51 protein-coding genes and 2 riboswitches (2 of these 53 running past the window's edge) are annotated in these 57671 nt (G+C 57.5%); of the genes, 33 read left to right on the forward strand and 18 right to left on the reverse strand.

All coding sequences use genetic code 11. The features are described 5' to 3' along the window. Positions 1–328, forward strand: the end of a protein-coding gene (gene parE / locus ACQCLF_RS08500; RefSeq protein WP_426986225.1) for a DNA topoisomerase IV subunit B. The gene continues 1562 nt to the left of window position 1, outside the view; 328 of the gene's 1890 nt are visible here — the last part of the coding sequence; its start codon lies off the left edge, out of view; the stop codon is at positions 326–328. Between the two features lie 232 nt (positions 329–560). Here parE and lpxL read toward each other — a convergent pair whose 3' ends face one another. Together lpxL and ACQCLF_RS08510 are read right to left on the reverse strand one after the other, a co-directional pair. Beyond that, positions 561–1475 carry an LpxL/LpxP family Kdo(2)-lipid IV(A) lauroyl/palmitoleoyl acyltransferase gene (gene lpxL, locus ACQCLF_RS08505; RefSeq protein ID WP_426986227.1) on the reverse strand — a complete coding sequence of 305 codons (915 nt, stop codon included), beginning with the start codon at positions 1473–1475 and terminating at the stop codon, positions 561–563. 29 nt (positions 1476–1504) lie between these two features. After that, a complete protein-coding gene (locus ACQCLF_RS08510) occupies positions 1505–2227 on the reverse strand; it encodes a 3-deoxy-D-manno-octulosonic acid kinase (protein ID WP_426986229.1) in 723 nt (240 codons plus the stop codon). A 528-nt stretch (positions 2228–2755) separates the two neighbouring features. On the opposite strand from ACQCLF_RS08510, the gene sufT reads away from it, so the two are divergent. Continuing rightward, positions 2756–3274 (forward strand): putative Fe-S cluster assembly protein SufT, encoded by a 519-nt coding sequence (gene sufT / locus ACQCLF_RS08515; RefSeq protein ID WP_426986487.1) that lies wholly within the window; start codon positions 2756–2758, stop codon positions 3272–3274. Positions 3275–3416: 142 nt separating this feature from the next. Then, on the forward strand, positions 3417–4742 hold the full coding sequence (locus ACQCLF_RS08520; protein WP_426986231.1) for an OmpP1/FadL family transporter: 1326 nt from the start codon (positions 3417–3419) through the stop codon (positions 4740–4742). A gap of 19 nt (positions 4743–4761) precedes the next feature. Here the strand turns inward: ACQCLF_RS08520 and ACQCLF_RS08525 are convergent, their stop codons facing one another. Together ACQCLF_RS08525 and ACQCLF_RS08530 are read right to left on the reverse strand one after the other, a co-directional pair. Beyond that, a complete protein-coding gene (locus ACQCLF_RS08525) occupies positions 4762–5928 on the reverse strand; it encodes an HD-GYP domain-containing protein (RefSeq protein WP_426986233.1) in 1167 nt (388 codons plus the stop codon). Between the two features lie 179 nt (positions 5929–6107). Continuing rightward, the gene (locus ACQCLF_RS08530; protein WP_426986235.1) at positions 6108–6767 is read right to left on the reverse strand and encodes a peroxiredoxin; all 660 of its coding nucleotides are present in this window, start codon (positions 6765–6767) and stop codon (positions 6108–6110) included. 252 nt (positions 6768–7019) lie between these two features. On the opposite strand from ACQCLF_RS08530, the gene ACQCLF_RS08535 reads away from it, so the two are divergent. After that, the gene (locus ACQCLF_RS08535) at positions 7020–8672 is read left to right on the forward strand and encodes an FG-GAP repeat domain-containing protein (RefSeq protein ID WP_426986237.1); all 1653 of its coding nucleotides are present in this window, start codon (positions 7020–7022) and stop codon (positions 8670–8672) included. Positions 8673–8703: 31 nt separating this feature from the next. Here the strand turns inward: ACQCLF_RS08535 and moaB are convergent, their stop codons facing one another. The 4 genes from moaB to moeA all read right to left on the reverse strand — a co-directional run bounded on the left by moaB (position 8704) and on the right by moeA (position 12677). Then, positions 8704–9219, reverse strand: coding sequence for a molybdenum cofactor biosynthesis protein B (gene moaB / locus ACQCLF_RS08540; RefSeq protein ID WP_426986239.1), 516 nt, complete (start codon positions 9217–9219; stop codon positions 8704–8706). Between the two features lie 39 nt (positions 9220–9258). Continuing rightward, a complete protein-coding gene (moaA, locus tag ACQCLF_RS08545; protein ID WP_426986241.1) occupies positions 9259–10236 on the reverse strand; it encodes a GTP 3',8-cyclase MoaA in 978 nt (325 codons plus the stop codon). After that, positions 10228–10386, reverse strand: a riboswitch (molybdenum cofactor riboswitch). It overlaps the preceding gene by 9 nt. Before the next feature lie 16 nt (positions 10387–10402). Then, positions 10403–11302 carry an aspartyl/asparaginyl beta-hydroxylase domain-containing protein gene (locus ACQCLF_RS08550; protein ID WP_426986243.1) on the reverse strand — a complete coding sequence of 300 codons (900 nt, stop codon included), beginning with the start codon at positions 11300–11302 and terminating at the stop codon, positions 10403–10405. Positions 11303–11453: 151 nt separating this feature from the next. Then, on the reverse strand, positions 11454–12677 hold the full coding sequence (gene moeA / locus ACQCLF_RS08555; RefSeq protein ID WP_426986245.1) for a molybdopterin molybdotransferase MoeA: 1224 nt from the start codon (positions 12675–12677) through the stop codon (positions 11454–11456). 310 nt (positions 12678–12987) lie between these two features. Between moeA and ACQCLF_RS08560 the strand changes: the two genes are divergently transcribed. Continuing rightward, on the forward strand, positions 12988–14067 hold the full coding sequence (locus ACQCLF_RS08560) for a sialidase family protein (protein ID WP_426986247.1): 1080 nt from the start codon (positions 12988–12990) through the stop codon (positions 14065–14067). 34 nt (positions 14068–14101) lie between these two features. On the opposite strand, the gene ACQCLF_RS08565 is transcribed toward ACQCLF_RS08560, so the two are convergent. Beyond that, on the reverse strand, positions 14102–15064 hold the full coding sequence (locus ACQCLF_RS08565; RefSeq protein WP_426986249.1) for a pectinesterase family protein: 963 nt from the start codon (positions 15062–15064) through the stop codon (positions 14102–14104). Between the two features lie 280 nt (positions 15065–15344). Between ACQCLF_RS08565 and purE the strand changes: the two genes are divergently transcribed. The 5 genes from purE to ACQCLF_RS08590 all read left to right on the forward strand — a co-directional run bounded on the left by purE (position 15345) and on the right by ACQCLF_RS08590 (position 20337). Then, entirely contained in the window at positions 15345–15836 is a 492-nt protein-coding gene (purE, locus tag ACQCLF_RS08570; protein WP_426986251.1) for a 5-(carboxyamino)imidazole ribonucleotide mutase, read from the forward strand. Positions 15837–15838: 2 nt separating this feature from the next. Beyond that, on the forward strand, positions 15839–16900 hold the full coding sequence (purK, locus tag ACQCLF_RS08575) for a 5-(carboxyamino)imidazole ribonucleotide synthase (RefSeq protein ID WP_426986253.1): 1062 nt from the start codon (positions 15839–15841) through the stop codon (positions 16898–16900). A gap of 55 nt (positions 16901–16955) precedes the next feature. After that, the gene (locus tag ACQCLF_RS08580; RefSeq protein ID WP_426986255.1) at positions 16956–17825 is read left to right on the forward strand and encodes a zinc-dependent peptidase; all 870 of its coding nucleotides are present in this window, start codon (positions 16956–16958) and stop codon (positions 17823–17825) included. A 432-nt stretch (positions 17826–18257) separates the two neighbouring features. Continuing rightward, positions 18258–18500, forward strand: a complete 243-nt coding sequence (locus tag ACQCLF_RS08585) for a helix-turn-helix domain-containing protein (RefSeq protein WP_426986257.1) — start codon at positions 18258–18260, stop codon at positions 18498–18500. A 175-nt stretch (positions 18501–18675) separates the two neighbouring features. Beyond that, positions 18676–20337 (forward strand): putative bifunctional diguanylate cyclase/phosphodiesterase, encoded by a 1662-nt coding sequence (locus tag ACQCLF_RS08590; protein ID WP_426986259.1) that lies wholly within the window; start codon positions 18676–18678, stop codon positions 20335–20337. Between the two features lie 34 nt (positions 20338–20371). Here ACQCLF_RS08590 and ACQCLF_RS08595 read toward each other — a convergent pair whose 3' ends face one another. Then, the gene (locus tag ACQCLF_RS08595) at positions 20372–22732 is read right to left on the reverse strand and encodes a fatty acid cis/trans isomerase (protein WP_426986261.1); all 2361 of its coding nucleotides are present in this window, start codon (positions 22730–22732) and stop codon (positions 20372–20374) included. A 181-nt stretch (positions 22733–22913) separates the two neighbouring features. Between ACQCLF_RS08595 and ACQCLF_RS08600 the strand changes: the two genes are divergently transcribed. Together ACQCLF_RS08600 and ACQCLF_RS08605 are read left to right on the forward strand one after the other, a co-directional pair. Then, positions 22914–24254 carry an MFS transporter gene (locus ACQCLF_RS08600; protein ID WP_426986263.1) on the forward strand — a complete coding sequence of 447 codons (1341 nt, stop codon included), beginning with the start codon at positions 22914–22916 and terminating at the stop codon, positions 24252–24254. Between the two features lie 34 nt (positions 24255–24288). Continuing rightward, positions 24289–25872, forward strand: a complete 1584-nt coding sequence (locus ACQCLF_RS08605; RefSeq protein WP_426986265.1) for a nitrilase-related carbon-nitrogen hydrolase — start codon at positions 24289–24291, stop codon at positions 25870–25872. A gap of 156 nt (positions 25873–26028) precedes the next feature. Here ACQCLF_RS08605 and ACQCLF_RS08610 read toward each other — a convergent pair whose 3' ends face one another. Beyond that, on the reverse strand, positions 26029–26193 hold the full coding sequence (locus ACQCLF_RS08610) for a DUF1328 domain-containing protein (RefSeq protein ID WP_426986267.1): 165 nt from the start codon (positions 26191–26193) through the stop codon (positions 26029–26031). 306 nt (positions 26194–26499) lie between these two features. Between ACQCLF_RS08610 and ACQCLF_RS08615 the strand changes: the two genes are divergently transcribed. Further along, positions 26500–26697 carry a hypothetical protein gene (locus tag ACQCLF_RS08615; protein ID WP_426986269.1) on the forward strand — a complete coding sequence of 66 codons (198 nt, stop codon included), beginning with the start codon at positions 26500–26502 and terminating at the stop codon, positions 26695–26697. Between the two features lie 112 nt (positions 26698–26809). Here ACQCLF_RS08615 and ACQCLF_RS08620 read toward each other — a convergent pair whose 3' ends face one another. Next, positions 26810–27076, reverse strand: coding sequence for a hypothetical protein (locus tag ACQCLF_RS08620; protein WP_426986271.1), 267 nt, complete (start codon positions 27074–27076; stop codon positions 26810–26812). Positions 27077–27165: 89 nt separating this feature from the next. After that, positions 27166–28230 (reverse strand): glycoside hydrolase family 11 protein, encoded by a 1065-nt coding sequence (locus tag ACQCLF_RS08625; RefSeq protein ID WP_426986272.1) that lies wholly within the window; start codon positions 28228–28230, stop codon positions 27166–27168. A 567-nt stretch (positions 28231–28797) separates the two neighbouring features. Continuing rightward, a riboswitch (guanidine-I (ykkC/yxkD leader) is annotated at positions 28798–28936 on the forward strand. 180 nt (positions 28937–29116) lie between these two features. Between ACQCLF_RS08625 and ACQCLF_RS08630 the strand changes: the two genes are divergently transcribed. From ACQCLF_RS08630 to ACQCLF_RS08660, 7 genes are all read left to right on the forward strand, one after another. Beyond that, on the forward strand, positions 29117–30115 hold the full coding sequence (locus ACQCLF_RS08630; RefSeq protein ID WP_426986274.1) for a putative urea ABC transporter substrate-binding protein: 999 nt from the start codon (positions 29117–29119) through the stop codon (positions 30113–30115). Positions 30116–30161: 46 nt separating this feature from the next. Next, positions 30162–30983 (forward strand): ABC transporter permease, encoded by an 822-nt coding sequence (locus tag ACQCLF_RS08635; RefSeq protein WP_426986276.1) that lies wholly within the window; start codon positions 30162–30164, stop codon positions 30981–30983. Positions 30984–30989: 6 nt separating this feature from the next. Beyond that, positions 30990–31790 (forward strand): ABC transporter ATP-binding protein, encoded by an 801-nt coding sequence (locus ACQCLF_RS08640; protein WP_426986278.1) that lies wholly within the window; start codon positions 30990–30992, stop codon positions 31788–31790. After that, positions 31780–32499 (forward strand): urea amidolyase associated protein UAAP1, encoded by a 720-nt coding sequence (locus ACQCLF_RS08645; RefSeq protein WP_426986280.1) that lies wholly within the window; start codon positions 31780–31782, stop codon positions 32497–32499. The genes ACQCLF_RS08640 and ACQCLF_RS08645 overlap by 11 nt, the downstream gene beginning before the upstream one ends. Before the next feature lie 13 nt (positions 32500–32512). After that, positions 32513–33205: an urea amidolyase associated protein UAAP2 gene (locus ACQCLF_RS08650; RefSeq protein WP_426986282.1), complete on the forward strand. Its 693-nt coding sequence runs from the start codon at positions 32513–32515 to the stop codon at positions 33203–33205. A gap of 84 nt (positions 33206–33289) precedes the next feature. Continuing rightward, positions 33290–36904 (forward strand): urea carboxylase, encoded by a 3615-nt coding sequence (uca, locus tag ACQCLF_RS08655; protein WP_426986284.1) that lies wholly within the window; start codon positions 33290–33292, stop codon positions 36902–36904. A gap of 123 nt (positions 36905–37027) precedes the next feature. Continuing rightward, positions 37028–37426, forward strand: a complete 399-nt coding sequence (locus ACQCLF_RS08660) for a DUF3859 domain-containing protein (RefSeq protein WP_426986286.1) — start codon at positions 37028–37030, stop codon at positions 37424–37426. A gap of 6 nt (positions 37427–37432) precedes the next feature. Here ACQCLF_RS08660 and ACQCLF_RS08665 read toward each other — a convergent pair whose 3' ends face one another. From ACQCLF_RS08665 to rsgA, 3 genes are all read right to left on the reverse strand, one after another. After that, on the reverse strand, positions 37433–38917 hold the full coding sequence (locus tag ACQCLF_RS08665; RefSeq protein WP_426986288.1) for a RimK family protein: 1485 nt from the start codon (positions 38915–38917) through the stop codon (positions 37433–37435). Between the two features lie 147 nt (positions 38918–39064). Next, positions 39065–39877 carry a sulfurtransferase gene (locus tag ACQCLF_RS08670; protein WP_426986290.1) on the reverse strand — a complete coding sequence of 271 codons (813 nt, stop codon included), beginning with the start codon at positions 39875–39877 and terminating at the stop codon, positions 39065–39067. 161 nt (positions 39878–40038) lie between these two features. After that, entirely contained in the window at positions 40039–41049 is a 1011-nt protein-coding gene (gene rsgA, locus ACQCLF_RS08675) for a small ribosomal subunit biogenesis GTPase RsgA (RefSeq protein WP_426986292.1), read from the reverse strand. Positions 41050–41208: 159 nt separating this feature from the next. On the opposite strand from rsgA, the gene orn reads away from it, so the two are divergent. Beyond that, positions 41209–41754, forward strand: a complete 546-nt coding sequence (gene orn / locus ACQCLF_RS08680) for an oligoribonuclease (protein ID WP_426986294.1) — start codon at positions 41209–41211, stop codon at positions 41752–41754. A gap of 211 nt (positions 41755–41965) precedes the next feature. Here the strand turns inward: orn and gnd are convergent, their stop codons facing one another. Both gnd and queG read right to left on the reverse strand, forming a co-directional pair. Then, positions 41966–43417, reverse strand: coding sequence for a decarboxylating NADP(+)-dependent phosphogluconate dehydrogenase (gene gnd, locus ACQCLF_RS08685; RefSeq protein ID WP_426986296.1), 1452 nt, complete (start codon positions 43415–43417; stop codon positions 41966–41968). 192 nt (positions 43418–43609) lie between these two features. Then, positions 43610–44743 (reverse strand): tRNA epoxyqueuosine(34) reductase QueG, encoded by a 1134-nt coding sequence (gene queG / locus ACQCLF_RS08690; protein WP_426986298.1) that lies wholly within the window; start codon positions 44741–44743, stop codon positions 43610–43612. A 118-nt stretch (positions 44744–44861) separates the two neighbouring features. Here queG and ACQCLF_RS08695 point away from each other — a divergent pair, with 118 nt between their 5' ends. The 12 genes from ACQCLF_RS08695 to ACQCLF_RS08750 form a co-directional block, all read left to right on the forward strand. Continuing rightward, entirely contained in the window at positions 44862–46394 is a 1533-nt protein-coding gene (locus ACQCLF_RS08695) for an NAD(P)H-hydrate dehydratase (RefSeq protein WP_426986300.1), read from the forward strand. Then, on the forward strand, positions 46378–46860 hold the full coding sequence (tsaE, locus tag ACQCLF_RS08700; protein WP_426986302.1) for a tRNA (adenosine(37)-N6)-threonylcarbamoyltransferase complex ATPase subunit type 1 TsaE: 483 nt from the start codon (positions 46378–46380) through the stop codon (positions 46858–46860). Before ACQCLF_RS08695 ends, tsaE begins: the two co-directional genes overlap by 17 nt. 182 nt (positions 46861–47042) lie before the next feature. Then, entirely contained in the window at positions 47043–48395 is a 1353-nt protein-coding gene (locus tag ACQCLF_RS08705; RefSeq protein ID WP_426986304.1) for an N-acetylmuramoyl-L-alanine amidase, read from the forward strand. 45 nt (positions 48396–48440) lie between these two features. Continuing rightward, positions 48441–50306, forward strand: a complete 1866-nt coding sequence (mutL, locus tag ACQCLF_RS08710) for a DNA mismatch repair endonuclease MutL (protein WP_426986306.1) — start codon at positions 48441–48443, stop codon at positions 50304–50306. A gap of 371 nt (positions 50307–50677) precedes the next feature. Then, positions 50678–51670 carry a tRNA (adenosine(37)-N6)-dimethylallyltransferase MiaA gene (gene miaA, locus ACQCLF_RS08715; protein WP_426986308.1) on the forward strand — a complete coding sequence of 331 codons (993 nt, stop codon included), beginning with the start codon at positions 50678–50680 and terminating at the stop codon, positions 51668–51670. Between the two features lie 123 nt (positions 51671–51793). After that, positions 51794–52054, forward strand: coding sequence for an RNA chaperone Hfq (gene hfq, locus ACQCLF_RS08720; protein WP_426986310.1), 261 nt, complete (start codon positions 51794–51796; stop codon positions 52052–52054). A 20-nt stretch (positions 52055–52074) separates the two neighbouring features. Next, complete coding sequence (gene hflX / locus ACQCLF_RS08725) at positions 52075–53391, forward strand: ribosome rescue GTPase HflX (RefSeq protein WP_426986312.1); 1317 nt, start codon at positions 52075–52077, stop codon at positions 53389–53391. A 137-nt stretch (positions 53392–53528) separates the two neighbouring features. Further along, the gene (gene hflK / locus ACQCLF_RS08730; RefSeq protein ID WP_426986314.1) at positions 53529–54722 is read left to right on the forward strand and encodes an FtsH protease activity modulator HflK; all 1194 of its coding nucleotides are present in this window, start codon (positions 53529–53531) and stop codon (positions 54720–54722) included. Then, complete coding sequence (gene hflC / locus ACQCLF_RS08735) at positions 54722–55597, forward strand: protease modulator HflC (protein ID WP_426986316.1); 876 nt, start codon at positions 54722–54724, stop codon at positions 55595–55597. Before hflK ends, hflC begins: the two co-directional genes overlap by 1 nt. Positions 55598–55714: 117 nt before the next feature. Then, positions 55715–55900: a DUF2065 domain-containing protein gene (locus ACQCLF_RS08740; protein WP_426986318.1), complete on the forward strand. Its 186-nt coding sequence runs from the start codon at positions 55715–55717 to the stop codon at positions 55898–55900. 43 nt (positions 55901–55943) lie between these two features. Further along, positions 55944–57122 carry an ATP phosphoribosyltransferase regulatory subunit gene (locus tag ACQCLF_RS08745; protein ID WP_426986320.1) on the forward strand — a complete coding sequence of 393 codons (1179 nt, stop codon included), beginning with the start codon at positions 55944–55946 and terminating at the stop codon, positions 57120–57122. A 79-nt stretch (positions 57123–57201) separates the two neighbouring features. Beyond that, positions 57202–57671 carry the 5' portion of an adenylosuccinate synthase gene (locus ACQCLF_RS08750; RefSeq protein WP_426986322.1) on the forward strand. 826 nt of this gene lie beyond the right edge of the window, so the window shows 470 of its 1296 coding nt (coding positions 1–470); the start codon lies at positions 57202–57204; the stop codon falls past the right edge of the window.

Below are 57671 nucleotides of genomic sequence, written 5' to 3' on the forward strand. Positions count from 1 at the left end.
CATGCCACCTTTATACCGCATTGATGTGGGCAAGGATGTGTACTACGCGCTGGATGAGAGTGAGAAAAACGGTGTGCTGGAGCGCATTGAGGCGGAGAAGAAAAAGGGCAAAGTGAATGTTCAGCGCTTCAAAGGGCTGGGTGAGATGAATCCGTTGCAGCTGCGGGAAACTACGATGGCTCGCGATACCCGCCGCCTGGTTCAGCTGGGCATCGACGATGTGGACGAGACTTTGCAGATGATGGATATGTTGCTCGGCAAGAAGCGGGCACCGGATCGTCGGACCTGGCTGGAGAGTAAGGGTAATCTGGCGGATATTGCGGTTTAAATATTGCGGCTTAAAAGGGTGGCTTAACAGAAGCCTCTTTGGAAGAGGTTGCGGCGGCACTTCGCATCGCGTGCGGAGGGCGTAAAGGGCACTTTGAGACACGCCGTAAACCCATCCATGGGGGCTCGGGTTACCCGCCGTCCAGGCGGGTAACGGTCTCAAAGTGCCCTTTACGCCCTCCTCTGGTGCTATTCTGAAGCTGCAGTGTCCCGGTGCGAGGTTTTGAACGGACTCAGTACAGGGACGCTTCACCCTCGGGGCGCGTTTTAAAGCGGCGGTGTACCCACATGTACTGCTCCGGACACTCCCGCACTCTTGCTTCGATAAATTGATTCACCCGCCGCGCGTCTTCCTTTTCATCGCCCGTTGGTAAGTCCGTCAGCGGGGGATAAACCTTGATGTCATAGCCTGTACCATCCGCGCGGCGGTAATGCGTGAAGGGAATGATTCGGGCGCGTCCCATGCGCATGAGCTGGGTGGTGGCGGTCACCGTGGCGGCCGGTATTCCACAGAAGGGCACAAAAACGTGGGGGCGCCTGGGGCCGTAATCCTGATCTGGCGCGTACCATACGGGGCGGCCCTGGCGCAGTCGGCGCACCATCAGCCGCATGTCTTCGCGGGCAATGGCAACACCACCACTGAAGCGTTCGCGCCCCCGGCGTTGAATCCAGTCGTACACCGGGTTTTTATGTGGCCGGTACAGGCCGTCCAGGGAGTGGCTCAAACACAGCAGCTTGGCGCCCAGGTCGAGGTGGGTAAAGTGCATGGCTAACAGCACGACGCCCTGGCCCTCATCGCGGGCTTGCTGCAAATGCTCCAGCCCCTCAATGGTATATAGCTTCTCCAGTCGGCGACGGGGCCAGAACCATGCCATGCCGGTTTCGAACAGTGCCTGGGCGGTGGATTCGATATTGGCGCGCGCCAGGGTTTCACGCTGGGGCGATGTCAGGTCAGGGAAGCAAAGCGCCAGGTTGCGCAAGGCCGTGCGACGGCGGCTTTTGGCCAGTCTCCAGACCATTCGGCCCATGCCGCGCCCGAGGGTCATTTGTGCGCGGTAAGGAAGGCGGGACACCAGCCACCACAACCCGAACCCCAGCCAGGTAAACCAATAACGTGGATGCAGCAGGCGGCGGTGAAACTGTGGCATCAGTGGACCTCTTCGGTGTGATCAGGCCACTATTCTAACCGATAGTCTCGAAGGAGGGCCTGTAACAGCTGTTCGGCCTGGGGTTTGGCGGTCTCCGGCCAGTATTTGTGTACGCCGCGAGACAGGCGGCGCAGGTTGGCCTGCTTCCAGCCGGTGTCGGGCCGATGATGGTGGTGCTGGCAGCCGCGGTCAAAATCGATCAGAAACACCTTCCCGGTCGAGGTTTGAATCAGAATGTTGGCGGGATTGAGATCGGCGTGAAAAACACCGGCATCGTGAAAACGCCGGATACAACGTCCCGCCGCCGACCAATGCACAGCATCGTCGGGAGACTGAAAGCTCAGCAGCGGGCGGGTGTCAGGCAGTCGCTCCACGATAATGGCCGCCCGATAGCTGAACAACCCACGCTCGTAGCCCGCGATGACCGGTCGTGGCACCGGCAAGCCCTGATGATGCAGGGATTCCAGCAGCCGAAACTCCCGCACGGCCCGTACCCGGTGCCGCCCGAGAAAAAGGTAGCGCTGTTTCAGGAGGCGCGCGGGAAGCCCGCCGCGCCGGTAGTGGCGCAACACCCACTCGCCTCTGGGGCCTGATAAAAACCAGGCGGCACCGCGACCCCCTTCGGCGACCGGTTGAGCGGACAAGCCCCAAGCCTCGGGATCCAGCCAGTGAAAGTGCGCCTCTTCTACCCGGGGCGTATGCACCAGGTATTGGCCCTTTGCCTCTTGCGTCCAGATTTCAGAAGTGGTCATTACCATTCAGCGCTTGAAAACGGTGTTGTCAGTCATGAACACGAGTTTAACACTTTCCCGTTAGGGCAATGAAGAAATGGCCGCCAGCACGGGGCGGGTGTTCGCTAATAGTTGACTGTAACACTCAGGTATTTCCCCGGTGGTTGGGGAGTGGTAGCATACGCACTCATACCGACAGCCGAGATAGAGTGGTTACCGAGGTTTATGCAGCCCAGCTTTCATTTGTCCGAATCCGCCCGTGATTACCTGATTGACCTATTGGCCCAGCAGGGAGTGGCGGCAGCCCGTATTTTCGTATTGGACCCCGGTACACCGAGGGCTGAAACCTGCCTTGCCTATTGCCGGGAAGGTGAGCAGTCCGAGAGTGATCTCGAGGTGTTGGAGGGCGATCTTACCCTCTTTCTGGACAAGCCCAGTTTGCCGTTTCTCAAAGGGCTGGAGATTGACCTGCAGCGCAATGATGGACAGGCCCAGATTACTATTCGTGCCCCGAATGCCAAGAAGGCGCAAAGTGCGCAGGGGCGCGAGGTGGTGTTTGAAAGAGAATGCCCCGCCAAACTGGTGCCTTCGGGTGACGATTTGCAGATTCCCAAGGGGGCAGAGGCCGCTATTACTCAGGCCCTCGGTGGCAGCTATACACTCTTGTACCACGGGAATCTCATTCGCATTGATGGCAAGGACGCCGATGCGATTGGCCTGAATGCCAACCGCATGAATTTCGAGGCGCGGGCCGATGGCACCATTGACGAAGACCAGATCTGGCAAGCGCTCTCAATGGTTTACGATCCGGAAATTCCCGTCAATATCGTTAGTCTTGGGCTGGTGTATAAAATGCAAGTGGATCAGGCGCACGGTTCAGTGGCGGTTGAAATGACATTGACCGCGCCCGGTTGCGGAATGGGTGATGTGTTAGTGGATGATGTAAAGCGTCGCCTGTCGGAAGTGCCGAACGTGGTTTCCAGCGACGTGCAGCTGGTGTTCGATCCACCCTGGTCGCGCACGATGATGAGCGAGGAGGCCCAGCTCGAAACGGGTATGTTTTTCTAAAGCTCGCTCTCCTGAACCTCACTCTCCTGAACAATGAGGGGTAACGCACAGCGCGGTGTGTGTGCGTCTACTACACTAAACGTAGTGGTGTTCTACCTTTGCTGTTCCCTCAATACCTCTTCCCAGAGATAAGGAGAGTACGATGTATAAGAGAGTTGTTCACACCGCGTTAACCGTTACCGCCTTCGCTGTACCCTCTGTGGCGCTGGCTTCTTCCTTTCAACTGCTCGAGCAGAGCCCGGCCCAGATGGGCAAGGCATTTGCCGGCACGGCGTCGGACATCACCGACGCTTCCACTGTGTATTTTAACCCCGCTGGGATGGCGCGCCTGGACCGCGCCAGCATGACCGTTGGTGCCAATGTGGTCGCCACCGAGGCGCGTTTTATCGATGATGGATCGACCTTCCCCGGGGAGGGCGGAGTGACGGACGAGGATGGTTTCATTCCCAACGTCTATCTGGTGCTCCCCATGGAAAACGGGGTGACCGTCGGATTCGGTGCGGGTGGACCTTTTGGCCTGTCCAGTGATTTTGGCACGCAATGGCCGGGCCGCTACTCCGCCACCTTCAGTGAATTGGAGGTGATGAACCTGAACGTTAATGCGGCCTGGGCGCCCAACGACTGGATTGCATTTGGCCTGGGGGTTAATTACCAGAGTATGGATGTGACGCTGGAAAGCCAGGTCGATTCCACGCTGGGTGTGAACCCCTCTCCAGCCACGGACAGCAGCGCGGTTATCGAGGGTGATGACAGTGACTTCGTGTTTGACTTCAGTGTGTTGCTGACCCCGACCGAGGCTACCCGTATCGGGTTGTCTTGGCGCCAGGGAGGAGAGTTTAGCCTCGACGGCGATGCCGTCTTCAACCGCAACGCCGCCTGTGCCCCGGGTCAGGGGTTTCCAACGGGGGCGCCGCCCGCGCCAACAACTGGAACACTTTGCGCTGGGACATTGGCCGCCTTGGAAGGCCCTGTCGCGGCCAATGTCGAATTGCCGGACACCCTGACGTTGAGCCTCTCTCATCAGGTCAATGATCGGTGGGCACTGCATGCGGATGTGGCGCAGACCCGGTGGAGCAGCATTCAGGATATCGCAGTGATCAATGTGAATAGCGGAGCGGCGGTGGATCAACTGGACCTTCGTTACGACGATACCCTTCGCGTCGCGTTGGGCACCACGCTGAACGTTTCCGAGCATTTTACCTGGCGTATCGGCGTGGCTCAGGATGAATCCCCTCAGACCGACCCGGAATTTGTCAGTGCGCGTATTCCCGACCAGGATCGTACCTGGGTAGCCACGGGTGTGAACTGGGCCTTCTCGGATCACGTTTCGATTGATGTCAGCTACGCGCATTTGTCGGTGGATGATGCCAACCTGCTGGATGTGGACGAAACCAGTGGCAGGACGCTGCGAGGCGCTTTCGACAATAAAGTAGAAATCTACGCGGCCCAGTTGAATTGGGCGTTCTAGGGGCTGCCTGGTATAAACGTTAGCCATACCCCCACAGGGAGGGGATGTTGAGTGATGGCACTTTTCCTGGAGAGGCTGCCGAAAGGATTCGGTAGTCACCTTCCGACGTATCCCGGCGCATACCGCCCATGTAGGGTTCGCCCGACGGGCTCAGAACAGCCTGAGCGGTATGGGATTGAGGGCGGGTCACCAGAGCGACCTCGCCGTTGATCAACCGCACTAACGTGCCCGGTGGCCAGGGGCCGAGGCAAGCCGAAAGCGCCTCGTAAGCCTGTTGTTCCGGGTCCTCCGCCATTGAGATCAGGATCAATTGAAGCGCATCATCGGCCGTATGGTGTGGTCGGTAGGCACGGGGACTGATCAACGCCGTATAGTGCTCCACGAGTCCGAGTATCCTGGCTTCCAGCCGTATCTCCTTATCGCTCAGCCCGGAGGGATAGCCCTTTCCGTCGAATCGTTCGTGATGCTGGATAACGACCTGAAGCAAACCACGTTGCTCAAACCCCGCTTTTTGCAGCGCTTCGGTCGCCAGTTGTGGGTGCCGGTTGATAACGTCACGCTGCTTTTCCGTGAGACGGTGTGAGGAAGTGTTGAGCTGCGCCTGAAAGGGAACCAAAGCGAGATTGGCCACAAGGGCGGCGGCAATTTGCAGAGAATGACGCGGCTTATCGAACTGTAGTTGCCGGGCTATAAAATGGCACAGGATGGCGTGTTGCAGGATCAGATCATAAGGTGAAGATTCTTGCTGCTGTGGATCGGTTAAAGGGTTCAGGTGCACCAGCGCCAGGCTGGCTTCCGGGTCGTTGTCACACAGCGTGATGATACGCTGTATCAACCCAGTCAGTCGCTTCATAAGGTCTTTGGGGGATGTATTCAGCGCGAGTAACGCCTGTAGCTGTGCCGCGAGTATGGGGCGTTCGGCAAACGGGCTGGATGGCCGGGTGTTGCGGTCATGCGGGGCGTGGTCGGAAACACCGTGTCCTACGGGAGCGTGCAGTCCTCGGGCAAATAACCGCTCGAGCTGCGCCTCCGACTGTATGACATACCCCTTTTTCAGCAGCAATGCTCCCTGGCTGTCGTAAACCGGCCAGGGGAGGGGGGTTCCCACTTTAATCTCGCTTCTATTGATCGCCTGCATCTTATCAATCGCCTGCGTAATGACTACCCGATGCACGGGGCTGGGCACTGGTTCGAGCTTTTGACGTTCTTATGGAGTAAGTATAGGTCTAATTGTGGCTTTTGGCGACAGGATGTCCGATGAGTGGTTGACGCGTTGAGATGAAAGTCGGGTAGAGGGGGGGCTGGAAAGTGACAGCCTTCAGCGATTAACCCGTCTGAAGGCTGTTTTTACCGGGCGATTTGCCATTATTTCGGTTGCTTGGCCACTCGGAGGTAAGGTTTGAGCGCTTTCCAGCCCTCTGGAAATTTCTCTTTGGCCGCTTCATCGCTGACTGACGGAGGAATAATGATGTCTTCGCCATTCTTCCAGTTTACGGGGGTGGCCACGGTGTGCTTGCTGGTCAGTTGAATAGAGTCCAGCAGGCGCAGAATCTCGTCGAAATTCCGGCCACTGGTCATTGGGTAGATCAGCTGAGCCTTGATCTTTTTATCCGGTCCGATGATAAAGACCGCTCTCACGGTAGCGTTGTTGGCGGCAGTGCGGCCTTCGGCTGAGCCGGACTCATCCTCGGGCAGCATGTCGTACAGCTTGGCCACGTTGAGGTCGGTGTCGCCGATCATTGGATAGTTCGGTGCTGTCCCCTGGGTTTCCTCAATATCCTTGGCCCACTTGGCGTGGTTGTCCACGGCATCGACGGACAGACCGATAATTTTAGTGTTGCGCTTGTCGAACTCCGGCTTCAGTTTCGCCATATAGCCCAACTCTGTAGTGCACACCGGCGTAAAATCCTTCGGGTGGGAAAACAGGATCGCCCACGAGTCGCCAATCCAGTCGTGGAAGTGGATTTCGCCTTCGGTGGTGTTGGCGGTAAAGTCCGGTGCGGTGCTGCCTATTCGTAGGGCCATGAAAAAACCTCCTTTGGATGAAATGACCAGTGTGGGTAGGATGATAACGGATCGGGCCGAGGCCGTTAAATCATTAATTGTCATAAGCTATAACCACAAACGCTAACGGGCCGACGCCTCTGATGGGACATCGGTGCGCTTGCGGTACAATGCAGCGCTGACGGTGCTGTTTGGGGCTGACCGGTAAGCTCGGTCGCGGCGTGTCTCGTGCAGTCCCTGATGACTATAAGGGTGAAATAATAAGGAATCGCTATGGGTAACGGTGTACGGCAAGTCATCGGCAATGCCGCCAAAATCTTCGGTTTGTGCGTGATAATGGCCACTGTACTGCCCGCGAAGGCGCAGTCCAATACCGGTGAGACGCGTGCTGCCGACGGCCCCGGGGGGGATGAAGTGGTCCCTGCGCCTCTGGCCACAAAAGACATTATTCCGCTGGTACAACAGTACTGCGGCGCCTGCCACGATGTGCCGGCACCGAGCCTGCTGCCCAAGGGGAGTTGGCCTTATGTGATTGACTCGATGGTGGAGCTGGCCCGCAACCGTACCGGGCAGGCGTTTATCCCCGCCGAGGTGGTGCCTCATATCAAAGCGCTCTATTACGGAAGCAGCCCCGAGGCGTTGCCACGTTTGCCTTATATTGATCAGCCGCACCCGGTGGTCAGTTTTGAAGAGTTTGCTATGGATGCGGGCTCATCTGTCCCTCAAATTCTCAACATTCAATCGGTGGATCTTGGGCGCGGCGCCGAGCGCAGCTTTCTGGTGAGCGATGGCGAACGGAGCGAATTGATCTTAATGGAGGCGCACCGCAAGGCAGGGACACTTCAGTGGCGGGAAACCGTGGTCGCGGAGATCGCTATCCCGATTGTTGCCAGAGTGGTGGATTTCAATGGCAATGGGCGGCTGGACATTTTGGTGGCGGATCTTGGGGAATTTCCGCCCTCGGGTGTACTGGAGGGAAAAGTATTCGTTCTTGAGCAGGATGAAAAAGGGCAGTTTGAAAAACGTTTGTTGATGCACCAGTTGGGACGGGTATCCGATATCCAGGCGCTGGATGTGGACGGCGACGGCGACTTGGATATGGCGGTGGCCGTGTTCGGCGGTGTCGGGGTTGGAGAAGTATTCTGGGTGGAAAATCTCGGTGGAGGTGATTACGAGAAGCACGATCTGCTCGGTCTGAGCGGAGCCCTCAATGTGACGCCCGTGGACCTCGATGGCAACGGGCGAATGGATTTTGTGAGTCTGGTGGCGCAGGAGCATGAGACATTAATTGCCTTTATCAACGAAGGCGAGGGTCGCTTCAGGCGCAAGGATCTGGTCCGTGCCGGACACCCCTTGTTCGGAGCCACCAGCTTGGTGGTGGCGGATCTGAATCAGAATGGTCGGCCGGATCTTGTGTTTACCAATGGCGACGCGTTCGACACTCAATCTGAACCCAAGCCCTATCATGGTGTGCAGTGGCTGGAGAATAAAGGGGATTTACAGTTCGAGGCTCATGATATTGGCCGTTTCTATGGGGCGGCGCAAGTGGCCGTGGGCGATATGGACCTGGACGGGGATCTGGATCTGGTGGTCACCAGCTGGCTCAATCACTGGGATGACGAGAAGCGCCAGTCGATGGTCTGGTTCGAAAATGATGGCAAGCAGAATTTCCAGCCTCATCCCGTCAGCCATGGTCATCGCGCTCTGGTGCCGATCGAGTTGGTGGACCTCACCGGGGATGGTCGCCTGGACATTGTAACCGGCGCGTTTCGGATGGATATTCTCAAGGAGTTTATGTCAATGGATGGCAATAACCCGGTGCTGGATATGGAGGCGATGCGCACGGATGACCGGGCACCCAGCCCCAGGTTGTTAATGTTTGAAAATCGCGTATCGGAGACAGGTGCGGCCGGCACTGAAAACTGAGTGGATACGACCGCCTGGGCGCACAACGGTGTTACAGGGTGAGGTGCCCGACAAAGTTACATGGCTTGTGGCGGGCATCTAACTGGGGTTCCAGCAACCGCTCCCAACCGGTGCGACAGGCGCCGGTGGAGCCCGGCAGGCACGCGACCAGTGTGCGATTGGCTAGCCCGGCCAGCGCCCGGGACTGGACCGTGGACGTGCCGATTTCTTCCCACGACAGATGACGGAACAGCTCACCAAACCCTTCCACCTCCTTGTCAAATAAAGGCTTCATGGCCTCCGGGGTCGAGTCCCGGCCAGTGAAGCCGGTGCCCCCGGTAATCAACACCACCTGCACCGAGGCGTCGGCGATCCACTGGGACACTTGAGCGCGCATCGCGTAAATATCGTCTTTTAAGAGGGCGCGATCCGCCAGCTTATGACCCGCTTCCTGCAAGGCATCGGCCAGAAACTGGCCGGAGGTGTCATTGTCCCGCGTGCGGGTATCCGATACCGTTAGTACGGCGATATTTAACGCGACGAAGTCGGCGGGCTGGGCATGGGGCATTCGCAATCTCCTTGTAGCAGGGCGAATCGTGCAGTGGCATTAACCGCCAATCATCGCCAGATGGCGGGTGGCCCCAGGGTTTTGCTGATGCAAATGGTGGCTGTAGGCCTTGCCCTGAATGGCGGTTTGCAAAAAAACTCTCAATGGTTCGGGGTCGTCGGTTTGCAGGCAGTGGCGCAAGCTCTGATGCTGGTCGGCAAACAAGCACAGGAACAGCTCGCCGTGGCTGGAAACGCGCAGCCGGTTGCAACTGGCACAAAAGTCCTTGCTGTAAGGCATGATTACGCCGATGCCGCCGACGTAATCCGGGTGCCAGAACTCCCGGGCCGGGCCAGCACTGCGTTCGCGTAACCGCTCTTGCCAGCCCTCCTGGTTCAGCCGCTGGATAACGGCGTCTCCGCTCAGGTGATGGCGCTGAAAAAAGGCGTCGTTATCGCCGGTTTGCATCAGCTCAATCAGGCGCAAGGTGAAGGGGCGGTGGCGGACCAATTCTAAAAAGTCATCCAGTGAGTCCTCGTTGTAGTGCTTCATGAGAACACTGTTGACCTTAATGCGTGCCATGCCCAGTTCGGCGGCGCGATCCAGTCCGCGCAGGATGGTTTGCAGGCTGTCGTGGCCGGTAATCATTTGAAAGCGGGCATGATCGAGGCTGTCGATACTGACGTTCAGAGCGTCCAGTCCGGCGCGGTGCCAGGCGTCAATATCCTTGGGCAGCCGGTAGCCATTGGTGGTAACCGCCACTGTGTCGATACCGGGCGTGGATTTGCACAGGGCGATGATATCGGTCAGATCCCGGCGCAACGAGGGCTCGCCGCCAGTCAGCCGGATTTTGCGCATCCCTAGGCTGGCAAAGCCGGCCACCAAACGGCGAATTTCCGGCAGAGTCAGGTCGTCGGCCCGGCTCTCGGGCCCGCAATCAGTGCCTTCGGGCAGGCAGTAGTCGCAACGAAAGTTGCACACTTCGGTGACTGATAGGCGCAGGTAACTGAAGCGTCGATCAAACGCGTCGCTTAACATAGAAGACACCTTTCCAAGTCGGGAGGCCGCCGGGTTTCCCCGTCGACCCTGGCTGTCTCGGCAACCTGCCAAAACAGCGGCGATAGAACCATGGATCACAGCCCGGCAGGCGGAGTCGTTAGGCGCTATCGCTCGGTGTGGGTTTCTCTGAGAGTGTAAACAGGCCCTAGAAAAAGATCCAGTAAATCAGCAGCGCGTACAGGCTGTATTGCAGGGCGTAGTACAGCGGTTTGTTGAACTGTTTGACCTTCTTGCCCAGCAGGCGCACTTTGTACAGAGTGCCGAACATGCGGTTCAAAAAGCCAACCTTGTCGCCGTCGACGTTTTTGGTGGCCGAGCCGGCAATCACCAGCCTCGAAAACAGCTGGTTGAACCAGTCGATCGGAGCAAAGGTGACCGGGCGCTTGATGTCCAGAAACAGAATGATGCGGTTGCTGTCGCTGTCGTTCTGGGCATAGTGGATGTAGGTTTCATCAAACATGACGGCCTCGCCATCCCGCCAGGAATATTTCTGACCATCCACGTCGATGTAACACTGATCCGAGTTGGGCGTGACCAGCCCCAGGTGATAGCGCAGCGAGCCGGCATAAGGGTCACGGTGGCGCATCAAGCCACTGCCGGGGGGCAGCATGGTGAACATCGCGCCTTTGACCGATGGCAACTGGCTAAGCAGCGCGACGGTTTTGGGGCAAAGCGTCTCGGCGGAAGTCAGGTTATTGCCGTACCACTTGAGGTAAAACCGTTTCCAGCCGCGCCGGAAAAAGGAGTTGAAGCCCAGGTCGTCGTAATCCTGGCTGGCTTTGATCTGGGCTTCATTGTTGAGGGTTAGCGCCTCGTCCCGAATGGTTTCCCAGTTCTCTTGCAATACCCGCAACTCGGGGAACTGCTTAACGTCTACATAGGGTTTGTTGCCCACCTTGGAAAAAGCGTAGAACAAGCAGTTAACCGGGGCTAGAAAGTTGGCGTGATCGGTGATTTTGCGCTGCCATCTCTCATGGCGGATTACGCCCCGGGTTTGGACATAAATGGCGCACAATACAAAAATGGCGAGAATCGCGGGTCCCATAACAGCCAGTCCCTTTAGGAATCATTGATGCAGGAGGGCGCTCTCTCGTGAAGAGCTGGTGGGCAAGTTTACGCTCTGCTCGGGCGCTGTCAATTGCCGCCGATCATGAAAGTGTAAATGAACGTAAGTGGGTTCGCCAGTGTTGTTCAGGCTAGGTAATAAACCGGTCAAAAGGCAGCACCGTGACGGTGTCGCCCGGGCTGACGGCACCCCGGTCGGCCTCGAGCACGGCGTAGGCGTTGGCGCCGAGAAACGAGGTGAGGATGCCCGAGCCCTGGGCGTTGAAACCGCTAACACGGTTCTCTTCTCCCTCACGGCGCAGAACGGCCCGTTGAAAGTCCAGTCGGCCGGGGCGTTTGTGGAAGGTGTCAGTCGCGCTGGCGGCCACTTCTACTGGAGGAGGTGGCGCCTCTCCGGCGATGGTGCGCAGTACGGGGACGGCCAGTTGATGAAGTGTGACCAGCGATGACACCGGGTTGCCCGGCAGTCCGAAAAACACCGCCTGGCCAAGCTGGCCAAACGCAAAGGGCTTGCCCGGCTTGATGGCGACTTTCCAGAAGCCGATTTCGCCCAACTCTTCCAGTACTGGGCGCACATGGTCGGCATCGCCGACAGAAACCCCGCCACTGGAGAGCACCGCGTCGGCGTCGTGGGCGGCGCGGCGGAACGCCTCGCGAATGGCCTCGGGCTGATCGGGAATCAGGCCGAGGTCGAGCACTTCCACATTGAGCCTTCGCAACACGGCGATCATGCTGTAGCGGTTGCTGTCGTAAAGTTGGCCCTCCGCCAGCGGGGCACCGGGAGGCGTCAGTTCGTCTCCGGTAGACAGTACGGCCACCACGGGTTTTCGGCGGACTCGGGCCTGCGCGAGTCCCAGAGATGCCAACAGGCCAATGTCAATGGGCCCGAGACGATACCCCGCCGGCAATACTTCGGTACCCTCGGCAATACTTTCGCCAGCGCGACGGATATGGTCGCCCCGGTTGGGGGTGATGGTGAGGCGCAGACGCTCGCCGACACGTTCAGTGTCTTCTTGCATAACCACCGTGTCGGCTCCCGGAGGAATCGGCGCACCAGTGGTAATACGCACGCACTCCCCTGGTTTGAGGGGCTCGGAGTGGGTGTGACCCGCGAGCGCCTGCCCGGCGATAGTGAGAGACAGGCCTGCGTCCACAGCGCGCAAGGCATAGCCATCCATCGCTGAGTTGTCGTAGCCGGGGACATTGATCGTGGCATGCACAGGCTCGGCCAGTACCCGATCAAGCAGCTCGCTCAACGGGACGGTTTCGATGGCCTCGACGGTTTGTACCGTCATTTGCATTCTAGCCAGCGCGTCGGCCAGAGGTATCAATCCGGGGGCGTCACAGTGCGTCATGGCAACTCAGGCTCCGCTTGGTGTTTCGGGGGAATGATCAGCGTTCATGGTCGAGATGAGTCGCTATTCAGCATAATACCATCTAGCCGGGCTGGGGCCGTAGGCCAGCGCTTGTCGGGGGCAGCCGTTGATCATCTGACAAGAACGCGGCTCCCGGCAAACCTGTAAGATGTGGCGTGGTAAAAATCGATAAAGGGAGAGAGTAGTGATGTGTGAGAGCATTATTAGAAAAAGCGGCTCTGTGAGAGAAACCGTTGGTGAACGTCTTTCATCGGCTGATGTGCGGGCTCAACGGAGGCCGGGTAGCACTGTGCTGGCAGGTCGCGTAATTTGCCATGCCACCGCTTTATTGTTATTGATCAGCCTGATGACGGGCTGTGCCACATCGGCTTCCCCGAAGGCGCGATCATCCGTTATTTTGCAAAGCGTCCTGATCAACGACAACGCCAGTTATCCGCAAAGCCATGCTTCCACGATGGCCGAAGCCGCCGATGGGCACTTGGTAGCGGCCTGGTTTGGTGGACTCCATGAGCGTCACCCTCACGTTGTGATTTATGTAGCCCACCGGGAGGGAACACGTTGGCTGGAAGCTCAACCTGTGGCCACGGGCGAACAGCCGGATGGCCGCTGGTTGCCCACTTGGAATCCGGTGCTGTTTCAACCTGAGGGCGGAGACCTTCAGCTATTTTACAAAGTGGGGCCCAACCCCCGGGAGTGGTGGGGCATGGTCAAGTCCTCTTCTGACGGAGGGCATACATGGAGCGAGGCACGCCGGTTACCGGAGGGGATACTGGGGCCGGTCAAAAACAAACCTGTGACGACCGGCATGGGTGCCTGGTTGTCGCCATCCAGCACTGAAGGCCCGCAGGGGTGGCGCTTGCACTTTGAAATCAGCAAAGATCAGGGCCAGACATGGCTGGCCACAGAACCCGTCGCGCCTGGTTCTGGGCTGGAAGCGATTCAGCCCAGTGTGTTGTTTTATCCTGACGGGCGTTTGCAGGCTGTTGCGCGCAGCAAGCAAGGGGTTATTGCGGCCACCTGGTCCAATGATCGAGGACGAAGCTGGTCACCATTGACGGCGATTGATTTGCCGAACCCCAGCTCTGGCACCGATGCGGTCACCTTGCGTGATGGACGCCAGCTTCTGGTATACAACCACTCTGCACACCGACCCGATACGCCGGGCAAAGGTGTGCGCTACCCGTTGAAGCTGGCTCTGTCGGTGGATGGCGTGCATTGGGAGCCGGTATTGACGTTAGAGAGCGAGCCCTTGAAAGAGGGCTATTCGTACCCAGCCATCATTCAGTCTTCGGATGGGAAGGTTCACGTGACTTATACGGTGGGGCGTGAGCGGATCAAGCATGTGGTCATTGATCCGTCTCATCTGTAGTCCTATTGAGTGCCCAGGGAAGGGAGTAACACGATTAACGACGATACCATTCTGGATGCGTCTTTGAGCCCAAAATGGTCTCTACTGTGTACTCCGTTGCCTGTTCCTTTGTGAGAGTGTGAGTCCACGGAGCCCTTTGCGCACTGTCTGCGGCCCCTGGGCCACGGCTGTTGTACTCGGCGTAGAAGCTGGTGTGCTCGGCCGCGGGTTTTGACCAGTTATGCCACCCTTCGGGCCGGATATGCGCGCCCAGCCAACTGTCGATAAACACGGTTTTGGCGTGCGCCCGCCAGGGCCGGCCGAGATAGACTTTGGAAACGCCTTCTTCCGCCGTTAGTGTTGCCCTCAGAAAAACCAATCCGTATTGACGGGTGTCCGGCGTGGACGCCGCCGTTATATAGGAGTCGGCTTTCGCGTGTATTTCACACTGGTCGAACACCGCTGTGCCCTGTCCGAAAATAAAGTCCGTGGTGCCTTCCACGTAGCAGTTTTTAAAGTATTGGCGTTTGCCTTCGCCCGTGACGTAAATCGTGTCCTGGTGGCCGAGAAACCGGCTGTTGTTAAAGCTGACCCGGTCGGCATTAACCGATAACGCCAACGCCTGGCCTACCGGGCCTGCGGTATTCTCAATGGTGAGGTTTTCGCCGTGAAAGTCATTCCCTTCGACACTGAGCGTGGCGGTGTGGAAGGTACTGTTGCGCCCTCGGTTGACTTGATGGAAGTGGCTGCCCCAGCGGATGATGGTTTTTTCGGCGCTCTCGCCGATCAGCGACAGCCTGGGATTCCATTCATACACGCGCACGGGCTCATGGTAGATACCATTTTTAATGTGGAGGGTAATGCGCCGGTCTGGAAACGCCTTGGTGGCATCGATAGCCGCCTGGATGCTCTTGAAATCGCCGCTGCCATCGGGGGCGACGGTGATTTCATAGTCCGTTTCGGCTTGTACCGACAGGATAAAGGCGCACAAACAAAACAGTAGACCCAATGGTTTCATGGAGGAACTCCCGGTAACAGGTTGATTATTGATTATGGTGACGGTTTTATGACCGCCATCAGTATAATGGCTCGGATGTCACGTGGCACCGAATCCTCCGGGCCGCCCCGGCTTTTTGAGCCGCGCTTGTGGTCGCGCGCGGACTGGGCAGAATTTTCCGCTGGCAATTGCTATAATCCCGCCCTTTTTCCATTTCCCGGTCTGGCCCGGGGTTCTCGAACGGCGATGGCGAGGTCATCCCAGGCGAGCCCTTCCCCGGCAGTGTCTATTGGAGACCTGTATGACGAACAAAGTGGCAATTGTGATGGGGTCGCGCTCCGACTGGCCGACCATGGTCGAAGCGGCGCAGATTCTGGATACCCTGGGTGTGGCGTACCACGCCGAAGTGGTGTCGGCGCACCGTACCCCGGACAAGATGTTCCGCTTTGCCGAGCAGGCGGCGGATGATGGCTACAAAGTCATCATCGCCGGGGCCGGTGGGGCTGCGCACTTGCCTGGCATGATTGCCGCCAAGACCACCTTACCGGTACTGGGTGTTCCGGTGCAAAGCAAGGCGCTCAATGGGCAAGACAGCTTGCTGTCCATCGTGCAAATGCCCCGGGGTGTGGCGGTCGGCACGCTGGCGATTGGCGGAGCCGGCGCTTTTAATGCCGGCCTGATGGCGGCTCAGATTCTGGCCACGCAGGACGAAGAGTTGGCCAGCCGAATTGCGGCCTGGCGTCAGCAACAGACCCAGGCAGTGTTGGATAACCCGGACCCGGGGGGCGAATAAGCATGTTGCCGCGTATTGTAGTGGCCGGTAATGGTCAGCTTGGACAAATGCTGCAGCAGGCCGGTGCGCCGATGCAACTTGAGGTGCTGCCGGTGGCACCGACGGCCGAGGGGGAAGCACCCCTGACCGGCTCGGATATTATCACCGTAGAGGTTGAGCACTGGCCGGACACTCCGCGTGGCTTGCAGTTGAAACAGCACCCGAATTTCCTCAATGCCACGGCCCTGCATTCGGTCATTGACCGGGAGCGCCAAAAAAGCCTGCTCGACCGCCTGAACGTTCCCACTTCACCGTGGGTATCTCTCGGCTCGGAAGCCGAAATGGCGGAGCAGCTGGCGTCTCTCGGGCGCCCCGCGATTGTCAAACGACGGCGGGGAGGATATGACGGCCGAGGCCAGTGGCGCTGGCAGCCGGGAGAGCCCGCACTGTCCGACTGGGCCGGCGAGTGCATTGCCGAAGCACTGATTCCGTTCAGCCACGAAGTGTCGCTTATAGGCGCGCGCAACCGGGCCGGTGAGAAGGTGTTTTACCCGCTGACTCGCAACTGGCATGAGAGCGGTATTTTGCGGGCCAGTATCGCCAACCTGCCGGTGCCCGCCGAGCAGCAGCGTGAGGCTGAATCCTGGCTGGGCCGAATTATGGATGACCAGAATTACGTTGGTGTTATGGCCATGGAGTGCTTTGTTGATGAGGGCCGTCTCCTGGTGAACGAGTTGGCGCCCAGAGTGCATAACTCTGGACACTGGACCCAGGCGGGGGCGGATGTCAGCCAGTTTGAGCTGCACTTGCGCGCGGTGGCGGACCTGCCCCTGATCACGCCCGAGGTGTATGGAGTGACTGTGATGTACAACCTGTTGGGCCGCGACTGGCGTCCCCAATGGTTGGGAGTGACGGGGACTCATGTGCACTGGTACGCGAAAGACATCCGACCCGGTCGCAAAGTCGGGCATGTGAATATTCATCGCCCGGATACTCCTCGCTTGACGGAAAGCCTGACTGCTTTGCGTGAGCAAGTGGAGCCCGACGATCATGCGGTGTTTGACTGGGTGCTGGCGCAACTCTGAGGTCTTACCCCTGGCCAGTGTTCACCGGCGATAGCAACGACAGAGACCCTGAATAATGGCGGAAGGTAATATGGCATTGCTCGGGGTATTTTTGGTAGCGGCGTTGGTCGTGGGCGTGCTGCTGTATACACCGATACATCGTTATCGCCGCAATCGAACCCTGGCGGAGCGTCCCTTCCCCGCGCCTTGGCGGCGATGGCTGATAAATGCCTGGTGGCTCTATCCTCACTTACCGATGGCGGTGCGTGAGCGACTCGAAGCTCAGTTGCAGGTCATGATGGCGAATACCACGTTTTATGGGTGCAACGGGTTGGAAGTGACCGATTCAATGCGCGTATTGACGCTGGCCCAGGCGGCTTTGATGCACAGTGGCGGCGGCAACATGCGGTGGGCCGAGTTCCCTGTGGTGTTGCTGTACCCCGATGCCTTTGTCCGGGAAGTCGACGTTACTGATGACGCCGGTGTGGTGGTGCATGAACGGCAGGCACTGCTTGGCGAGTCCTGGGAGCAGGGCCGGGTGGTCCTCTCTTGGGCCGATATCGAAAAGGACCTGCGAGGCGAGAGCGCACATTCGCTCGTGGTCCATGAGTATGCCCACCAGTGGGACGGCCGTGACGGTGTCATGGATGGCACGCCACCCGTCCTGGACTCCAATGCGCTGGCTCGGTGGGAGCGGGTAATGCAAGGCGCTTATCGGGATTTGTGTGATCGCGTTGAACGATCGCCCGCTGTGCCGGAGATTCCGCTTGATCCCTATGCGGCAACTAACCCCGAAGAATTTTTTGCGGTCATCAGTGAGTATTTTTTTACCGACCCCTGGGCACTGTTGAGTGTCTATCCCGATGTGTATGACTGTCTTAAACGCCTTTACCAGCTCGACACTTCAAGCTGGCCGGTAATGAAAGGTTCCTCTGGTTTGCACTGATCCAGACACACAGTGTCCAGCGGTTCTTTATGAGTTTGCGTTTCGTGTTGATCTTAGCGACCCCTTTTTTAATTTTATAACGTCGCGCACTTTCCCCTTTACTTTCCCCTTTGAAAACAATAACGGTCAGGTGGCTTCGCTTGAGGGGTGTGCTGTCAGAAAATTTGACGAAAATGCCGTTGTATAGAGGCTCTCGCCGTTTTGTACGCTTTTTGAAAATAATGCAAAGCCTTGCTCTTCTGGCTGCTTTTCTTGTTGCCCCTCTTGCGTGCGTTTCGCCGAGGCCGCCGCTGTGGTCACTTTAACCTGACAACCACGTAAAAAGGATTATATCTATAAATCAGATATAAAGAAGGGGGCGATACATTGAAAACTTGCTTAAAGGTTTGGTAGTGAACCATGTCGAAATCGCTTTATAGAACGGAAACAAAGGTGCTGCTTGATATATTAAAGGAGTTACGCCGCGAGTCGGGTTTAACCCAGGCCGAATGCTCGAAAGCACTGGGACGCCCCCAATCGTTCATCAGCGATGTCGAGCGAGGCGTGCGCCGCCTCGACTTGATTCAGCTGCGTGACCTCTGTCATGTATTTGGTGTTAGCCTCAGGACACTGGTGCAGCGTTTCGAAAAGCATGTGGCCGCCTGTGAGGCTGATGAGGTCGGTGGCGAAAAATAACAATATCTCAGGGTGGGGGTGTAAAGTCGTATTTGAATATCTGAAAATCAGATACTACACTGCTGTAGCGGTTGGCATCTGAATCGTTGTTCGTGCCGTCGTATTTTGTTCTATCCTTGATCTTGGGGATACGAGACATTCGGGAGAGAGGCCTAAGGGAACAATGGAGATTTCAATGGGCTTGCTAAGAACTGGCGAACCTGGGCTCGCCAATGCGTTAATGTGGCCCCACACAGAGCGCCGGGTATACTGCCTGACTCTGCTGGGTGTACTGTTGATAGCTGGGACGGCGCTGGTGTACTACACCGGCGGCACGGCGTATTCCTATCCTTATCTCATGCTGATACCGGTGCTGGTGGCTTCTGCCTGGTATGGGTTGGCGGGCGGGCTTCTCTCGGCGCTGTTGGCGAGTGTGCTTATGGCCTGGATGCCTCTGGATGTGGATCAGTCGCTGGTTCAAACCCCCGTCAACCGGGTGGTTAGGGCAGGGCTGTACATGCTGCTGGGTGCCGTGGCCGGGAGCTTGTTTCAGTGTTTGCGCCGAGCGTATCGGGAGCGGGAAGACCTGGTGAGGACGGACCCGCGTTCCGGGCTGCTCAATCAGGTGGCGCTGGAGCAGGATTTGGGGCGCAATTTCGAGGCGGAGAGGCGAGCCCTAATGGGGCTTATTATTGTGCGTCTGTCGGATATCGGGGAAGTCCTGGAGGTCATGGGCGCTTACGCCTCGGATGAATTGAGTGGTCTGCTGGGAGCAAGGTTACAAAAGCTCGTGGGGGATAACGGCAAAGTTTACCGGTTTAGCGTGTCGGAACTGGCGGTGGTGACGTTTGACACTGAGCAGGCGCGCCTCGAGTCCATGGTGGGGCGCATCATTGATGCCGGAGAAGATAACCTGCTGGTGCAAACGGTGCCGGTTCGAGTGCAACTGGCGCTTGGCTATACCGTGAAGGAAGCCCGTAATACCTCAGTCAATGAGTTGATTAATGAAGCCCGGATTGCCCTGTTCAATGCGTTGCGGCAGGGGCGGAACCATTGTGCCTTCAGCCCGGAACTCTCGCGTAAAAATCTCTCCAATATTACGCTTATCTCCAATGTGCGAAAGGGGTTGGATCGCCGTGAATTTGAATTGCATTACCAGCCCAAAGTGCGGTTGAGCGATGGTGCGCTGGTGGGCTCCGAGGCGTTAATTCGATGGTATGACAGCAAGCGTCAGCCCATCCCTCCCTCAAAGTTTATGCCCCGGCTGGAAGAAACCACGTTGATTACGCCCGTGACTGAGTTTGTCAGTCGGGAGGCCTGTGAATTTCAGGCCCGGAATGGCGCCCCGGTCAGTATCAATTTTTCGGCGCGAAATCTCGTGAACGAGGACGTATTGACGTTTCTCGGGCAAGAGGTGAAACGGCTGGGGCTTGCGCCGGGCAGTATTGAAGTGGAGGTGACCGAGAGCGCGCTCATCCAGAACCTTGACGCGGCAAGAGAGGCAATCAAGCGTTTGCGAGAGATGGATTTTGAGGTCAGCATCGACGATTTCGGAACGGGCTTTGCCTCCTTCGAATATCTGCAGCACCTGCCTATCACCGGCATCAAGATTGATCGAGCCTTTGTCCAATATATCGAGAGTCACGAGCGGTCCCGGCGGCTCACGGCCAGCATGGTGAACATGGGGCATGCGCTGGAATTGAAAGTAACGGCAGAAGGGGTGGAAACGTTGGCCCAATATCAGCTCTTGCGCGAAATGGGTTGTGACCAGGCTCAGGGCTTTCTGTTCACCCCGGCGCTGCCCCCCTCCCGTTATGCCGTGTGGTGTGATAGCTACCGGCCGATTGTGAGCAACTGACCAAGCCGGTGGGGTCGGTTGCCGGATTCATCGACTATCGGTTTTCCAGCCGGTTGTAGTCCAGAAGGCCAGCGTCATGGCCGTCTCGTGTTCGGTAGAGTGCGTGGATATCGTCGCTGATTTGCCAGAAGTTTGGATCACTGCGACGAATACCAAAACGGTCTTTGAGGGCCTGGTAATCAGACTCGGATTTCATGGATTGCAGAGAGCGAACGAATTCGGGTACTTGTGCTTCATCCACCATCAGAAAACTGTTCGGGTAACTGCCAACTACGCCGCGCGCAATGGTGAGCGTGTCCTCGTCGGGTCGTCGCCGGTCCTCTTCATCAAAAAGAGAAGACAGATTGCTGTAAGCGTTGTTGTGCACCAGCGTAAACAGTGCCTGCTCCGGCATATAGACCAGTGTTACGGGTGGCAGATGACGCAGGGCCTCGGGGTGGGTATTGTTCAAGCTGGCCAGTGCTTCGCGGGCTGAGTCCACCAGTGGCAGAGTGCCCGGATCATTGTGGTGGCTCAATACGGGGTCGAGATGTTCTTTTAACAGCGAGTACAGGGCCGCTTGAGGCTCGACGCCTTCCGGATAGTCAATCGCGTTTTCCGTGTGCAGATTGTCGCGGTACACGTCGAGGTATTCCTGAAGGTCACTCTCGGCATTCCGATACCAGGACATCAGTGTGTCCTCCTGAACATCGTCGGGCAGAAGAGTCACGAAATTCATTTCGCCTTCCATGCGCAGGAAGTCCATATAAAGGCGGCTTAGCAATTGGTGGGAGGTATTCCCATACACATCAAAACCGGCCACCAGCAGGTAGTGGATTCGCTCCAGCAAAGGATAGTCGATAACCCACGCCGTTTTGGGGGGCTGTCCGATAAACCCCTTGTGGACGCTGGCACTGTCGGTGTGGCGAAACACGGTCAGCGCAGCATTACGATTCTTGCCTTCGGGGCCGATGCCATCCCAGATTATGTCCAGGTTCAGCGGTGCCCGGTCATTGAGCTTTTCGCCGATAAAGGTCGCTTTTGCCGACAGATAATCCTTTTGAAGCTCGGAGTAGCGATGCCAATTGCTCAGGGGCATGAGTGTGTTCCCCACGCCCGCTGGCAGTTTTAGGTGATCACTGTTGTTCGCGAGGAACTCGCTGTCCAGGTCATCTGAATAGGCGGGGTCGACAAAGGCAACCCAGAAGTGGTCCTGAATAACATTCAAAGCCACCTGGCCACGGCAGACCGGGCCTTTAATAAAGTTCATGATGGTGAACTCTGCCTCATCCAGCAGGAATCGATAGCGGGCGTCGGCGGGCAGGTCCACAAAGGTGGCGAAGGGGTTGGCCGCCTGTTCCGGCTCGTACCCCGGCAGGGCGTCCACAGTGTAATCGGCGTCCAGAAACCAGCGTTGCCAGCGCTGGCGGCGCTCCGTGGTCAGTGCATAGGGTAAATGGTTTTTCACCACGATACTGCTTGGGTCACGCCATAAGCGGTAATAAATCCGGTCAACTCCCGGGTCGTCGAATGGGCGGCGGGTGCTGATGCGCTGCAGTGGCTCGCCGGGTGGCGTACTGGAGCGCACCAGTTTGAAGTACACGCTGCTCTCGTTTTTTGCCTGAAAATGCAAGTGTGCCAGAAACAGGTGCTCATACAGATAACGGCTCATTAGCCGTTCTTTAAGGCTGTCGCCATTGAGAAAGCGTTCCCACTGAGTGACCTGCTGGCTCAGGTCTTTACCCATCGGAGCCGGGCCGCCGCCCGGAGCGCCATCGCGCAACCAGTGAATCAGGGTATCGTGCTCTTTGTCTGACAGGCCGGGCAAGCCGTAGGGCATGCCTGCGAGCGGGTTGCTTTCGGCGTACCCTTCGAATTCCTCCGCGCTCGGACATTGCCAGCGTTGACTCAATGAAAAATCGAAATCGTCCGACAGGATGCGTTGTGCGGGTAGCGGGTGACGCTGCTTGAGCAACAGCATCTGTGCCATTACGCTGCCGGTAAGGTTGTTCTCCGGGCTGGGTTCTCGTTCGTTGATGACGGGGAAGAACCCTTTTTTCCGCCACTCGGCCGTGGTATGTGCGTCCTCATAAAGGCGGGTCATTTCCGCTCCCAGTAAGCGGGTGCCATCGTAAACGCGGTCGTTGCTGGCGCCTCTTAGCAGCCCCTCCCAGGATTCCATTTTGAGCTGACAGGCCGCATCGTAACAGCCGTGGCACACCGTGCAGCGCTGTTCAAGCAGGGGTTTGATGTCACTCTGGAAGCGGTCTCGCGCCATGGGTGCGGTGTTTGTTTCCCGGGGTTCTGGTTCACCGTATTTTTTGTTCCAAATCGTATGGCTAATGGCACTGCAGCCAATAATAACCATCAGAGCGGGAACGAGTGTGCTGTGTGTGAACCAGCGTCGGGCGGGCATGGAAATTCCTGTCATCGGTCGTTTAATCCGGCGGCTAGTATAGCAAGGCCAATTTTTCCTGTCTGAGGGTGATCCGGTTTACATCAATTGCCGAAGCACCGATACTGACTGATACGCATGCCGATGGCATTTGAATCAGTGTGAACAGGCCCTAATAATCCCAACCGGAGCTTTAGACCCCGTGAGCCGCAATGACACCGAAACGGACGTTCTCTATCCAGATTACCCCCAGCTGAGCCGGGTCTATGAACAGCTCAATGATGACGAAGACGCCCGAGTCTGCAAAGACATTCCAGAGACCGCCTGCCGCCATCAGCCCCGCAACTTCTTTGCCTACCTGGCCGCCAATGCACTGAGCAAAATTGCCGATGAACTCTCCAGCGCCAGATTGGTCTTGCCCTGGCTGATCGGCGCGGCGGGCGCCTCTTCGGGGTTTGCCGGTTTTCTGGTGCCGATTCGGGAGGCCGGAGTGCTTGTTCCGCAATTGCTGGTGGCGGCTTACATACGGCGCGTCGCCCGACGGAAATATGTCTGGATGCTGGGCGCGGTGCTTTCCATGCTGGCGTTGGCGGGCATGGCCTGGGCATCCGGGACGCTGACGGGGTCAGCCCTGGGCTGGGCGGTGGTGATACTGCTGGCGGTGTACAGCATTGCCCGCGGCTTTTGTTCGGTAGCCGCTAAAGATGTACTCGGGAAAACGGTTTCCAAGACCCGGAGAGGCACCTTGATGGGCTATAGTGCCAGCGTTGCCGGAGCGGCCACACTGGCAGTGGGGCTCTATGCGGAGTTCGGTAGCGGCGAAGAGGGGGTGAATCTCTCTTTGTTTCTCGGCGTGGCGGCGCTGCTGTGGCTGCTGTCCCTGTTGGCGTTCAGCCGTATTGAGGAAGCGGCTGGATCGACGGAAGGCGGTGGCAATGCGTTGCTGGTGGCTTTTAAAAGCCTTTCCATTCTCTGGCGAGACCGCGATTTTCGGCGCTTTGTGATTGGACGGGCGCTGTTGCTGAGTGTGGCGCTGGTACCCCCGTTCTTTGTGTTACTGGCTCAACAACTGGCCGGCAGCGAAGTGACCGGCCTGGGGCTGATGATCATTGCCAGTGGCCTGGCGGCCAGTCTTAGCTCTCCGATTTGGGGCAAACTCAGTGACCGCTCCAGCCGATGGGCGATGGTGCTGGCGGCAATGGCAGGCGGTGTTATCTGCGGAGTGGCGGCGGTGGGGGCCTGGCTGGAGTGGTCGCTGTGGGCCTCCCTCTGGACACACGCGTTGCTGTTTTTCGGGATCAGCATCTGCCACGGCGGTGCGCGCCTGGGGCGGAAGGTCTATCTAGTGGATATGGCCAACAGTGAGACTCGGGCACAGTATGTGGCGGTCAGCAATACGGCCATTGGCTTATCTATGTTGGTGCTCGGAGCAGTGGGGTTGCTGGCGAGCTGGGTGGGTATCGCCGGCGTGATTGGATTGTTGGGGACTCTGTCACTGGCGGCAGCGGTGTATGGACTGCAATTGAAAGAGGTCAGCGGTTAGGGCCTGATATGACTGAATTGAGGTGGTAAGACGTATGGCGAAAGAAGAAGAGAACAAATTGCGCAGACCCGGAGCACACCTGACGGTGCGCAATGCCACGTTGTCGGATGTGCCCGCCATCGTGGCGCTGGCTGATCGGGTGTATGAGCCAATGCAGATGGAAACCTATACCCGCGCGGCCATTGTTGGGCAGATTAACAATTTCCGGCAGGGTCAGATTGTGGTCATGGTGGGGGACGAGTTGGTGGGTTATTGCGCCACTTTCCGTATTTCCGGGGACATTGCCCTAAAGGCGCATACCTGGAATGAAATTACGGGTAACGGCTTTGCGTCGCGCCACGACATCCACGGCGACTGGTTGTATGGAATGGAAGTCTGTATCGATAATGCCTATCGAGGTTATCGAATCGGCCAAAGGCTCTATAACGAGCGTAAAAAGTTGTGCCAGTCGCTTGGGTTGAAAGGTGTGGTGTTTGCCGGTCGTATGCCCAACCTTCATAAACGACTGAAAAGAGTCGGGACGGTGGAAAACTACATCGACCAGGTGGTCCATAAGAAGATCAAGGACCCGGTGCTTTCTTTTCAATTACGCAACGGTTTTGAGGTGATTGGGGTCATCCCCAACTACCTGGACGATGACAATGAGTCTTTGAACTTTGCAGCGCATCTGGTGTGGTACAACCCGAAGGTCCCGCAAGAGGATGAAAAACCGGTCAAAAAGTACGGCGTGCGCATGCCCGATGTGGTCCGCATTGCGACCGTGCAGTATATGCAGCGCAAGGTGACCTCTTTCGGTGAATTTCTAAAATACATTGAGTACTTTGTGGACGTCGTGGCGGACTACAAAAGTGACTTTGTGGTTTTCCCCGAACTGTTTACTCTCCAACTGTTGTCGATTGAAGATCAGGAGTTGTCGCCATTTGAATCGATTGAAGCGCTGACCAAATACACACCGCGCCTGAAAGATGCTTTCCGCGACATGGCACTCAGCTATAACGTGAATATTATTGCGGGTTCACACCCCACGCGCGTGGAGAGTGGTCGGATTGAAAATATTTCTTACGTATTTTTGCGCGACGGCCGGGTTTTCGAACAACCGAAAATTCATCCCACGCCCAATGAGCGGTATTGGTGGGATATTGAAGGAGGCAGTAGCCTTTCAGCTATTGATACGGACTGTGGACCGATCGGGGTGCTGATCTGTTACGACTCCGAGTTCCCTGAGTTGGCGCGCCATTTGGCCGATCAAGGTGTTCAGATTTTGTTTGTGCCGTTTTGCACCGATGAGCGTCAGGGTTACTTGCGGGTGCGCTATTGCTGTCAGGCCCGAGCGGTGGAAAACCAAATGTATGTGGTGATGTCGGGTAACGTGGGTAACCTGCCTAACGTGTCGAATATGGACATTCAATATGCACAAAGCTGCATTTTGACGCCCTGTGATTTTCCTTTTGCTCGTGATGGAATTGCGGCCGACACCACACCCAACGTGGAAACTGTCGCGTTCGCCGATCTTCGCCCCGAGTCGTTATTGATGGCCCGCAATAGTGGCACGGTGCAAAACCTGAAAGATCGTCGGCACGATTTGTACAGGATTCGCTGGAGAGGAGATCGCCGCTAACTTAACATAGGTTAAGTGTTAATAGTTTGTGGTGCTGTGCTGATGTGAGCTGACGAGAGAAATTATGAGAAGTTACGTTAGAAATTAATTGAAGTGTCGCTCAAATTGCCCCGGGGGCAGGATCTCCCCGCCCCCGGGATAAGCCGTTTTATACGGCTATAAAGGGGGTTTTCGGCCTACCACCGCGAAAATGATAGCCAGTACAATGCCAATGACGAAGAGTATCCACGCAATATTGGTGGCTGCCCCGGCGATACCGCTCAGGCCAAGTACCCCAGCGATAATGGCAATGATCAAAAAGAGAAACGCCCAACTGAACATATGCAAACTCCTTTGACATTTAGACAGGTAGTGTAAGTGTAGACAATTTTTCCATCGTCGGTACTTAGTACGTGTAAAATGGCAAATGGTTGCATCAAAATTAAAAAAATGTGAAATCTCTCGCAAAGACGCTTTTTGTGTCATACTCCCATTGAATTTCTGAAAGCGATCCCAATCTTAAGTCCTGTCGCATGTCGTTACAGGCGTGGTTGGGGGCTGAAGAGATTCACGCCCCGTATCGCTAAGCGTTGCGGCGCTGACCGGGCAACTATAAGCCCCATATTATTGAATGAAGGAGTCGACATCATGAGTGAAGAAAATATGCTTTCCAAGCGCGTTCGTTCCATCGCTTTGGCCATCTTTTTGGTTTTGTCTGGCGGCGCGTTCTTGACGGCCTGTGACCAAGGCCCTGCGGAGGAAGCGGGCGAGAACATCGACGATGCTGCCGATGATGCAGGCGATGCGATGGAAGATGCGGCGGATGAGGTAGAGGATTCAATGTAAGCCTCACCTACAGCGAGGCCGCAGGATGCGGCCTCGGCCTGCCAAACAGTTTATTTAATTGCGTTAAGAAATTAAGAAATTAGTTTTAATAACCAGTGATAGTGGTGCAAGTTCAAAGTTTATCCTCTTCGGCTTGGTCCGTATCCTCTGTGCTTTTCCCGTTAGTAGTTTCCCTGTTTTGATCTTGTAAGTGATCCCGCTGCCGGTTGAGGCATGTTTCATAGCTCTCATTGTAGTCGTTAGTGCTGGCCTGCTCGGCATCTCGGGCGCACACTTCTTCAGCGGAATAGGCGTCGCTTTGATAGATATCGATCTGGGCCAGCAGAGGAGGCATTGTCGTCAGGCAGAGGCTTAGCGCGACGATGAATCGTACAGTCATGGTTGGCGTCCGTCGATCAGTTTGAGCACCGGAGAGCTTTGCAGCTCTCCGGCACAGTTAAATCCTCCAATGTTGGCGGTCTGCGCCTGTTAGAGGTTGCCATAACCGATGGCGCCGTTGCAGTGGAGCCATTCGCTGTTGGAACCGCCGCAAGCGTTGTTGCTCCAGACACCGGTATTGTAGCTCTGGTCTTCAGACTGTCGAGTTGACCCGTTGACCTGAATATAATCCACTTGCACGTCCCGGTTGCCACCGTCGTTGGTGAATTCGACCACAATGCCGCCGGTATTATTACCGTTCCAAGTGTAGTTGCTCATGGTCGTTGAGAGCGTCCAACTGGCCACGGTGTTGTTATCCACCCGAAGGTTGATGCTTTCGTCCCCATTGGTACCGCGTGCGCGAACCACGATCTCGTTCGAGCCGCCACCGCCAGAGCTGCTGCTACTGCCCCCACCACTGCCGCCTTCCCAGACGGTGACATTGGAGCTGCCGCTACTTTCATAACCCTCGGTCGCCATCACCTGATAGTTATGATTCCCCAGGTTCCAGCCCTGGCTCGCCCAGGCGTCAACGTGATTCTGGAAGGTAATGGTGTTGTTGTTGCCCTGAGACCGCTTGGAAGTGCGCACACTCCAGTATTGATAAAACGTTGCCGTGCCTTCGATAGAGGGCTGATTGACACGCTGCGTGCGATAAAGATCGTAGGTACCCCCGTCTGTGGTGACGGTGCCCACAGAAGACGCACCTGGCGGACGCCAGCTTCCCCAGCTGTCTACCACGTAGTATTCCACCAGCGGATTGGTGGTCCAGCCGTAAAGCGTGAGATAGGAGTTACCGGAGGGGGAGTAGTTGCCGGCGTTGTAACTGATTACCCGGTTGGACGAGCCGGTGCTCCAGCCTTTCCCGCCGACAAAATTGCCGGTATTTGACCACTCGTAACTGTAATTTCCGTCGGCGCCGAGGGTCATACAGGCCGAGCCACCGCCATCGGTCCAGTGGGTAAAGTAAAAGCCGCCACTGGTGCCAGTCTGATTGTCGCAGAGGGTTTGTGCCTGGGCGGTGGCGATACCCAGGCTCGCCGTACAGGCCAGAGCGGCAAGGGACAGGCTTTTCAGCCATCCGGATTGCCGGAGCAATGCATTGTGACGCTTCATAGTGAATCCTCTTGATGAATTATTGTGTGGTGGCCCATCACGCGAAAGGCCGTTCAGCGTGGGAAGTGTTGGCAACGAACCACTTAAAGTCAATATAACTATTAAAGACTGAAACCGTTACCTTTTTTATATATTCAAAAAGACTATATCTGGCTGGGTTGGGTGCCTTCTTCTTGCCAGAGTCATGGAGCGGGGCGCGTGGGAGGGAAGCAGAGATGAGGGGCGTTGCCCTCGGTCTGGCACATTAATGCTCATGTTCGTGGCGGTATGGCGGACGGATTTGGGCGAATCGCATATTTCAAATGGGTATAAATGCCTCAGAAGAATGTAATCGCATACATGTGTGCTCCGCCCTGGTGCGCCTCCGAAGTTTTCGCGCGAAAGTTGGGCGAATTGAGCCGGGTTAGAGCCTGGCTGGTTCATTGATAGGCCGTGTGACGGCGGTTTTCCAAGTTGGCATTTATGTTGCTACTAACTAGGTAGATATAGAGGATTCAATGCGATGAGTCATTGAAGTAACTCGCTCGAACAATTTGGTTTTAAGGTTCCTCCGCGTCATCGAGGAACTGAATAGGCCGCTAGGGTTCCGGCATTCCACAGAGCAATCGGTGTGATGTGACTGGTCCGAGAGCAGCCGACCTTGTGGTGAACATTCCGATAGGCATACTTCGACAAGGTTACACGGCGGGACAAAAGCCCGGGAGGTCACAATGGTGTGAGTTGCCATTGAATCCTCAGCCGTTTAACCGTGTTGTAGTCCTGGAGGTTCACCATGTTTGCCAACGTTTTTTCGATTGCTCCCTCTCCGACCCACTGTTGTGGCAAGTTAAGAACCTTCGGGTTTTTACTTGCCACTTTTTTTTGTCTTTCCTTCCCGTCGCATTCAGTGTCCGCTCAGCCGCGGGATCACTTCAGTGTCTGTTGGTCGATCTATGTCGGTTGGATGCCGTGGGGTTACGGTGCCAGTGAAGGGATTGTCAAAAAATGGGCGGATAAATACGACATCACCATCGACGTTGTGCAGATCAACGATTATGTCGAATCCATTAACCAGTATACCGCAGGGCAATATGACGCCTGCGCCATGACTAACATGGACGCGCTGACGATTCCCGCCGCCGGAGGCATTGATTCCACTGCACTTATCATCGGTGACTTCTCCAATGGCAATGATGGCGTCGTGCTGCAAGAGCAGACCGACCTGAAAGCCATCAAGGGTCAGAACGTTAATCTGGTGGAACTGAGCGTTTCACATTATCTGCTGGCTCGCGCGTTGGACTCAGTCGGAATGACGGAGCGGGATGTCCGGGTGATCAACACCTCTGACGCCGACCTGGTGTCTGCCTATGCGTCCGGCAATGTCACTTCGGTGGTGACCTGGAACCCACTATTGAGTGAAATAGAAACCATGCCGGACAGCCACAAGGTTTTTGACTCCTCCGAAATTCCGGGCGAAATCATTGATTTGATGGTCGTTAACACCGATGTGTTGAAAGCCAATCCGGATTTCGCTAAAGCGCTGGTGGGCGCCTGGTATGAAATCATGGGCACGATGAGTGGCGATGACGCTGGGGCCAAAACCGCCCGCACCGCCATGGGCGAAGCCTCGGGTACGGATCTGGCCGGCTACGAGGCCCAGCTGGCGTCGACCCGCATGTTCTATGAGCCGGCTCAAGCCGTCGCCTTTACCGAAAGTGAGGATCTTAAAACGACGATGCAATACGTCGCTGAGTTCTCGTTCCGCCATGGCCTTCTCGGCGAGGGGGCACCGGGACCGGAGTTCATCGGTGTGGAGACACCGACCGGCGTTTATGGCAATTCGGCTAACATCCAACTCCGTTTTGATCCGTCCTTTATGCAAATGGCCGCAGACGGTGAACTTTGAGGTCGTCGCCTGACCGCGGAGACCACTGACCAAGAGCGAGGAAAACATGAAGAGACTGATCAATCAGCAGCCCCACCGTGCCACCCGTTGGCTGTTGGGACTATTGCCCTTTCTGTTGTTGCTCGCATTGTATGTAGGGGCCAGTAACGCGCGGTTGGCTGACAACCCCAATGACAAGCTACTGCCGTCTTTTGAAAGCTTTGGGGCCGCCATCGAGCGGCTGGCGTTTGAGCCCAATGTTCGCACCGGTGAATACGTGTTCTGGCAGGATACGCTCAGCAGCTTGCAGCGTCTGGGGATGGGCGTTTCAATCAGTGCGCTGTTCGCCCTGGTGTTTGGGATTTTCAGCGGTGCCATTCCCTTTGTTCGAGCCAACCTGTCACCGTTGATGACGGCTATTTCGCTAGTGCCACCCATGGCGATTCTGCCCATCTTGTTCATTGTGTTTGGTTTGGGAGAACTGTCCAAGGTCATGCTGATTATTATTGGCATTGCGCCGTTTCTTTGCCGCGATCTGCAACAGAGAGTGGAAGAAATCCCGGCGGAGCAGTTGGTCAAAGCGCAGACTCTTGGGGCTAACAGCTGGCAAATTATTTTGCGGGTTATTGTTCCGCAAATACTGCCGCGACTGATTGCGAGCGTCCGCTTGTCGCTCGGTAGCGCGTGGTTGTTTCTTATCGCGGCTGAGGCCATCGCCTCGACAGATGGGCTGGGGTACCGGATCTTTCTCGTGCGTCGCTACCTGTCGATGGATGTGATTCTTCCCTACGTCGTCTGGATCACAATTCTGGCGTTTGTTATCGATGTGTTGTTGCGCCTTCTGTCCCGGCGATGCTTTGCCTGGTTTCATGCACAAGCTAACCACTGAGGTCCCATGAGCTATATCACGATTGAAAAACTCTGGAAACGCTATGACGACACCGTGGTGCTGGAGAACTTGAACAAGACCGTCGAGCGCGGGGAGTTCATAACCATCGTCGGTGCTTCCGGCTGCGGTAAAACGACGTTTCTCAAGATGCTGCTGGGCACGGAGTCGCCGAGCCAGGGGCGCATGCTGCTGGATGGTGAACCATTGCAGGCCGAGCCCGGTGAAGATCGGGGCATCGTCTTTCAGCGCTACTCGGTCTTTCCACATCTGACAGCGCTGGAGAACGTCATGCTGGCTATCGAGCTGGAAGAAAGCCCGCTGCTGGCACGCCTGTTTGGCAGCGCCCGGCGCACGGCTCGGCACAATGCTTTCAACATGCTTGATGCGGTCGGTCTCAGCCATGCGCTGGACAAGTACCCGCACGAACTGTCCGGCGGTATGCAGCAGAGGCTGGCCATCGCCCAGTCATTGATCAAGCAGCCTCGCATTCTATTGCTCGACGAACCGTTTGGTGCGTTGGACCCGGGTATCCGAAAGGATATGCATCAGCTGGTTCTCAAGCTGTGGCGCGAACTCAAACTGACCGTCTTCATGATCACTCACGACATTCAGGAAGGGTTTTATCTGGGCACGCGCCTGTGGGTGTTCGACAAAGTGCGCCATGACCCCCAGGCGCCCGAAGCCTATGGCGCCAGCATTACCTATGACTTGGCCGTGGGCGAGTGTGAAGATCAGTTGCTGCACCGCATTGATGATTCCGTTACACGAACCGAACAACAGAAGGAGAAGCTTCAAAATGACCGGTGAAGTCCTCTATGAATACACGCTTCCAGCCGCCAGCCATTGGTCACTGCGCCTGCGTCGCGGCACGGCCCTGGAGCTGACCGACCTGGAAGGCGGCGCCAATGTGGGCGTATTGATGTACAACCCGGAGAACTTACTCGAGCGCTACAATGCGCCCGATACCCTTAAGTGCCAACACACCTTTAAGCTGACCCACGGGCACTGTCTCTACTCAGATATGGGTCGGATTTTTGCGTCGATTGTGGAGGACACTGTCGGTTGGCACGAAACCGTGTGCGGTACGAGTCACGCCGATCAGGTGATGCAACGGTGGGGCGCACGCGATTACCAGAATGACCGCAACGACTGGCGGCAGGATGGTATGAGCAGCTTTCTGGTCGAACTGGCGAAGTACGGCCTGGGTCCGAAAGACATGGCGGCTAATCTCAATTTTTTCAGCAAAGTGGTTGTCGATAACGCAGGGAACCTCTCTCTGGATGAGCATAACTCGCCGGCAGGCGGTCGTGTGGTCTTGCGTTTCGAAATGGACACGCTGCTGGTAATGCATAGCTGCCCTCACCCCATGAATGCGTCGCCGGATTACCCCCGCAAGCCGGTTGGTGTGCGGATTTTCCATGCTGATCCGGTAGCCGATGACGATTATTGCAAAAACTTTCGTCTGGAAAATCAGCGCGGCTTCGAAAACAATCGCCTTTATTACCTGGGCACCTGAGGAGATGATGGCAATGAATACCACGGCGAATAATTCTTTTGGGGAAGTGCACACCGCACACCCGCCGGCCTTGACCGAAAGCGCCCTTGATATCAAGGACGCTGTGTCCCGCAATCAAGTGGCGGCGGGCGACTACTTTCTGAAAATTGTGCGTGCCGGCCAGACGATACGCATTCTTGATATCAAGGGTAATCAGGCGGCGGACACGCTTTTCTACAGCGCCGATGACCCCGCTGAACGTTACAGTGCCATGGACACCATTCGGGAGCAGGGCAATGCCTATTTGACGACCGGGTCCAGGCTGCGCTCAAACCACAACCGGGTCATGCTCGACATCGTGGCCGACACCTGCGGTCGCCACGATACGCTGGGGGGTGCTTGTGCGACCGAAAGTAATACCGTCCGCTACGACCTCAACAAGCGGCACATGCACGCGTGCCGGGACAGCTGGATGCTGGCCATTGCCGAGCACGAGGAGCTGGGGCTGAGTAAGCGCGACATCACCCACAATATTAATTTCTTTATGAACGTTCCGGTAACTCCCGAAGGCGGCCTGACCTTCGCCGATGGCATCTCGGCACCTGGTAAGTATGTGGAGCTGAAAGCGCAAATGGACACGATCGTCCTGATTTCCAACTGCCCGCAATTGAACAACCCCTGTAACGGCTACGATCCGACACCGGTAGATATTCTGATTTGGGATTGAGGCTCGCCGAACTTACCGCCAGGACGACCTGGACCGGGAAAGAATCACGCGGGACGACCCGCACCGACATCGAGAGCTCAAGCGATGTTTACTAAAGTCCTGATCGCCAATCGCGGCGCCATCGCCGTGCGCATTATCCGTACTCTCAAAAAGCTGGGCATAGCCTCCGTGGCGGTTTACGCCGACGCTGATGCGGATTCGCTACACGTCACGCTGGCCGATGAAGCGTTTCCGCTCGGTGAAGGTGCCGCTACCGACACCTATCTTGACCAGGAAAAACTGTTCGCTGTTGCGGAGCAATCCGGCGCTCAAGCCGTGCATCCCGGCTACGGCTTCTTGAGTGAAAATCCCGACTTTGTGCGCGCCTGTGAGCGTCGCGGCATTGCGTTTATCGGACCCACTCCCGAGCAAATGAATACGTTCGGCCTGAAGCACACCGCGCGTGCACTGGCGCAGGAAAACGATGTGCCGCTGCTGCCGGGCACCGAGCTGTTGACCAACATCGAAGAGGCGCTGGGCGCGGCCGAACGTATCGGTTATCCGGTCATGCTGAAAAGTACCGCCGGGGGCGGCGGTATCGGCATGCAGACCTGCTTCTCCGGCGATGAACTGCGCAAGGCGTTCGACACGGTGAAAAGGTTGAGCGCCAATAACTTCTCCAATGATGGCGTCTTCGTCGAGAAATACATCGAGCATGCCCGGCATATCGAAGTACAGATTTTTGGTGATGGTCAGGGGGTGGCGGTGGCACTGGGCGAGCGGGACTGCTCCTCACAGCGACGCCACCAGAAAGTGGTGGAAGAATGCCCCGCGCCCAACCTGCCCGATACGGTGCGCGAAGCACTGCACCGCACCGCTGTGCGATTGGGGGAGGCGGTTCAGTATCGAAATGCCGGAACGGTAGAGTTCATTCTGGATGCGGCCGATAACCGGTTTTATTTTCTGGAGGTCAATACCCGTCTGCAGGTCGAACACGGCGTTACGGAACAGGTATACGGTGTGGATCTGGTGGAGTGGATGTTGCGCCAGGCGGCAAATGAGCTCGGAGATCTCAAGGCGCGCTGCGCCGCACTGACCCCGCAAGGCTACGCGGTGCAGGCCCGGATCTATGCGGAAGATGCCAATAAGAATTTTCAGCCCAGTGCCGGCCTGTTGAGCGCGGTCACGTTTCCGGAGTCGGACCGGCGGCAACGGCGTATTGACACCTGGGTGGAAGCCGGCCTGACAGTATCGCCGTACTTCGATCCCATGCTGGCCAAGATCATTGTGTGGCGGGAGACCCGCGAGGCGGCGCTGAGCGCACTTGACGATACGTTGGCGGCAACCGTAGTGGAGGGAATTGAGACCAACACCGATTACGTTCGTCGTATCCTGGCTACTTCGGAATTTCGTGAAGGAAGGGTGTACACCCGCTTTCTCAACACGATGCCCTATACACCTCCGACGCTGGATGTCTTGACGGCGGGCACCATGACCACCGTGCAGGATTATCCTGGCCGTACAGGTTACTGGGATATCGGCGTTCCTCCTTCCGGTCCTTTCGACAGCTACTCGTTACGACTGGGTAACCGTCTGCTGGGAAATCCCGAAGGCATGGCCGGGCTGGAAATTACCCTGAATGGCCCCGCTCTGAAATTCAACACCACCACCGATTTTGTGCTGGCCGGTGCCGAGCTGGAGGCGACACTTGATCAGGCGCCGGTGTCATTGTGGCAGCCGATAAGGGCTCAGGCGGGGCAGGTACTTAAACTGGGCAAGGTAACAGGTGCCGGTGCCCGCACCTATTTAATGGTGGCGGGAGGTTTTCAATGTGCGGATTATCTGGGCTCGAAATCCACCTTTACCCTGGGGAAGTTCGGTGGCTTTGCCGGTCGGGCTCTGCGCACTGGCGATGTGCTGCACCTGGCGGCAACGCCCGTGGCAGAGCGTACCGCCATTCTGCCACAGAAGCTGCAACCGCCGATTGATCATCAGTGGCAGTTGCGCGTTATCTATGGCCCTCACGGCGCGCCCGATTTCTTCACCGAAGAGGACATGCACACGTTCTTCCAGCACCGTTGGGAGGTGCATTACAACTCCAGTCGCACCGGTATTCGGCTGATCGGGCCCAAGCCTGAATGGGCGCGACGCGATGGCGGCGAAGCCGGTCTTCACCCCTCGAATATTCATGACAACGCCTACGCGATTGGGACGGTGGATTTCACCGGTGATATGCCGGTCATTCTCGGCCCGGATGGCCCTTCGCTGGGGGGCTTTGTCTGTCCGGTAACGGTGGTTGCCGCCGACTTGTGGAAGCTCGGTCAGCTCAAGGCCGGAGATCGGGTGCAGTTTGTGCCCATCAGCCTGGCGGATGCCAACCGCCTGGAAAGCGAACAGCGGGAACAAATCAGCGCGTTGCAGCTGGTTGAGTCGACGCCAGTGGAGCCTCTGCCCGTTCCGGCATTAATCGCACGAACCCCGGTATTGAAAACGCTCTCAGGGGAAGACACCGGTGTGCCCGTTGTCTACCGCCCCTCCGGTGATCACTATCTGTTGGTGGAATACGGACCCTTGCAGCTGGATATTCGCTTGCGTTTCCGTGCCCATGCGTTGATGTTGCATTTGCAGGAGCGGAACCTGGACGGCATCCTGGAGATGACGCCGGGGATTCGCTCGCTGCAGATTCACTATGACAGCCTGTCGCTCTCCACTGAGAGTCTGTTGAGTTTGCTGGAACAGGCGGAACGACAGCTGACGGACATCGACGAGCTGGAAGTGCCTTCCCGGATTGTGCACTTGCCACTGAGCTGGGACGACCCGGCCTGCCGTCAGGCGGCGGAGAAATATATGCAGTCCGTGCGGCGCGACGCACCGTGGTGCCCGGATAATATCGAGTTTATCCGGCGAATCAACGGCCTCGATTCCATTGATGATGTAAAACGCATCGTGTTCGATGCCAGCTATGTGGTGATGGGGCTCGGTGATGTTTATCTGGGTGCCCCCGTGGCCACACCGCTGGACCCACGCCATCGGTTGGTCACCACCAAGTACAATCCCGCACGCACCTGGACGGCGGAGAACTCAGTGGGCATCGGCGGCTCCTATTTGTGTGTGTACGGCATGGAAGGACCGGGCGGCTATCAGTTCGTCGGTCGCACGGTTCAGATGTGGAACCGCTATCGCCGCACTCGCGAGTTCAGCGAACCCTGGTTGTTGCGTTTCTTTGACCAGATTCGTTTTTACGAAGTCAGCCATGAAGAGTTGCAAACCCTGCGTCGCGACTTTCCCAAGGGCCAGTACCCGTTGCGCATCGAGGAGACCACGTTTCGACTAAAAGATTACGAAGACTTCATTGACCGGCACCAGGCTGATATCGACACCTTCGTCACCCGTCGTAACGAGGCTTTTAATGAGGAGCTTCAGCGCTGGATTGATAACGGCCAGATGAATTTCGACTCGTCGGGCCAAGAGGCGCGGGAGACTCAAGAGGATGCGCTGTCCGATGACGCCATTGCCGTGGAAAGTCATGTGGCAGGTAATGTGTGGCAGTTTATGGTGAAAGTGGGGGATCGCATTAACGCCGGCGATGTGGTGTGCATTCTGGAGTCCATGAAGATGGAAATTGAAGTGGTGGCGCCAGAAGGTGGGGAGGTGTTGGCGTTGTCCCGCCCGGAAGGGCAATCCGTCAGTGCGGGTGACCGGCTGTTGATACTGGGTTGAGGTTGGCATGAGCCAGGGACGGCGGCCATGGTATACTGCGCAAATACGTTGCCACCAGAGTTCCTTTGGTGTGTTAGTTGCGATGGTGTGTCAGTTGCGATCTCAGGTAGTGTTTCTAGTACTATGGCGAAGAAAAAACCGGAAGTGAAACTCCGCAGTTGGGGGCGATATACCCCACTCGATACCCGCTCCAAAGAGCTGCCTCAACTGATTAAGATGACTCACGATATTCCCTGTGAACTGGGCGTGGAATTCGGGTATATCGCCAATATTCGCAAAGCCAAAAACAAAAAGCTGTATTACTGCATTTATCACCCCGATATACCCGACCAAGAGGGCGGTGTTCTGCCGCCGTTTGATGGCGAGGAATACATTCGCCAAAACGACTGGGACTTTTTCATCGGGGACACCATTTGGGAACCCATCGACAACAAGGCCGGACCCTGGCGGGTGACCCTGTCCATCGATGGGCAGATGATCGCGGATGAAACCTTTAACCTGATACTTCCAGAGTCCTGTTAACCGGCCTTACAGGGCCTCGCGCAATCGGCGTATGGTCTGTACGCGGTTAATGAATTCCTGCATGATCAGCGTGTAAAGTTCATCACCGATAAACTCATCTTCCACCCCCGCATCAATGCTGGGGTTGTCATTCACTTCAATGACCACCACGCGGTTGCCGGTCTGTTTCAAATCCACACCGTACAAGCCTTTGCCAATTAACCCGGCCGCTTTGACCGCTGTGTTAATGACTTTTTTGGGCACCTCATAGGTTGGCATGGTTTGATAGCCACCGGACGGGTCACCCGTGTTGCTGTGGTCGTATATCTGCCAGTGGTTGCGCGCCATAAAATACTGGCAGGCATAGAGCGGTTTACCGTTGAGAACGCCCACCCGCCAATCGAACTCGGTGTACAGATATTCTTGGGCCAGTAACAGGGCAGAGTGTTTTAGCAGTTCGGTGACACCATTTTCCAGCTCCTGCCGGTTCTCCGCCTTAATCATTCCTCGGGAAAATGAGCCGTCCGGGATTTTCAGGATAATGGGAAACCCCAGGTCGGCTTCCAGTTTGTCCATTGACTTTTTATCCCGCGTGGAGATCAGACGGGTTTGAGGCGTATCGATCTTGCGAGCGGCAAACAGGTCCGCAAGATAGACTTTGTTGGTACAGCGGATGATGGACTGCGGATCATCGATGACCGCCAGGCCCTCGGCTTCGGCGCGACAGGCAAACTGGAAGGTGTGGTGGTCAATATTGGTGGTTTCCCGGATAAACAGCATGTCGTATTCGGGCAGTTTGCGAATGTCCTTGCGGCCGATAAAGTCCACGTTGATCCCGAGGCGGTTGCCGGCCTTGACGAATTTTTTCAACGCCTTGCTGTCGCTGGGCGGCAGCTTTTCCTCGGAGTCAACCAGGATCGCCATTTCATAGCGGCTGATGGTGCGGGTTTTGGGTTTGCGCCACAGCTGCGCACTGAACCGATCCAGCGCATTGGCAAAGGCCTCCTGCTCAGGTTCGGTCAGGGTGTGCACGGGGGCCACTTTCAGACTGCTGATCCGCCAGCCGCCGCGCCACTTCAGTTCCGCTTGCAAAATCGGGCAGGGCTGTTGTTCGAACAACTCGCGCGCCAGCTTTTTCAGTTCCGGCACACTGCTTTCGCCAAAAAAGATCCAGAACGTGAACGTGTCCTCGTCGCGGTCGGCGAGCTTGTTAAGAAACTTTTCGGCCTGGCTTTGCAGATGCTCTTCAATTACGGAAAAGCTGCTGCGATCGCGTAGATCGTTCAGCGTTTTTACGGAGGGAATAACGGAGTGCCCCCGGGCTTCGGCCAGTAGCGAGCAGTAGTAGCCCTTACTCAGGTAGCCGAACTTTCGACTCAGGTTAATAACCCGGGTACGGCTGTTGGCAGGTGTGGACAATTGCAGATAGTCATCAAAAGTGATGACTTGCTCACTGGGAAAGTAAGGCGCCCAATCCTGGGGGGATTCCACCACAATTAATAATCGGGACATGCGATCTGGACCCTTTGGCTCACACCGACGTTTGGCTCTGTTCGAGCCGATGGTTATTTAGTGATGTATGTTTAGCAATGGTTCATTGGCACTCGGTTTAATGCGGTGTGGTGTGTGACTGTGTGGCGTGCACCGTGGCCGCCACACTCACTCGGTTTCCACCGGCGTGTCTGGATGATTACCCCATTCGGCCCACGAGCCATGGTAGCCCTTGATGTCAAACCCCAGGCTCTTGCCCACTAAATACGTGAATCCAGAGCGGTGGTGGCTTTGGCAGTGCGTCACGATAGGTTTGTCACGAGTCAGTCCGCGTTCAGCCAGAAACGGTTCGGCATCAGGGCGGATACGAAGGCCATTGTTGTGGTCCATGAGTTGGGTCCACTCGATATTGACCGCACCCGGAATGTGTCCGCCTTTCATGGCCAGCGCCTTTTCGCCGCTGTATTCCTGGGGGCTGCGGGCGTCCCACACACGGAAGTCCGGGTTGTCTAGCCCTTCCAGGATTTCCGGAATTTCCACCAGTACCGCAGGATTAATGGTGACTTCGGCGTTGGTCGGCGTCACCTGGGGAATATGACGGCTCAGGGGTAATCCATCGCTTTTCCAGGCCTGCAGGCCACCGTTGAGGTAGGAATAGCGGGTATGGCCGATGGCATCCAGCGTCCAGATAAAACGACCGGCCCAGCCTCCGCCTTCGTCGTCGTAAACAACAAAGTGCGTGTCGGGGGTTAATCCGAGAAAGGAGAATAACCGGTTGAGCTGCTCGGCCGTGGCAATACGCCCCGGCGCTGGAGGAATATTGCTCAGCAACATTTGTGGAGGAATATGCAGCGCCCCTTCCACATGGCCGCTCTGGTAACTTTGCTCGCCGCACAGGTCAACAATACGCAGGTTGTCCGGTGGTGTTTCAAGCTGTTTGGCCAGCTCAGCGGGTTCGATAATCAATGGCAAATCGGGCATAGTCTCATCCTTATATCACAGCGTTCTCTATGTCACATATCACAATATTCTCTACCGGCGCGTCATGCGCGCGGTCACGACAGTGATTTATACAGTCTCTGGTTCTAGCATAGCGCCGATAGCGGCGGACTCAAGAGGAATTGGTGTGCCCGCGCGGAAAATCAGCGCGGACCGGCCAGGCTCTCCAGAATTTGACGACAGCTGGCGGCTCGACGCACACTGATGGCGCCGTTTTCCTCGGCTTCCCGGATAGCGCAACCCGGTTCGCCTTCGTGGGCACAGTCGCGAAATTTGCAACGACCGAGGAATGGGCGAAACTCAATAAAGTTTTCCAATACCTCATCGCGGCTCATATGCCACAACCCAAATTCACGAACTCCAGGCGAATCAATAAGACGACCGCCACCGGGAAAATGAAACAGTTCCGTATTGGTGGTGGTATGGCTGCCGGTCTCTCGCTCCGAAAGTCGTCCCACTTTTAAATCCTGATCCGGCAAAAGATAACTGGCCAATGAGGACTTGCCCACGCCGGACTGGCCAACGAAGACGCTGGTGCTCTCGCGGAGTTGCTCCGCGAGAGCCGTCATGCCCTCGCCGGTGGTCGCCGATACCCGTAAAACGCGGTAACCGAGCCGGGTGTACAATGCTTGTATTTCGTCAATCTTGTCGAGAACCGTCGCATCGATGACGTCGCATTTGTTGATGACCAGCGCCGGGGTAATATCGCTGGCTTCAATGGCAATCAGGTAGCGGTCCACCAAACTGAAATGGGGCTCAGGCTTGGGGGCGATAACGATCAATGCCTGATCGATATTGGCCGCCACGGTTTTCAGATCTCCGTAAGGATCTGGTCGGCATAGAGCCGAATGGCGGGGCATCACCGCTTCCACAACTCCATAGGGGTTGCCGTCACGCCAAACCACCTGATCGCCGGTCACCAGCGACCCGAGGTTGCTGCGAAAATGGCAGCGACGGCGCTCACCATCGGCTTCGATCAGAACCAGCGTGCCGTAGTGAGTGACAACCAATCCCTCTCGTTCGGGCCCCAGCGTGTTTTCATCAATGGGGGCCGTCTCCCAGTCCCCCTGCTTGCGTGCGGCGCGGTCCTGGCGTTCCTTTTGAATTTTTTCAATGCGCCAGGCTTGGCGTCGTGTCAGTTTGCGTTTGCTCATGCTGGGAGTCGGGCACCGTTTTCCGGGGTCGCCGGGTGGCTGTTGTTCCGCGCGAGTAGGCGGGTTACTCTTTTCAACGCTATTGTGCCTTAACCTCTGGGGCGCTGTCTCGAATTCTATGTCGAGGATACGCGTTCTGGTGACTGGAAGCTTAAACCTATGTTAAACGAACAACATTTGATCTGGATCGACTTGGAAATGACCGGGCTGGACCCGGACCGGGATGTGATCATCGAAATTGCCACCATTGTGACCGACGCGGATCTGAATATCCTCGCCGAGGGGCCGGTGCACGCCGTTCATCAGCCCGATGAGTTACTGGAGGGCATGGACGAGTGGAATACTCGCCAGCACGGTCAGTCGGGCCTGACCCAGCGCGTACGCGACAGCAAGGTCAGTCTCAGCGGTGCGGAGGCGGAAACCATCGCCTTTCTGGAACAATGGGTGCCAGCGGGCAAATCCCCGATGTGCGGTAACTCTATCTGCCAGGACCGGCGCTTTCTGGTGCGGGGAATGCCGCGACTGGAGAAGTACTTCCACTACCGCAATCTGGATGTGTCCACGGTGAAAGAGCTGGCGCGCCGTTGGCGGCCTGATGTGCTGGAGGGCGTGAAAAAAGACGGTGCGCACTTGGCGCTGGATGATATCCGGGATTCCATTAACGAATTGAAACACTACCGAACAGAATTTTTTCGTCTGAAATAGGGAAAGCTCTGGCCCGAATGGCACTGAGTTAAGCGATTGGGCGTTCTTAATCCGGTCACTGCTTCCGGCGCCTTCTTCCGAGACACGCCGTAAACCCATCCGTGGGGGCTCGAACGCAGCATCCATGCTGCATACGGTCTCGGAAGAAGGCGCCGGAAGCAGCGCCCTAGCTGTGAGCCGGGGCTTAACCCAGTGCCATTCGGCGCAGGCCTTACACGTTATACGTGGAAGAGGCGGTATCGCCGCCGCGGCCGGTCCAGTTGGTGTGGAAGAACTCACCGCGCGGCTTGTCGATGCGCTCGTAGGTGTGCGCGCCGAAGTAGTCGCGCTGGGCCTGGAGCAGGTTGGCCGGCAGGCGTTCGCAGCGGTAGCCGTCGAAGTAATTCAACGCCGCGGTGATGGTCGGTGCCGGGATGCCGCTGGTAATCGCAGTGGCCGCCACACGGCGCCAGCCGTCCTGAGCTGCTTCGATCTTGCCTTTGAAGTAATCGTCCAGCAGCAGGTTTTTCAAGTCACCGTTCTTGTCGAACGCCTGCTTGATGTTATCCAGGAAGCTGGAGCGAATGATGCAGCCGCCGCGCCACATCAGGGCGATACCGCCGTAGTTCAGGTTCCAGTCGAATTCCCGGGCCGCTTCGCGCATCAAGGCATAGCCTTGCGCGTAGGAAATCATCTTGGCGGCCAGCAGTGCTTGGCGAAGATCGTCGACAAACGCTTTCTTGTCACCCTCGAATTTCACTTTCGGGCCTTGCAACACTTTGGATGCTTCTACGCGCTCGTCTTTTTGAGCGGACAAGCAGCGAGCGAAAACGGCTTCGCCGATCAGGGTCAGGGGAATGCCCATATCCAGGGCGATAATGCCGGTCCATTTGCCGGTGCCTTTTTGGCCGGCCTTGTCGAGAATCTTCTCCACCAGCGGTTCGCCGTCTTCTTCGTAGGCGAGGATGTCGCGGGTGATCTCAATGAGGTAGCTGTTCAGCTCGCCTTCATTCCACTCGGCGAAGACTTCGTGCATTTCCTTGTGGCTCATGCCGACCAGATCTTTCATCAGTTGGTAGGCTTCGCAAATCAGCTGCATGTCGCCGTATTCAATGCCGTTGTGGACCATTTTCACGAAGTGGCCGGCGCCAGCCTCGCCCACCCAGTCACAACAAGGGCTGCCATCGTCCACTTTGGCGGCGATGTCCTGGAAAATCGGCTTGACGTGTTCCCACGCCTTGGGGGAGCCGCCGGGCATGATGGAGGGGCCAGTCAGAGCGCCTTCCTCGCCGCCGGAGACACCGGTGCCGATAAACAGCAGGCCCTTGCTCTCCAGGTATTCAGTGCGGCGGTTGGTGTCCGGGTAGTGGGTGTTGCCGCCGTCAATGATGATGTCACCCGGCTCCAGATGCGGGATCAGCTGCTCGATGAAGTCATCCACGGCCTGGCCGGCTTTTACCATCAACATGATTTTGCGCGGGGTGGCCAGTGAATTGACCAGTTCTTCCACGGAGTGCGCACCGCGAATGGTTTTGCCTTGCGCGCGTCCGTTGATGAATTTGTCCACTTTGTCGGTGGAGCGGTTATAAGCGGTGACGGTGTAGCCTTTGCTGGCCATGTTCAGGATCAGGTTTTCGCCCATCACTGCGAGGCCAACCAGGCCGATATCGGATTTCTCTTTCATAGAGTCTGCTACCTGTCTCTCTCGGGTTGATGTGGGTGGTCGTGATTATTGGCGTCCGCACGTCAAATTGAGTGCCGTGCAGCGCACTTTGTCATCGAAATTTTAAAAAAAGGGTGCGTATTATTCACGTTTGTGGCGCAAATTAACAGGGCATTGGTTTAATGGCGACGATAGTGAGGTGCTAATAAGGCGCTATAGAGGCCGTTTTCGGCGAATTTTACGCGTGCGCCGTCGTCCGGGACGGGCCTGCTGAGCCAGGGCCCAGTCGATGTGTTCCCGGACCAGTGTGGAGGCCTCGGGTCGCCGGGCTTCCAGCGCGGCCACAATGTCCGGGCTGGAGGGCGCGTTGCCCAGCCCCACGGCCAGATTGCGCAGCCAGCGCTCGTAGCCAGCGCGGCGAATGGCCGAGCCTTCGGTGTAGCGCAGAAATTGCGCTTCGCTCCACTGAAACAGTGTCAGCAACTCTTGCTGGTCCAGGGAGTGGCGGGGCTTAAAATCGTCCTCGTTTGTGTAGTGGGCGAACTTGTTCCAGGGGCAGATAGCCTGGCAGTCATCGCAGCCAAACACCCGGTTGCCCATGGGTTCCCGGAATTCCTCCGGGATGGGGCCGGCGTGTTCAATGGTCAGGTAGGAAATGCAGCGTCGGGCATCCAGCGTATAGGGTTCGGGAAAGGCGTCGGTGGGGCACACCTGCAGGCAGGCGGTGCAGTCGCCGCAGCGATTGGGCTGCTCCGGCTCGTCGACCGGCAGGGGCAGATAGGTAAACAGTTCACCCAGGAAAAACCAGCTTCCCGCCTCACTGTTGAGAATGAGTGTGTGCTTGCCGGTCCAGCCCAGCCCGGCTTTGTCCGCCAGCGGACGCTCCATGACCGGCGCACTGTCGACAAACGGGCGCTGCTGACCCATGAGCACTTCTGGTGGCAGCGTGGCCTCAATGGTCTTGGCCAGGCGAGCCAGCCGCTTGCGGATGAGCTTATGGTAGTCCCGGCCCAGTGCGTAGCGGGAAATATACGCTTTGGTTGAGTCTTTCAGGATATCGATCTGCCGGGTGTCCTCGGGCAGATAGTTCATCCGCACGGAAATCACCCGGACAGTGCCGGGCACGAGCTCGGCCGGGCGGGAGCGTTTGTCGCCATGGGCGTTGAACCAGTCCATGGTGCCGTGGTAACCCTTGGCGAGCCACGTCTTTAGCCGCTGTTCGTCCTCGCGCAGGTCGGTATCGGTGATGCCCACCGCCTGAAAGCCCAGCTCCCGCCCCCATTGCTTGATATCCAGCGCGAGTTGTCGGTAGTCCACAGGTGGCATAGGCGTAGATGGTTTAGGCATAGACAGCAGATGGTTCAGGCATAGATAGCAGGCATAGATAGAGCGGTACGAGATCCCGGTGAGTTCGCGTATAATTCTGCCAGAAAACCCCGCATTTATCTGTTTTATTGAGGATGTTATGAAGCTGACGCCGGTCCATTCCCCGGATTTCCCACGTGCCCTGTACACGGCCGAACAAACACGGCAACTGGATCGGCTGGCCATCGAGAGCGGCATCCCGGCGATTCAATTGATGAAACGGGCCGGGCGTGCGGCGTTCGAGCAGTTGCTGGCCCGTTACCCTGCCGTGAACGGTGTGACAGTTTATTGCGGCTCCGGCAACAATGCGGGGGATGGTTATGTCATTGCCGCGTTAGCGGCCCAGCGCCGGATGCCGGTCACGCTGATAGCCGTGGGTGACCCGGACAAGCTGCAGGACGAAGCGGCCCAGGCCCGGGACTACGCTCTTCAGGAAGGGGTCTTGATTACCCCGTTGGAGCGCGCGACCGCGCCGACAGATGGCGTTATTGTGGACGCGCTGTTGGGTACCGGCCTGTCGGGGGAAGTCCGGTCGCGGTATGTCGACGTGATTGACTCGATCAATGCCAGCGGGCTGCCCGTCCTGGCCGTGGATGTGCCATCGGGTCTCAATGCGGATACCGGGGCACTGATGGGTTGCGCGGTGCGGGCCGAGGTGACAGTGACCTTTATTGGGGTCAAGCGCGGTCTGTTAACCGGTCGGGGGCCGGCGGTGACCGGGGAGTTACTGTTTGCGGATCTTGGTGTGCCGGCCTCGATTTACGAGTCACAAACGGCGGTGGTGAACCGTCTGGATGCCCGGGTCATACCTGCCCGGCTGCCCCGACGTGCGCCAGACGCTCACAAAGGGGATTTCGGCCATGTGATGGTGATCGGCGGTGATACCGGCTTCGGCGGGGCCGCCATGATGGCAGCGGAAGCCGCTGCGCGCACGGGTGCCGGGCTGGTGAGCCTGGCTACTCGCCCGGAACATGTGGCGCCGGCGCTGACCCGTCGCCCTGAAATCATGGTGTGCGGTGTCACCTCCGGCCAGGAGCTGGAGCCCTGGCTGGCTCGGCCCACCGTGCTGGTGGTCGGTCCGGGGCTGGGGCAGTCGCCCTGGTCTGAACAAATGCTGCAGCAGGCCCTGCAAACCGGTTTGCCGCTGGTGCTGGACGCGGACGCGCTGAACTTACTGGCCGCCCATCGGCCCGCCGCAGCCGACGCGCGCGATAACTGGATTCTGACCCCGCATCCCGGCGAAGCGGCCCGCCTCCTTCATACGCAAACGGATGACGTGCAAAGCGATCGATTTGATGCCATTCAACGACTGCACCATCGCTACGGAGGCGCGACGATTCTGAAAGGGGCGGGTTCCCTGGTGTATTCGGGCAGCCGCATCGGACTGTTGGACGCGGGTAATCCCGGTATGGCCACCGGTGGCATGGGCGATGTGTTGTCCGGTATCCTCGGCGGCCTGCTGGCGCAGGGGTTATCGGTTGGCGAGGCGGCGGCGCTCGGCGCCACCCTGCACGCGGGGGCGGCGGACCTGGCCGTTGGGGACTGGGGCGAGCGCAGCTTACTGGCCACGGATCTGATCCCCGCACTGTGTCAACTGTTGCAAGCTGAGGCGGACAATGGCAAGCGGGGTTGAGGCGGAGTGGTTTTTGGCGGACGAGTCGGCGACTCTGGCGCTCGCCGAAGCACTGGCGCGCTCTTTAAAAGCGTCGCCCTCAGGGCTGGTGATGTTTCTCGACGGTAACCTGGGCGCCGGTAAAACCACGTTCTGTCGCGGTTTGCTCAAAGCGCTGGGCCATACCGGCGCAGTGAAAAGTCCGACCTACACCCTGGTTGAGCCCTACGAGATTCTGGGCCAGCCGGTGTACCATTTTGATTTGTATCGGCTCGGGGATCCGGAGGAGCTGGAGTACATGGGCATCCGTGATTACTTTGCGCCGGATGCGCTCTGTGTGGTCGAGTGGCCGGAGCGTGGCAGCGGCGTTCTGCCCGAGCCGGACTTGAGTCTTGAATTGACCCCGGAGCGGCGAGGGCGTCGAGCCAGGGCCCGTGCCGTGACCGAAAATGGCCGTCAGCGTTTAAACCTCTGGACGGCGCAGTGAAACGCTCCGTTGGTGTGTTGGGGGTGAGCAGCGCAGGTTCGCGGCGATTGAACCTTCTGCGGGGGGACGCACTCCATAGTGCCGGTATGTACAGTGGCGGCATGTACAGTGGCTTTATAATATAGTCGGGCAATCACGGTGATGAGTAAGGGCGGTATCATGAGCGATAAGAGAGGCGCGTCTTGAGCAGTACATCGCTGAATCGCAACCACCTCGGCTGGTTCTGGGCCGCGTTGTTGACGGTGTCCCTGTTGGCGTCATCCTGGGTGCAGGCGGCGGATGTGGAGAGCGTTCGTCTCTGGCGCGCGCCGGACCACACTCGCTTGGTGTTTGATTTAAGCGCTCCAGTGGAACATAAGCTGTTTACGCTTTCCGGGCCGGAGCGCGTCGTTGTGGATGTGGCGGGCACTCACCTGAAAGCCTCTCTGGACGATCTGGAATTGGAGAATACACCCATTCAGCGTGTTCGCAGTGCGCACCGCAGCGATGGCACATTGCGGGTGGTGTTTGATTTGAAGCAGAGCGTCCGCCCCAAAAGCTTTTTGCTCAAAAAACACGCCGACACCAATGACCGGCTGGTGCTTGACCTGCACGATCAGGGGAAGTCCCGCGCCGAAACCCTGGCGGATAAAACGCCGACTCGTACCGGTGGGCAACGCGATGTGGTGATTGCGGTGGATGCCGGTCACGGTGGAGAAGATCCCGGTGCCATTGGCCCCGGCAACCTCTACGAAAAAACCGTGGTGTTCGACATCGCACAGCGCCTGGTCAGAGAGCTGAATGAACGGCCCGGTTATGAGGCCAAGCTGGTCCGCACGGGTGATTATTATGTTCCCCTGAGAGAGCGGCGCAATATTGCGCGAAAAATGCAGGCCGATCTGTTCATTTCGGTGCACGCCGATGCGTTTACCCATCCGTCCGCTAACGGCAGCTCCGTGTTTGCCTTGTCGCGCCGGGGCGCTACCAGTGAGACGGCTCGCTTTTTGGCGGAACGGGAAAACGAAGCCGACCTGATCGGTGGTGTGGGCAGTGTGAGTCTGGAAGACAAGGACGAAGTGCTGGCCGGTGTATTGGTCGACTTGTCCATGACCGCGACGCTCAACTCCAGCCTGACGGTGGGGGATGACGTGCTTAAATCCCTCGGCTCTATCTCCCGGTTGCACAAACCCCGTGTGGAGCAGGCAGGCTTTGCCGTGCTGAAATCCCCTGATGTGCCGTCGATTCTGGTGGAGACGGGATTTATTTCCAACCCGGGCGAAGCGCGTAAACTGTCCACGGCGCAATATCGGGCGCAGATGGCCAACCGGATCGCCCAGGGTGTGCAACGCTACTTTGAGCGACAGCCCCCTGCTGGCACCTATCTTGCCAGTCGCGGGCAGAGTGGCACGGGCCGTGAGTACACCATCACCAGCGGCGATACTCTCAGCGGTATCGCCCGACGCCATAATGTCAGCATTGACGCGATTCAGCGCGAAAACAACCTGGATAACCATGTGATTCAGGTAGGACAGGTGCTTAAAATTCCATCCCGTTAACCCGTGACCATGCCGTCGGCGTGGTCCCATCGCTTTAGAGAGTCCATGACCAGAATTCAGCTACTCAACCCCCGTCTCGCCAACCAGATCGCCGCCGGTGAGGTGGTTGAGCGACCGTCTTCCGTGATCAAGGAGCTGCTGGAAAACAGCCTGGATGCGGGCGCCACTCGGGTGGAAGTCGATGTGGAGGATGGCGGTATCAAGTTGATGCGCGTGCGGGACAACGGCGGTGGCATTGACCGGGACGACCTGCCTCTGGCCTTAAGCCGTCACGCCACCAGCAAAATTCAGGAGCTGGACGATCTGGAAGCCGTAGCCACCCTCGGCTTTCGCGGCGAGGCGCTGGCCAGTATCAGCTCTGTGGCGCGTTTGACACTGACCAGCAACACCCGGGATGAGGGCGCGGCCTGGCAGGTGAGCGCTGAAGGACGGGACATGCGTGCCGAACTCGCGCCGGCGGCGCATCCGAGAGGCACCACTGTGGAAGTGCGGGACTTGTTTTTCAATACACCCGCCCGGCGCAAATTTCTGCGCACTGAGAAAACCGAGTACAACCATCTGGACGATGTGATCAAGCGCCTGGCGCTGTCTCGTTTTGATGTGGGTTTTACGCTGAGAAATAACAGTCGGGCCGTCTACAGTTGGCGTTCCGCCGATGGCCAGCTGGAGCGTGAGCGGCGTGTGGCCCAGGTTTGTGGTCCGGCGTTTATGGAGCAGGCGCTGCATATTGATATTGAACGCTCTGGGCTGCGGCTTTGGGGGTGGGTGGCGCAACCGAGCTTCAACCGAAGCCAGGCTGACCTGCAACACTTTTACGTGAATGGACGGGCTATTCGCGACAAGCTGGTCGGTCACGCCGTTCGGCAAGCCTATCAGGACGTTTTGTACCACGGTCGCCACCCGGCGTTCGTGTTGTACCTGGAGGTGGATCCGTCCACGGTGGATGTGAATGTGCACCCGACCAAGCACGAAGTCCGTTTTCGGGATAACCGCCGGGTGCATGACTTTATCTTCAGCAGTCTGCACCACGCGCTGGCCCAGGTGCGACCAGGCGACCGGCTGGCAGAGCGGCCCGATTCCGGCACCGCATTGAGTGGCGCTGCGGCGGGCGAGTTTCAGCAGGCACCGATGGGGCTGTCGACAGGGGGTGGTGCGTCGCCTGCGGGCAACGGCGGTGGGGGTTATTACCCGTCCTCCGGCAGCCCGGGTCCGGAGCGGGTGACAGAGCAAATGCGTCATTACGGTGAGCTGCACCGCCCGTACCCCGGATCGGCCCCATCTCCATCGGTGTCCGCCCCTCCAATGCCCGAGGCCGAAGCGGAAGACATTCCTCCCCTGGGGTATGCGATCGCCCAACTCAAAGGGATCTATATCCTGGCCGAAAATGCCCAGGGGTTGATTATCGTGGACATGCATGCGGCGCATGAGCGAATCACTTACGAGCGGATGAAAACCGCCTTTGCCGAGGGTGCTCTGCAAACCCAGCCACTGCTGGTGCCGGAAAGTATTGCCGTGAGCCAAAAAGAAGCCGATTGCGCCGAGCACAGCGTCGAGATGTTTACGCGCCTGGGTTTTGACGTTCAGCGAGCCGGGCCCGAAAGCCTGCTGGTACGGCAAGTGCCCGCGTTGCTCAACCGCGCGCCGGTGGCGCAACTGGTGCGTGATGTGTTGTCGGATCTGATTGAGTACGGCAGCAGCGAGCGCATTCAGAACCGTATGAATGAGTTGCTTTCTACGATGGCGTGTCATGGCTCTGTGCGTGCCAATCGCCGTCTGACGATTCCGGAAATGAACGCATTGTTGAGGGATATGGAGGCGACCGAGCGCAGCGGGCAGTGCAATCACGGCCGCCCGACCTGGGCGCTGCAGTCACTGGATGAGCTGGATAAGTTGTTTATGCGGGGGCAGTAGGGTGGGTCGGTGAACGGGTGTGGACGTCCGGCCAGAAGAGCGGGTTTACCTTGGGTAGACCCGCCGTAAACCCATCCCTGGGGGCTTCATGTCGGCATCCATGCCTCCAAGAGTCTACCCAAGGTAAACCCGCTCTTCTGGCCTCAGTGCCATAATCCCCCGATAGTGCCACACCGATACCCGACATGAGCGATCAGTTTGCTCGTAGGTGTGCCGGGCTGCTCCCTCCGGAGACTCTTGGAGGCATGGATGCCGACATGAAGCCTACAGGGAAGTATTCACGGCGGGTCTCCGGAGGGAGCAGCCCGGCACACCGGGTTAACTACAGCGAGCATTGATCTGACCAGTATGACCTTGAATATAAGACATCCATGACCAATAAACCGCCCGTTCTCTTTCTCATGGGGCCCACCGCCTCCGGCAAAACCGATCTTGCCGTAGCGCTGCGCGACCACCTCCCCGTCGAACTGATCAGCGTCGACTCCACGCTCGTCTATCGAGGCATGGACATCGGCACCGCCAAGCCCAGCCCCGCCGAACTGGAGCGCGCTCCGCATCGGCTTATCGACATCCGCGATCCGGCCCAACCATACTCCGCCGCCGACTTCGTGGCCGACGCTGAGCGCGAGATTGCCGATATTCAACGCACCGGGCGCATCCCCCTGCTGGTCGGCGGCACCATGCTCTACTTCAAGGCGTTGCTGGAGGGGCTGGCCGCTATGCCCGAAGCCGATCCGGCCATTCGGGCCGACATTGAGCGCCAGGCCGCCGAACATGGGTGGCCGTATATTCACCGTCAGCTGGAAGCCGTCGACCCCGACACCGCCGCCGAGATTCACCCCAATCACTCCCAGCGATTGTCCCGGGCCTTGGAGGTCTACCGGGCGAGCGGTAAAACCATGAGCGAGCTGCGTCGAGAGCAGCGGGATAGCGCAGCGCCCGATTTTCAGGAACGCTTTTCCGTGACGCAAATAGCTATCGCTCCCAGGGATCGGAGCGTTCTGCATCAACGCATTGCGCAACGTTTTGACATCATGCTGGAACGAGGGCTGCTCGATGAGGTCCAAGCGCTCCGAGCACGCAGTGATCTGCATCCTGCTTTACCGGCGATTCGGGCCGTGGGCTACCGACAAGTCTGGGAGTATTTCGATGGACTTGACGGAGTAGGCGAGGCGGTCTCCCCGGATCGAATGCGGGAGCGCGGTATTATCGCTACCCGGCAATTGGCCAAACGCCAGGTTACCTGGTTGCGCGGCTGGCCGGGGCTCAAGTGGATTTATACGCAACGCGAATCAGGGCAGGCTCTGGAGTTGCAAGAAATTGTAAAGAGTACCTTGAATTATATGGGTATTAAGACCATATAATAGCGGTGTGAGAATCCTAGTCAGTTTTTCATGCTTTTATGGCCGCCCCCTTACTTCGAACACTCCGAGAGGTTCAGAGAAGACTTAGGCGGATAAACTTCTATCTCGATAAGGAGAATAACCATGTCAAAAGGGCATAGTTTACAAGACCCTTACCTGAACGTCCTGCGTAAAGAACGTGTACCGGTATCCATTTACCTGGTAAACGGCATCAAATTGCAGGGTCAGGTTGAATCGTTCGACCAATTCGTGGTCTTGCTGAAAAACACCGTCAGCCAGATGGTGTACAAGCATGCCATTTCCACGGTTGTACCGTCTCGCGCTGTGCGTGTGCCCCTGCTGAATCCGGCAGAAGGTGAAGGCGAGGATGCGTCAGCCGAGTAAACTGCCTCTGAGGTAACTGCTTGTTTTTTGATCGTCCCGATTCCGGTGAACTGGCGGTGCTGGTTCACCTGGAACTTTCCCACGGCCAGGCGCCGGAAGACCCCCGAGAATTCGAAGAGCTGGTGCTATCGGCCGGTGGTGACCCGGTGGCTCTGGTCGGTGGCCAGCGCGCAGCTCCCCACGCCAAATACTTTGTTGGTACCGGCAAGCTTGAAGAGCTGCGGGCGCTGGTTAAAGAGCACCGCGCCGAACTGGTGATTTTTAATCATACCCTTTCTCCCAGCCAGGAGCGTAACCTGGAGCATACCCTTGAATGCCGGGTACTGGACCGCACCGGGCTGATTCTGGATATTTTCGCCCAGCGGGCTCGCACGTTTGAAGGTAAGTTGCAGGTAGAGCTGGCACAATTGCGGCATATGTCCACCCGGCTGGTACGTGGCTGGACTCACCTTGAGCGCCAGAAAGGTGGCATCGGGTTGCGCGGGCCGGGGGAAACCCAGCTCGAGACGGATCGCCGTTTACTGCGAGGCCGGATTACGGCCATTGAAAAGCGGCTGGCCAAAGTGCGCACCCAACGGGACCAGGGGCGGCGCTCTCGCCAGCGAGCGGATATTCCTACCGTGTCGCTGGTGGGCTATACCAACGCCGGGAAGTCGACGCTGTTCAACCGTATTACCGACGCCAATGTCTACGCCGAAGATCAACTCTTCGCGACCCTTGACCCGACCATGCGCCGCCTTGAAGTGCCCGATGTGGGCGCCCTGATCCTGGCGGATACGGTGGGTTTTATCAGTCATTTGCCGCACAAGCTGGTACAGGCCTTTCGCGCGACGCTGGAAGAAGCCAGTAACTCCAGCCTGCTGTTGCACGTGATTGACGCGGCCGCCGATGAGCGGATGCATAACATCGAGCAAGTCGAAGAGGTGTTGGCGGAAATTCAGGCCGCCGAGTTGCCCCAGTTGCGGGTGTTCAACAAAATTGACCTGATGGGAATGGCCCCTCGCATTGACCGGGATGATAACGGCAAACCTGTGGCGGTTTGGTTGTCGGCTCAGACGGGGGAGGGGGTAGATCTGTTGATTGAGGCGATCTCAGATGCGCTCGGACGCGAAATGATCGCGGGCCAGGTGGTGTTACCACCGCACCAGGGGCGCCTGCGGGCCAAGCTTTACCAGCAGCAGGCTGTAGCGTATGAAGAGCATCGCGAAGATGGTAGTGTTGCTCTGGATATCCGGTTGCCCAAAAGTGATCTGATGCGGCTGCTAAGCGCCGAGCAACTGCGGTTTGAGCAGTTGCAATGGTCCCGGCGCGACGGTTCTGGCCGAATCGCCTGTTAGAGGCACCACTGCATTTGATAGAATCCAGCGTCTGCTAACGCGCGGGCGCCGGATAGTGCTGCGTGCAAAGAATACCGACCGGGGAGGTGCCGATGGGCCTCCCGGGTTTCAAATTTGACCTTCAGTGGAGAGAGTGTATGGCCTGGAATGAACCGGGAGGTGGGGGTAAAGACCCCTGGGGGGGCGGCAATAACGGCGGCCCGCCGGATCTGGATGAAGCCTGGAAGAAGTTTCGCGGTCGCCTGGGCGGCCTGTTTGGCGGCTCTGGCGGCAATAATGGTGGCGATGCCCCAAGTGGTGGCAGTGGCGGTAGTGTGTTGCCGATCATCGGCGTAGTACTCGTGGTGGCGGCAGCGATCTATGCGGTCATGGGTTTTTACGTGGTCGATGCCAAAGAGCGGGCGGTGGTGTTGCAGTTCGGTGCTTTTCAGGAAATCAAGGACGCCGGGCTGCGCTGGAACGCGCCGTTGATTACCACGGTGTTTGTGGAAAACGTGACGGAAGAGCGTCAATATCCTTCCCGTGGTCTGATGCTGACCGAGGATGAAAGCATTGTGGAGTTGCCGATTACGGTGCAGTACAACGTGCACAATGTCAGGGATTATGTGTTGAATGTGCGGGATCCCGAAAACAGCTTGCGTCAGGCGGCCGATAGCGCTCTGCGCCATGTGGTCGGCTCCAGCGAAATCAACCAGGTGCTCTCCGGCGGGCGCCAGCAAATTGCGGATTCGGTGCAGGAGCGGCTGCAGGACTACCTGGACAGCTACGGTACCGGCATCGCGGTGCGGGAAGTGAATATTCAGGAGGCGCGGCCCCCGGAAGAGGTTCGTGACGCCTTTGATGATGTGATTAAGGCGAAGGAAGACGAGGAACGTCTTAAGAACGAAGCCCAGGCTTACGCCAATTCGATCATTCCGGAAGCGCGCGGTCAGGCACAGCGAATGATTGAGGAGGCCGAGGCTTATCGCGCCCGGGTAGTAGCCGAAGCTGAGGGTGAGTCCCGTCGCTTTGAGTTGCTTATGACCGAATTCGAGAAATCGCCAGAAGTGACTCGCCGCCGCCTCTATATCGATGCCGTGGAGCAGGTGCTGACCAAGGCCAGTAAGGTTATGGTGGACGTTGAAGGTGGTAACAACATGATTTATTTGCCACTGGATCGCCTGCAGCGTTCGGGCAGTAATAACGACGCTTCCAGTGGTAGTGGCAACAGTGGTGCTTCCGCGACCAAGTCGGCAGAGCGCCTGCGGGAAGTGACCGAGCGAGTGAGTCGTGAACTGAATCGTGCACCGACTCGCACGGTGCGAAGTGACGTCCGGGGGGATTTGCGCTGATGACCAATAAAAGTCTATTTGCCCTCATCCTGGTGGGCGTCCTGGTGTTGCTGGGAGCGAACACTGTCTACATCGTCAACGAGTACGAGCGTGCGGTAGTGCTGCGTTTCGGTGCGCTGGTCAACTCGGACGTGCAGCCGGGTGTGCATTTCAAAGCCCCGTTTGCCGACCGTGTGCGGAAGTTTGATGGTCGTATCCTGACGGCTGATGCGCGGCCCGAAAGTTTCTACACCGTAGAAAACAAACGCTTGATAGTGGATTCCTACGCCAAATGGCGTATTGTCGACGTGGCGGCTTATTACAAGGCCACCGGCGGCCAGGAAGACGTGGCGGACGCCCGTTTGGCCTCTCGTGTAGCGGACGGCTTGCGCAACCAGGTAGGACGTCGCACCCTGCACGAGGTGGTTTCAGGGGAGCGCGACAAGTTGATGACGGACCTTACCGAAGAGCTGAATATCAGTGCCCGGGAGTTGCTCGGTGTCGAGGTGATCGATATTCGGGTCAAACGCATTGATTTGCCCGATGACGTGAGCGATTCGGTGTTTGATCGCATGGCCGCCGATCGTGAAAAGGAAGCCCGGGAGTATCGGGCGACGGGTCGAGAGCAGGCGGAAGTGATTCGTGCTGATGCGGATCGTCAGAAAACCGTACTGCTGGCGAATTCGTACCGGGATGCGGAGTTGCTGCGCGGTGATGGTGATGCCCGGGCGGCGGCGGTGTTTGCCGACGCTTTCAACAAGAACCCCGAGTTCTTCGCCTTTGTACGCAGCCTTGAGGCTTACAAAAAGTCGTTTAGTGCAGGAAATGACCTCATGGTGGTTGACCCCAGCAGCGAGTTCTTCCAGTACCTGAAAAACGCTGAAGGGCAAAATTAGCGACTTTGCGGGCACCATTTGGTCGCAAAAAGTGCTAAAATCCCGCCGCCGGGCGCGTTAAGCGCCCGGTTTTTTGTGCCCGGTTTGGTCCGGTTAGGTAATAGTTGAGAGGCCGCCATGTGGGACGATGTGTTGCGCGCCTTCTGCCTGATGCTGGTGATCGAAGGCATTATCCCGTTTTTATACCCCCAGCGTTGGCGCCGTGCCGTGGCCACTTTGGCGTTGATAGATGACCGCCGGCTGCGCTTCATCGGGCTGGGGAGCATGCTCGTGGGTGCCGGTGTGCTCTGGCTGTTGCGTTAACTGGACACCGACACCCTAAACCCAACAACTGTTCGAGTCTGTTATGACCTATGCTGACCGCTGGCTCCTGCCCGACGGTATCGAGGAAATGCTGCCCGCCGAGGCCGAAGCTGTTGAAGGCCTGCGTCGACGGTTGGTAGATCTGTACCGTACCTGGGGCTACGACCTGGTGATCCCGCCCTTGCTGGAATACACCGATTCTCTGTTGATCGGCCTGGGAAGCGATGTCGATTTGCTGACCTTCAAGGTGACCGATCAGCTCTCTGGCCGCACGCTGGGTATCCGCGCAGACATTACTCCGCAAACGGCACGGATGGATGCCCACAGCTTTACCCGTCAGGGGGCGAACCGGCTGTGTTACGCTGGACACGTGGTCCACACCCGCCCCAAAAACCCGCTTGCCACCCGCACGCCGATTCAGGCCGGTGTGGAATTCTTCGGGGAGCCCGGTGCCCGGGCCGATATTGAAGTGATTTCTTTGCTGCTCGAATCATTGAAGCTGGCCGGTTTACCGTCTTTACATATTGATCTCGGCCACGTGGGTATTTACCGCGCCCTCGCGGCGGCCGCGGAGCTGAGCCAGGAGCAGGAAGACGCCTTTTTCGGACTGTTGCAACGCAAGGCAGTGACCGAGATTCAGGCCTGGGTGGAAGAGCACCTGGGTGGCTCTGCGCTCGCGCCAGTATTCCTGTCATTGTCCGGACTGGCCGGAGACCGTTCGGTCCTGGAGCGGGCGAGACGTCTCTTTGCCGACTGCCCCTCTGAAGTGTTGCAGGCGGTCGATCAGCTGGAACAGGTGGCGGCGGTGGTTGCCGCGCGCTACCCGGACGCGGAATTGTATTTCGATTTGGGAGAGCTGCGCGGTTATCACTACCTGACCGGTTTGGTGTTCGCGGCATTCGCCCCCGGTTATGGCAATCCGATTGCCAGTGGTGGGCGTTACGATCACATTGGTGAGGTGTTCGGCCGTTCCCGGCCCGCCACGGGTTTTGCCGTGGATATCACCGCCATCAATAAGTTGGGGCTGATTCAGGCCCCTCCCGCCTCGGGAATATGGGCGGCAGAGTGCGATGATCCCGCGCAGTGGCAGGCGGTCCAGGCGTTACGTGCCGAGGGGTACCGTGTGGTGTGTGGTGTGGAAACAGACCCACCGGCGGATTCCGGTTGTGATTGCCGTCTTATCGAGCGGGATGGTCGTTACCAGACGGTGCCGCTGGCGTGATCGACAGCGCTACCGGCGGGCTTCTGCCCGCCACTATTCGCCGATTAACATTCAATGTATCAAAGTGAGTTGCACAAACATGGGTAAGAACGTCGTGATTTTGGGCACCCAGTGGGGTGACGAGGGCAAAGGCAAGATCGTCGACCTGCTGACCGATCAGGTCTCTCTGGTGGCCCGCTTTCAGGGTGGTCACAACGCTGGCCACACGCTGGTCATCGACGGCAAAAAAACCGTACTGCATCTGATTCCGTCTGGCATTTTGCGCTCTGATGTCACCTGCTTGATCGGCAACGGGGTGGTGCTCTCTCCGGAGGCGTTGTTCAAGGAAATCGCCGAACTTGAAGCCAAGGATGTGCCCGTTCGCAAGCGCCTGCGCCTCTCGCCAGCCTGCCCGCTGATTTTGCCCTATCACATTGCGTTGGATCAGGCCCGGGAAGTGGCCCGGGGCAATGCCAAGATCGGTACCACCGGTCGCGGTATCGGCCCGGCCTATGAAGACAAGGTAGCCCGGCGAGGGCTGCGCCTCGGCGATTTGCTGTATATGGAACG

It is taken from the genome of Marinimicrobium sp. ARAG 43.8 (assembly GCF_050113635.1).
Lineage (GTDB): Bacteria > Pseudomonadota > Gammaproteobacteria > Pseudomonadales > Cellvibrionaceae > Marinimicrobium.

Excerpts from the sequence above, each read along its gene's own strand:
- gnd (WP_426986296.1), bottom strand. The coding sequence starts at position 43,417 with ATGAAAGAGAAATCCGATATCGGCCTGGTTGGCCTCGCAGTGATGGGC.
- rsgA (WP_426986292.1), bottom strand. The coding sequence starts at position 41,049 with ATGAGCAAACGCAAACTGACACGACGCCAAGCCTGGCGCATTGAAAAA.
- tsaE (WP_426986302.1), top strand. The coding sequence starts at position 46,378 with ATGGCAAGCGGGGTTGAGGCGGAGTGGTTTTTGGCGGACGAGTCGGCG.
- purK (WP_426986253.1), top strand. The coding sequence starts at position 15,839 with ATGTTGCCGCGTATTGTAGTGGCCGGTAATGGTCAGCTTGGACAAATG.
- hflC (WP_426986316.1), top strand. The coding sequence starts at position 54,722 with ATGACCAATAAAAGTCTATTTGCCCTCATCCTGGTGGGCGTCCTGGTG.
- ACQCLF_RS08740 (WP_426986318.1), top strand. The coding sequence starts at position 55,715 with ATGTGGGACGATGTGTTGCGCGCCTTCTGCCTGATGCTGGTGATCGAA.
- ACQCLF_RS08620 (WP_426986271.1), bottom strand. The coding sequence starts at position 27,076 with ATGACTGTACGATTCATCGTCGCGCTAAGCCTCTGCCTGACGACAATG.
- mutL (WP_426986306.1), top strand. The coding sequence starts at position 48,441 with ATGACCAGAATTCAGCTACTCAACCCCCGTCTCGCCAACCAGATCGCC.
- ACQCLF_RS08615 (WP_426986269.1), top strand. The coding sequence starts at position 26,500 with ATGAGTGAAGAAAATATGCTTTCCAAGCGCGTTCGTTCCATCGCTTTG.
- ACQCLF_RS08605 (WP_426986265.1), top strand. The coding sequence starts at position 24,289 with ATGGCGAAAGAAGAAGAGAACAAATTGCGCAGACCCGGAGCACACCTG.
- hfq (WP_426986310.1), top strand. The coding sequence starts at position 51,794 with ATGTCAAAAGGGCATAGTTTACAAGACCCTTACCTGAACGTCCTGCGT.
- ACQCLF_RS08550 (WP_426986243.1), bottom strand. The coding sequence starts at position 11,302 with ATGGGACCCGCGATTCTCGCCATTTTTGTATTGTGCGCCATTTATGTC.
- moeA (WP_426986245.1), bottom strand. The coding sequence starts at position 12,677 with ATGACGCACTGTGACGCCCCCGGATTGATACCTCTGGCCGACGCGCTG.
- ACQCLF_RS08535 (WP_426986237.1), top strand. The coding sequence starts at position 7,020 with ATGGGTAACGGTGTACGGCAAGTCATCGGCAATGCCGCCAAAATCTTC.
- miaA (WP_426986308.1), top strand. The coding sequence starts at position 50,678 with ATGACCAATAAACCGCCCGTTCTCTTTCTCATGGGGCCCACCGCCTCC.
- moaB (WP_426986239.1), bottom strand. The coding sequence starts at position 9,219 with ATGCCCCATGCCCAGCCCGCCGACTTCGTCGCGTTAAATATCGCCGTA.
- hflK (WP_426986314.1), top strand. The coding sequence starts at position 53,529 with ATGGCCTGGAATGAACCGGGAGGTGGGGGTAAAGACCCCTGGGGGGGC.
- ACQCLF_RS08640 (WP_426986278.1), top strand. The coding sequence starts at position 30,990 with ATGAGCTATATCACGATTGAAAAACTCTGGAAACGCTATGACGACACC.
- ACQCLF_RS08665 (WP_426986288.1), bottom strand. The coding sequence starts at position 38,917 with ATGTCCCGATTATTAATTGTGGTGGAATCCCCCCAGGATTGGGCGCCT.
- ACQCLF_RS08670 (WP_426986290.1), bottom strand. The coding sequence starts at position 39,877 with ATGCCCGATTTGCCATTGATTATCGAACCCGCTGAGCTGGCCAAACAG.
- lpxL (WP_426986227.1), bottom strand. The coding sequence starts at position 1,475 with ATGCCACAGTTTCACCGCCGCCTGCTGCATCCACGTTATTGGTTTACC.
- moaA (WP_426986241.1), bottom strand. The coding sequence starts at position 10,236 with ATGTTAAGCGACGCGTTTGATCGACGCTTCAGTTACCTGCGCCTATCA.
- ACQCLF_RS08695 (WP_426986300.1), top strand. The coding sequence starts at position 44,862 with ATGAAGCTGACGCCGGTCCATTCCCCGGATTTCCCACGTGCCCTGTAC.
- ACQCLF_RS08625 (WP_426986272.1), bottom strand. The coding sequence starts at position 28,230 with ATGAAGCGTCACAATGCATTGCTCCGGCAATCCGGATGGCTGAAAAGC.
- ACQCLF_RS08530 (WP_426986235.1), bottom strand. The coding sequence starts at position 6,767 with ATGGCCCTACGAATAGGCAGCACCGCACCGGACTTTACCGCCAACACC.
- ACQCLF_RS08645 (WP_426986280.1), top strand. The coding sequence starts at position 31,780 with ATGACCGGTGAAGTCCTCTATGAATACACGCTTCCAGCCGCCAGCCAT.
- orn (WP_426986294.1), top strand. The coding sequence starts at position 41,209 with ATGTTAAACGAACAACATTTGATCTGGATCGACTTGGAAATGACCGGG.
- ACQCLF_RS08565 (WP_426986249.1), bottom strand. The coding sequence starts at position 15,064 with ATGAAACCATTGGGTCTACTGTTTTGTTTGTGCGCCTTTATCCTGTCG.
- ACQCLF_RS08610 (WP_426986267.1), bottom strand. The coding sequence starts at position 26,193 with ATGTTCAGTTGGGCGTTTCTCTTTTTGATCATTGCCATTATCGCTGGG.
- ACQCLF_RS08580 (WP_426986255.1), top strand. The coding sequence starts at position 16,956 with ATGGCGGAAGGTAATATGGCATTGCTCGGGGTATTTTTGGTAGCGGCG.
- ACQCLF_RS08745 (WP_426986320.1), top strand. The coding sequence starts at position 55,944 with ATGACCTATGCTGACCGCTGGCTCCTGCCCGACGGTATCGAGGAAATG.
- uca (WP_426986284.1), top strand. The coding sequence starts at position 33,290 with ATGTTTACTAAAGTCCTGATCGCCAATCGCGGCGCCATCGCCGTGCGC.
- queG (WP_426986298.1), bottom strand. The coding sequence starts at position 44,743 with ATGCCTAAACCATCTACGCCTATGCCACCTGTGGACTACCGACAACTC.
- purE (WP_426986251.1), top strand. The coding sequence starts at position 15,345 with ATGACGAACAAAGTGGCAATTGTGATGGGGTCGCGCTCCGACTGGCCG.
- ACQCLF_RS08635 (WP_426986276.1), top strand. The coding sequence starts at position 30,162 with ATGAAGAGACTGATCAATCAGCAGCCCCACCGTGCCACCCGTTGGCTG.
- ACQCLF_RS08650 (WP_426986282.1), top strand. The coding sequence starts at position 32,513 with ATGAATACCACGGCGAATAATTCTTTTGGGGAAGTGCACACCGCACAC.
- ACQCLF_RS08660 (WP_426986286.1), top strand. The coding sequence starts at position 37,028 with ATGGCGAAGAAAAAACCGGAAGTGAAACTCCGCAGTTGGGGGCGATAT.
- ACQCLF_RS08520 (WP_426986231.1), top strand. The coding sequence starts at position 3,417 with ATGTATAAGAGAGTTGTTCACACCGCGTTAACCGTTACCGCCTTCGCT.
- ACQCLF_RS08510 (WP_426986229.1), bottom strand. The coding sequence starts at position 2,227 with ATGACCACTTCTGAAATCTGGACGCAAGAGGCAAAGGGCCAATACCTG.
- ACQCLF_RS08590 (WP_426986259.1), top strand. The coding sequence starts at position 18,676 with ATGGGCTTGCTAAGAACTGGCGAACCTGGGCTCGCCAATGCGTTAATG.
- ACQCLF_RS08595 (WP_426986261.1), bottom strand. The coding sequence starts at position 22,732 with ATGCCCGCCCGACGCTGGTTCACACACAGCACACTCGTTCCCGCTCTG.